Origin of the sequence: Sporichthya polymorpha DSM 43042, from assembly GCF_000384115.1 — a bacterium.
GTDB classification, from domain to species: Bacteria; Actinomycetota; Actinomycetes; order Sporichthyales; family Sporichthyaceae; genus Sporichthya; species Sporichthya polymorpha.
In genome coordinates this window covers 4440999-4497782 of sequence record NZ_KB913029.1, presented here as the reverse complement: position 1 = coordinate 4497782, position 56784 = coordinate 4440999, and the positions used below count along the sequence as shown (strand labels likewise).

The following is a 56784-nucleotide window of genomic DNA, read 5'->3' as shown; positions in this document are numbered from 1 at the left end:
CTGCGGGAGGAGACCGGGCTCGCCGGCACGCGCGGCGGCGTGGCCGCGGTCTTTTCTCACGTCTTCGAGCGGACGTCTGAGCGGCCTTGGCCGCCGGTGCATTTCGTCGGACTCGTCTACGACGTCACGGCCGAGCCCGGTGACCTGGTCCACGAGGTCGACAACACCACGGACTGCTGTGCCTGGGCGCCGCTGAGCGAGGTGCGCACTTGGCCGCTCGTCGCCCTCGCCGAGTTCGCTGTCGAGCTGCTGCCAGATTCACATCGTCCGGGGAATGGCGCGTCATAGCGCGCGATTCCCCGGACGATATGGAGTTCAGCGGTGGAGCGGGTCGACCCAGGGGACGGTCTCCGGGACCTCGACGCCGTCGATGTCGAGGTTGACGACGATCGCCTCCTGGCCGGAGCGGGCGAGGATGCAGTGGAGCTCGGCGTCGGGGGAGGCGTTGATCTCCTGGTGGGGGACGAACGGGGGGACCCAAATGAAGTCACCGGGGCCGGCCTCGGCGGTGAACTCCAGGCGCTCGCCCCAGCGCATCCGGGCCAGGCCGGACACGACGTAGATGACGCTCTCCAGCTCGCCGTGATGATGAGCGCCGGTCTGCGCGCCCGGGAAGATCCGCACGGTGCCGGCCCAGAGGCCCTGGGCACCGACCCGGGCGCCGTTCACCGCGGCCGCGCGGTGCATCCCCGGGGTCTGGGGCGTGTTCGAGTCGAGCGAGTCCGCCGGGATCACCGCGACGCCGTCGGTCCGCCAGCGCTGGTCCATTCGGGGCTCCTTCGTTCTACCTCGTTCGCAGCAACACCGGGACAGCGGGCCGACCCGAACACCAAAGTTGGCAAAAGACGCCGAAACGGCGCAATCCATGCGCTGCACTGATCAGCAACTCGTCCCGAGAACACCCTCTCCGAACCTCCCACCTGCCGATTCGAGGAGACACCCCATGAACGGCAAGACCCTGGTCATCTCCGGCGTGCTCACCCTCGGCCTGCTGGCCCCGGTCGCCCCGGCGGTGGCCGCGCCCACCGACAACGGGCCCGGCATCGGGGGCCTGCTCGGCAACCTCTTCGACCGCGACGACCGCGACGACCGCAAGAAGAACAAGAAGGACCGGAAGAAGAGCGACCGCCACAACGTCAGCTACTTCCGCATCGACGGCGAGATCCGCTCGATCGACCGGGCCGACCGCAAGATCGTCGTCGACCTCGGCAAGCGGAACCGCGCGGTCCACGTCGCCAAGGACGCGAAGATCTGGCGCGACGGCGACCGGGTGAACCTCCGCGACCTGCGCCGGGACGACGACGTCCGCATCACCGGCGAGAAGCGGAACGGCCGCTACGTCGCCAAGCGCATCGTCGCCGACTGACCTACCGGCCTCGCGGCGCGACTGCCAGAGGCTGCACAGACACCGCGGGTTTGCGGGCGCCGCGAGGCGGACAGGTTTTCCGAGAACCTCTCCGCACTCGCCGGCAGGAGCTGAGAACGACGGCTGCCCGCACACCCGCACGCCGCCCGCGCCCGCCGCGGGCGGCGTCGGTGGCGGTGGGAGTGGTTCTCGCCGGGTTGCTGGCCCTCACCGGCTGCGGTGAGGGCCTGAACGCGGTCGACAAGGGTCCGACGCCGTTCGTCGCGGCGATCAGCGGCGAGCCGGACCAGCTCGACCCGCACAAGACCACGGCGTACGCCAGCTTCCAGGTGCTGGAGAACGTCTACGACACCCTGGTCGTCCCGAAGCCGGACGGGACCGGCTACGAGCCGCAGCTCGCCGAGTCCTGGACCACGGCCGAGGACGGCCGCTCCTGGATCTTTCAGCTGCGCCGCGGCGTGAAGTTCGCGAGCGGGGACGACTTCGACGCCGGCGACGTCGTCTACTCGCTCAAGCGGATCATCGACGAGAAGCTCTCCAACGCGTTCCGTCTGGAGCCGATCACCGACGTCGTCGCCGTCGACTCCCACACCGTCCGTGTCGACCTCTCGCAGCCCACGCCGTACCTGCTCGCCGAGCTCGGCGGCTTCAAGGGCACCGCGATTCTCCCCGAGGGCGCGGCCGACCGGCTCAACCTCGCCCGCGAGACCGACGGCACCGGGCCGTTCCGCGTCGCCCGCGACACCGCCGCCGGCATCACCCTGCTGCCGAACGAGAACTACTGGGGCGACGGTCCGCACGTCTCGTCGCTGGAGTTCCGATTCGTCAGCGAACCGACCACGGCCTTGGTCGCCCTGCAGACCGGCGAGATCGACTGGACCGACAACCTTCCACCGTCCCAGCTCAAGAAGCTCGCGGACGACGAGCACGTGACGCTCGGTCAGGTGCCGAGTGTCGACTACTGGTACCTGGCCACGAACTTCGAACGGAAGCCGTTCGACGACGAGCGCGTCCGTGAGGCGATCAACCACGGCCTGGACCGGGAGGCGATCGCCGAGGCGGCGCAGCCGAACGCGGCGAAGCCGATCCAGACCGCGATCCCCGAGGGCCTGTACGGCCACACCGACTACGCCCCGATCAACCGGGACGTCGCCAAGGCCCGGACGCTGCTCGCCGACGCCGGGCACCCGCGGTTGGAGCTCAAGCTGATGGTCACCAGCGAGTATCCCGAGACCGTGCAGGTCGCGCAGGTGATCGCGTCGAACCTGCACGAGGTCGGCATCGACGTCCGGGTCGAGGTCGAGGAGTTCGCGACCTGGCTCGACCGGCAGTCCAAGGGCGACTTCGACAGCTTCCTGCTCGGCTGGATCGGCAACGCCGACCCGTTCGACTTCTACCAGTCGCAGCACTCGTGCGACGGCTCGAACAACTACCAGAAGTACTGCGACCCCGAGACCGACGACCTCCTCAAGCGCGCCGCCACCGAGCCCGACCCCGCGGCGCGTGAGGACCTGTACGAGCAGGTCGCGCGGCGCATCGTCGACGCCGAGAGCTACCTCTACCTCTACAACCCGCAGGTCGTGCAGGGCTGGTCGCCGGACGTGACGGGGTATGAGATCCGCCCCGACCGCGCGGTGAACTTCGAGAACGTGAGGTTCGAATGAACTACCTCACGCGCCGTCTCCTGGCCACCGTGGGCGTCCTGTGGGGCGTCAGCATCGCGGTGTTCGCGCTGATCCACCTCGTCCCCGGCGACCCCGTCCGCCTCGCCCTCGGCACCCGCTTCGACCAGGGCACCTACGACGCGCTGCGCGCGGAGTCCGGCCTCGACCGGCCGCTGGTGTCGCAGTACTTCCACTGGCTCGGCAACGCGCTGACGGGCGACCTCGGGGTCAGCTTCCGCAGCGAGGACCCGGTCGCCGAGGTCATCGCCGAACGGCTGCCCGCAACGGTGTCGCTCGCCGTCGCCGCGATCGTCGTCGCCCTGCTGATCTCGGTTCCGCTCGGGCTCGCCTCCGCCCTGCGGCCGCGCTCGGTACTCGACCGGGCCGCGACGCTGATCAGCCAGTTCGGCATCTCGGTGCCGGACTTCTGGCTGGGCATCCTCGCGATCCTGATCCTCGCCGGGTCGCTCGGCTGGTTCCCGGCCGGCGGGTACGTCCCGCTGACGGAGGACCCGGTGCGGTGGCTGCGGCACCTCGTCCTGCCCGCCCTGACGGTCGGGGTGGTCTCCGGCGCGGTGCTGACCCGCTTCGTCCGCGCCGCCGCGCTCGAGGTGCTCAGCGAGGACCACGTCCGGACCGCCCGCGCGAAGGGATTGTCCGAGGGCGTCGTGATCCGCCGTCACGTCCTGCGCAACACGGCGGTACCGGTCCTGACCGTCATCGGCATCCAGCTCGCGTATCTGCTCTCCGGCGTGGTCGTCGTCGAGATCGTCTTCTCCTGGAACGGTCTCGGCCAGCTCGCGCTGCAGTCGGTGCAGGCGCGGGACTATCCGGTCCTGCAGGGCGCGGTGCTCCTGTTCGCGGCGGTCTTCCTGTTCGTCAACCTCGTCGTGGACCTGCTCTACGCGTGGCTCGACCCGAGGATCAGCCTCACATGACGCGCGGCATGCTGCGGGCCGTCGTGGGGAACCCCCTCGGCGCGTTCGGCGCGCTCGTCCTGCTGGCGTTCGTGGTCGTCGGGGTGTTCGGCGACGCCCTCGCGCCCTACGGCGCCAACGACGTCGACGTCGTGGAGGGCCGCCTCGCCGCCCCGGACGGGGACCACGTCTTCGGCACCGACCAGCTCGGGCGGGACATCCTCTCCCGCGTGCTCGTCGGGGCCTCGGCGTCGCTGAAGGTGGCGCTGCTCGCCGTGACCATCGCCGCCGTCGCCGGCGTACTGATCGGCCTGCTCGCGGGCTATTACCGCGGTTGGCTCGACGCGCTGCTCATGCGCTCGATGGACGTCCTGTTCGCGTTCCCCGCGATTCTGCTCGCGATCGCGATCCTCGCGGTCCGCGGTCCGGGCCCGACGAACGCGACGATCGCCATCGGCATCGTCTACATCCCGATCTTCGCCCGTATCGCGCGGGCGGGGACGCTCTCGGTCCGCGAGACCGTCTACGTGCGCGCCGCCCGCTCGGTGGGCGCCTCCGACGCCCGGATCCTGACCCGCCACGTCCTGCCGAACATCTCGGGCCCCGTCATCGTGCAGGTCTCGATCAGCCTTGCGTTCGCCCTGCTCGCCGAGGCGGCGCTGTCCTTCATCGGCCTCGGGACGCAGCCGCCCGACCCGTCCTGGGGCGGCATGCTCGCCGAGGGCCGGGACTACATGGAGGACTCCTGGTGGGTCGCGGCCTTCCCGGGCCTGGCGATCTTTCTCGTCGTGCTCGCCTGCAATCTCGTCGGCGACGCGCTGCGCGACGCCCTCGACCCACGTGAGCGCGGCGCCATGGAGGCGGCGAGCCGGGGAGGTGCCGAGTGACGGTCCCGCCCGTCCTGGCCGTGTCGGACCTCGCGGTCACGTTCGACACCGCCCGGGGCCCCGCGCGCGCCGTCGACGGCGTCAGCTTCGACGTCCGGCCGGGGGAGACCCTCGCGATCGTGGGGGAGTCCGGCTCCGGCAAGAGCGTCACCTCGCTCGCGGTGCTCGGCCTGCTCCCGGAGCGGGGGACGACGGTCACCGGCGCCGTCCGCTTCGGCGACACCGATCTCCTGACGGCCTCTCAGAAGCAGCTGCGCGCGGTTCGCGGCCGCGGCGTCGCGATGGTCTTCCAGGACCCGATGACCTCGCTCAATCCGATGCTCACCGTCGGCCGGCAGCTCACCGAGGGCATGGAGGTCCACCTGAACCTCACCGGCCGCGCGGCCGAGGACCGCGCCGTCGAACTGCTCGAAGCAGTCGGCATCCCCGACGCCCGCAGTCGGCTCCGGTCCCACCCGCACGAACTCTCCGGCGGCCTGCGTCAGCGGGTGATGATCGCGATTGCGCTCGCCTGTGACCCGTCCGTCCTCATCGCGGACGAGGCGACGACCGCGCTCGACGTCACCGTCCAGGCACAGATTCTGGATCTGGTGGCGCGGCTCCAGGAACGCCTCGGCACCGCGGTGATCTGGATCAGCCACGACCTCGGCGTCGTCGCCGGCATCGCCGACCGGGTCGCGGTCATGTACGCCGGGCGCGTGGTCGAGGAGGCGAGCATCGACGACCTCTTCTCCGACCCCCGTCATCCGTACACCCGGGCCCTGCTCGCCGCCCGGCCGATCCTCGGTCAGCCCCGGGACCGGCTGACCGCCATCCCGGGCCGCCCGCCCGACCCGGTCAACCGGCCGCCGGGGTGCGCGTTCCGCCCGCGCTGCCCGGTCGCCGCCGACCCGCGGTGCGACACCGAGGCTCCGCCGCTGCGCGAGGTCGCGCCGAACCACCGCGCCGCGGTGTTCTACGACCTGACGGACCTGCCGAGGGAGGGTGTGCCGCATGCCTGAGCCCGCCCTCCTCGAGGTCGAGGACCTCGCGGTCCACTTCACGATCCGCGGCCGCCGCGGCGAGGTCCGCAAGGCGGTCGACGGCGTCAGCCTGCGCGTCGAGCGCGGGACGACGCTGGGGCTGGTGGGGGAGTCCGGCTCCGGGAAGTCGACGCTGGCGATGGCCGCGCTGCGCCTGATCGAGCCCACGAGCGGACGGGTGCGCTTCGACGGCACCGACGTCACCGACGCGTCCCGCCGTGACCTGCGGGCCCTGCGCCGCCGGACGGCGGTCGTGTTCCAGGACCCGTACGCCTCCCTCGACCCGCGGTTCACGATCGGGGCGAGCATCGCCGAGCCCCTCGCCGTCCACGGCCTGCGGAAGGGGAAGGAACGCACCGAGCGCGTCGCCGCACTCCTCGACCGCGTCGGCCTCGACCCGAACGGGGCGAACCGGCGCCCCTACGAGCTCTCCGGCGGGCAGCGTCAGCGCGTCGGCATCGCCCGGGCCCTGGCCGCCGAGCCGGACCTGGTCGTGTTCGACGAGCCGGTCGCCGCCCTCGACGTCTCCGTCCAGGCGCAGGTGCTCAACCTGCTCACCGACCTCACCACCGACCTCGGCCTGACGAGCCTGTTCATCTCCCACGACCTCGCGGTCGTCGAGCACGTCAGCGACCGGATCGCGGTGATGTCCGCAGGAAAGCTCGTCGAGGAGGGGACCGCCGCGGAGATCACGGCGAACCCCCGGCACCACTACACCCGGACGCTGCTCGACGCCGTCCCGCCCGCCACCCCGGCCGCGGCGCGGGCGCGACGGTCGTCGCCTCCGGCCGGCTGAAGATGGCATCGGGGAGGGTTCAGTAGCGTTCGCGGCCCCGCTGTTGAGCGAGTGCATCGCTGAGGCGCGGCCCGGGTCCCGGCGCGCCAAGCTCGGTCAGTGCACGGTGTGCGGGACGGAGCCGTCCCTCGGCCGACAGCTCCCCAAGTCGGGAGGCACCGATGGCGATCAATCGTGCAACGGGGCGGCCGCGAAGGCGCCGCTTCAAATCGCGCCTGATGCGTGCCGTGGTTGACGGAAGCGGACGGTCAACGGACGATTCCGGAATGCGCCCTTTTGCCCGCCTGGCGGCCGGTCTGACTCTGTCCGTCTCGCTGTGCGGGGCGGCGGTCGGGTCGCTGGGACCCGCGGGCACCGCGAGCGCGGCGCAGACGGCCCCCGAGGCCGGGCGCGACTTCTCGGTCCTCGGCGTCGCCGGGGCCCCGCTCGACGCCATCGTCGCGGCGGTCGAGGCCGCCGGTGGCACGGTGAAGAACTCCAACGCGGTGGTCGGCCTGGTGACCGCGGTCGCGGGCTCCGACGGGTTCACCGACCGCCTCGCGCGCGCGGCCGTCATCCAGCTCGTGACGCCGGTGCGTGTCATCGGCCGCGTGCCTGAGCTGCTGCCGGCGCTCCCGCAGATCAACCCCCAGGCGCTGCATCCGGGGGCGGTGGCCCGTCCGGATCAGGTCCGGGCGCGGCCGTCGGGTCCGACCGGGAGCGACCCCCTCGACACCCACCTCTGGGGGTTGACGGCGATCAACGCCGCTGAGGCGCACCAGACCGAGCGCGGCGACCGCCGTGTTCTCGTCGGCATCCTCGACACCGGGGTCGACGGCACCCACCCCGACATCGCGCCGAACTTCGACCGGAAGCTCTCACGCAACTTCGCCACCGACATCCCGAAGGACGCGCGCGGCGTCGAGGTCGACGGCCCGTGCGAGGTGCCGAGCTGCCAGGACCCGGTGGACGCCGACGACAACGGCCACGGGACCCACGTCGCCGGTTCGATCGCCGCTGCCCTCGACGGCTTCGGCCTCTCGGGCGTCGCGCCGAACGTGACGATCGTGAACGTCCGCGGGGCGCAGGACTCGGGCTACTTCTTCCTGCAGGAGGTCGTCAACGCGATCACCTACTCCGCCGACATCGGCATCGACGTGCTCAACATGTCCTTCTACACGGACCCGTGGGCCGCTCTGTGCGCCGGCAACCTCGCGGACACCCCGGCCCAGCAGCGCGAGCAGCAGTTGATCCTCGAGGGCATGGCGCGCGCGATGGCGTACGCCGACGGCAAGGGCGTGACGCAGGTCGTCGCGCTCGGCAATGCGAACCAGGACCCGACCGCACCACGGATCGACGCGTCCAGCCCGAACTTCCCCGAGGGCAACGCGCACCCGCGGCTGGTCGACGGCACCTGCCGCTCGATGCCGGCCGGGGACGAGCACGCGATCCGCGTCGGCGCCTACGGGCCGTCGGGCAACAAGTCCGGCTTCTCGAACTTCGGGCCGTCGCTGTCGGTCGTCGCCCCGGGCGGGTGGTTCGACGACTACGCCGGCACCGCGCAGGGGAGCCAGGAGGAGAACGGCATCCTCTCCGCGCTGCCGCGCTCCCTCGCGGTCAAGCTCGGCATCGTCGACTCGACCGGTCGCCTGACCGCCCAGGGCGAGGAGACCGGCATTCACGAGGCCTGCAAGCGCAGCCGGGGCAAGGACGTCTGCGGGTTCTACCACTACCTGCAGGGCACCTCGATGGCCGCGCCGCACGCCAGCGGCGTCGCCGCGCTGATCGTGAGCGCCTACGGCCGCGGCTCCGGCGCCAACTTCGGACTCGCGCCCGCCGCGGTCCGCGCCGTTCTCGAGGGAACCGCGAAGGGCAAGGCGTGCCCCGACCCGCTCGTCGCCTTCGCGACCTATCAGGCCGCCTGCGCCGGGGACGCCTCGTTCAACACGTTCTACGGCCACGGCTCGGTCGACGCCCACGCCGCCGTCACCGCCGGGGCCCCGCTGATCGCGGAGTACATCACCGGGCGCGACCGGGCGCACTGACGCTCCGTCAGCGCACCCGGCGCACCGGGATCAGTGCGTCGCGATCGCCTTGAGGATGTCGAGCTTCGCGGCGCGCCGGGCCGGCCAGACCGCGGCGAGGACGCCGACCAGGCCGGCGACGACCAGGAACACGATCAGCTGGACGCCCGGGACCCGTAGCTCGCTGATCCCCTCGTCCGCGAGGGTCTGCTGCAGCGAGATGCCGAAGCCGATTCCGACGATCAGGCCGAGGATGGCGCCGAAGATCGCCATCACCACCGACTCGAGTCGGATCATCCGCCGCAGCTGACGCCGGCTCATGCCGATGGCCCGCAGCAGGCCGATCTCCCGCGTCCGTTCGGTGACCGACAGCGCGAGCGTGTTGATGATGCCGAGCACCGCGATGATGACCGCCAGCGCGAGCATGCCGTAGATCAGCCCGAGCAGCTGGTTCACCTGGGCGCGGACGGAGTCGGTGTACTCCTCCTGGTCCTTGAGCTCGACCGCCGGGTTGTTTCCCAGACCCTCGTCGAGGCGTTCCCGGACCGCCTGGAGATCGGCGCCGTCGTCGGTGTTGATGAACGCGAAGAAGTCGACCGGGCGCGTTCCGCCCTCGGCGGCGGTGTCGAGCGACACCAGGTACCCGCCGAGCATGTCGTTGCGCTCGTAGATCCCGCCGACGCGCAGGTCCATCTGCGTGCCGTTGAGCCACGTGACACCGATGGTGTCGCCGACCTTCCAGCCGTTGTCCTCGGCCACGTTGTCGTCGATCAGGACGCCACGGTCGGCCAGGCCGCCCGTGTCCCCGTCGGAGAAGTCGAGGGCGAAGGCGTCGCCGATCGAGTCGGCGTTGATCGCGGCGATGCTCTTCGTCTTGTCCTGAATCTCCACCGCCGTCATGCGCATCTGCGTCACCGACTTCACGCCGTCGGTCTCGCGGGCGCGCTCGGCGATCTGCGGGCTGAACGGCGTGTAGCTCTCGTCGAGCAGGATGAACTGCGCGCGGAGGCTCTGGTCGACGACCTTGCCGACCGAGGCGTTGATCGAGGCCGCCATGACACCGAAGGTGCCGATCAGGGCGAGGCCGATCATCAGCGCGGACGCGGTGGCCGCGGTGCGGCGCGGGTTGCGGAGCGCGTTCGCGACCGACATCCGGCCGATCGTGCCCCACAGGCGCGGGTACGGAGCGCCGAGCGCCCGCACGAACGGCATCGACAGGATCGGGCTGATCACCGTGACGCCGACGAGGACGCCAAACGCACCGACGCCGACGAGCGCGGCCGGCTGGTCGCCGACGCCGGCAAGGCCGAGACCCAGGACCAGGACGCCGATTGAGAACAGGATCACGCCGATCAGCGCGCGCACCCGCAGCGAGCGCTCGGGCATCGCGACGTGGTCGCTCATCGCTGCCACCGGCGGGACCTTCGCCGCGCGCCGGGCGGGGAAGTACGCGGCAATCATCGTCACCGCGATGCCGACGACGTAGGCGGTCAGGACCGTCGAGGCCTGAATGACCAGGCCCTGGCTGCCGAGCTCGATGCCGATCTTCTCGAACAGCCAGCGCAGCAGGCTCGCGATGCCGAGGCCGGAGAGCAGCCCGAGCGTCGAGCCGACGACGCCGACGACCGCGGCCTCCGTCATCACCGACTGCGTGACCTGCCGTCGGCTCGCGCCGAGCGCCCGCAGCAGCGCGAGTTCCCGCGTTCGTTGCGCGACGAGCATCGTGAACGTGTTGAGGATGATGAACGAGCCGACGAACACCGCGATGAACGCGAAGATCAGCAGGAAGATGTTGAGGAAGCTCAGGGCCTCCTTCACGTCGGACGCGTTCTCGTCCGCCTGCTCCGACTTCGTCCGCGCGATGTACTCGCTCGGGATCACCTTCTGGATCTCGTCGCGCAGGGCGTCGAGGTTCTGGCCCGACGCCGCGTCGACGGCGATCTCGGTGTAGTCGTCCGAGCCGAGGATCTCGTGCGCGCGTTGCTCGGTGAAGCCGGTGAGCGTGGCGCCGCCGAGGTTGCCGGTGTCACCGAACTTGAAGATGCCGACGATCGTCGCCTCGATCTCCGGACCCGGCGTCAGCAGCCGGACCCGGTCGTCGATCTCGAGGCCGCCCTTGTCGGCGGAGACCGAGTCGAGGACCACCTCGTCGCCGTTGCTCGGCACCCGACCGCGCAGCAGCGTGACGGTCTCGTCGGAGCCTTCCTCCGGGTAGTTGATCGCGAGCCCGGGCGCACCGCCGACGCCGACGAGCTTGCCGTCGGACCCGACGACCCGCACCCCCTCGACGGTGATCTCGCCCTCGGCCTTCTCCACGCCGGGGACGGCGGCGATCGTGTCGACCAGGTTCCGCGGGACGGTCGTCGCGCCGTTCTGCTGGCCGGGGACGTTCGAGTCGAACGCGGTCGCGCGGCTGACGGTGACGTCCGCCGAGATCTCGTCGAAGAGCTTGTCGAACGCCGCCGAGATCGTGCTGGTGAAGATCAGCGACCCGGCGACGAACGCGACGCCGAGCACGACCGCGAGGCCGGACAGCAGCAACCGCAGTCGGTGCGCAAGGACGTTGCGCAGCGAGGCCTTCCACATGGGTCAGGCCCCGCCGGCTTCGGCCTGCTTGCGAGCGAGCCAAGTGTCCCAGTCCGCGTCGGTCCAGTTCGCCATGTCGATCGGGTCGGGCGTGCCGTCGGCCGTCCGGGCCGCCGGGCTCGCGGCCCCGACCGGACCGTTCGAGGACGCGGGAGCCGGGGGCGGCGGCACCGGGGCCGGCGGGTTCATCGGACCGGCCGCAGGGGCGATCGGGGTTCCGGGCGGCGCCACCGGGGGCGGCGGGAGAACCGGAGCCGTCGCCGGGGGCGGCGGGGGTGCGACGGTCGGGTCGACGCCGATCGGGACGGGCTCGGGCATCGGGGGCGGGTCGGCCCAGACGACCTCGGGGTGGGGGATGTCGGCCTCGAAGGCCTTCATCCGCTCCAGGACCGCCTCGGCGTTCGGGTCGAGCATCTCGTCGACGATGCGGCCGTCGGCGAGGAACAGGACCCGGTCGGCGTAGGCGGCGGCGCTGGGGTCGTGGGTGACCATCGCGATGGTCTGGCCCGTCCGGCGGACCGACTCGCGCAGGAACGAGAGGACCTCGGCGCCGGTCCGGGAGTCCAGGTTGCCGGTGGGCTCGTCGGCGAAGATGATCGCCGGCCGGCCGGCGAGGGCCCGGGCGCAGGCGACGCGCTGCTGCTGACCGCCGGAGAGCTCGGTCGGGCGGTGCTTGAGCCGGTCGCGCAGGCCGAGGGTGTCGACGACCGCCGAGAGCCACTGCTGGTCGATCGGGTGCCCGGCGATGTCCGACGGCAGAGTGATGTTCTCCAGGGCCGTCAGCGTCGGCACCAGGTTGTAGGCCTGGAAGATGAAGCCGATCCGGTCGCGGCGCAGGCGGGTCAGGCGCCGGTCGTCGAGGGCGTTGAGCTGGATGTCGCCGATGAACACCGCGCCGGAGGTGGCCGCGTCGAGCCCGGCCATGCAGTGCATCAGCGTCGACTTGCCCGAGCCCGAGGGGCCCATGATCGCCGTGAACTGGCCCGAGGCGAACTGCACGTCGACGTTGTCCAGGGCCGTGACGGCGGTGTCGCCGGTTCCGTACCTCTTGGTCAGGCCGACACAGTAGGCGGCCACGCCGGGCGGCGCCGGGGGCACCACAGGCGGACCGGGAGGCTGGTCAGGCGTCGGGAAGCTGGCGGGCCCCGCGGTCATGAATCTGTCCGTCCCCTGGTCGAAGTCTTGATCCACTTCACCTTAGGCAACTCAAGTAACACTCCGCATAACATCGGGTCAGGAGGTCGTTCGGGTACGGCGATCCGCAACACACCGACGATCCGTGAGACGACCGGGAGGCCCGTGACCGAGCAGGTGCCGGAACGCCCGTCCGGCTGGCTGGTCGGCCGCATCCGCGGGGTGCCGGTCTACGTGGCGCCGTCCTGGGTGATCATCGCGCTCCTGATCACGCTGATGTTCGCCCCGACGGTGGGCTACCACATCCCCGAGATCGAGGGCGGCAAGTACGGAGTCTCCTTCACCTACGCGGTGCTGCTCTACGTCTCGGTCCTGATCCACGAGCTCGGGCACGCATTCACCGCGATGCGGTTCGGGATCCCGGTCACCCGGATCACCCTTCAGCTCCTCGGCGGGGTGACCGAGATGAGCCGGGAGTCGAACTCTCCGAAGCGGGAGTTCGCCATCGCCGGGGCCGGTCCGGCGCTCTCGCTCGTCCTCGGCGTCGCGGCGTGGGGCGCGATTCAGCTGCTCGGCGGCGACCCGGGCGGGCTCGACGGGGCCACCGCGGCCGGCAACCCCGACGACTCGGTCCGGATGCGGATCGTCCTCGAACTGCTCGACGCGCTGATGTACGCCAACATCGCCGTCGGCCTGTTCAACCTGCTCCCGGGGCTCCCGCTCGACGGCGGGATCATGCTCCGCTCGGCGCTGTGGGGAGCCTCCGGACACGCGAACCGGGCCACGATCTCGGCCGGGCACATCGGCCGCGTCCTGGCCGTCGTCGTCTTCTTCATCCCGATCGGCCTCGACGTCGCCGCCGGCCGCGACCCCGACGTCATCTCCGTGGTCTGGGGCGGTCTGCTCGGCGGGTTCATCTGGTTCGGGGCCACGGCGTCGCTGCGCAGCGCCCAGATCCGGGAGAAGCTGCCCAGCCTCGGCGCCCGCACCATGGCGCGCCGGGCCCTTCCGGTCGAGACGGGCCTGCCGCTGGCCGAGGCCCTGCGCCGGGCCGGCGCGTTCGGCGCGACCGGGCTGGTCGTCGTGGACGCGACGGGGGAACCGGTCGGCCTGGTGAACGAGGCGGCGGTCGTCGCGACCCCCGAGCAGCGTCGGCCCTGGGTGGCCGTCGAGACTCTGGCCCGGCGCCTGGAGCCCGGGCTGCGGGTGTCGGCCGACCTCACCGGGGAAGCCCTGATCCGCTATCTCGACGCGACCCCGGCGACCGAGTACCTGGTCGTCGAGGCGGACGGATCGGTCGTCGGCGTCCTCGCCACCGCCGACGTCCGCCGCGCGGTCGAGGCGTGAACCGGCCAGGCGACCAGGAGGTAAAGATTCCCGGTTCCGGAACCGATCGTTCGGGTGTGCCGAGGGTGCTGCTCGTCGACGACAACGCACTCGTCCGTCGGCTGCTGCGCGAGCAGCTGCACGCGCGGGGCGCGCTGTCCGTCGTCGGGGAGGCCGGCGACGCGGAGTCCGCGGTGAAGCTCGCGGCCGAGCTCACCCCCGACCTCGTCGTGCTCGACCTCTCGATGCCCGGCTCGGACGGGTTCACCACGATCAGCGAGGTCCGCGCCGCCGCGCCGGGCGCCAAGGTGGTCGTGATCTCAGGCTTCGCGGCGCACGAGGTGGAGGAGCGCGTCCTCGCCGCCGGCGCGGCCGCCTACGTGGAGAAGGGGCTGCGGACCGACTTCTCCCAGGCCCTGCTCTCGGTGCTGCCGGGCTGACCCCTAGGGTTCCGCCCAATGAACGCGCACCGGGGGCCCTTCGAGGAGGGTGACCTCGTCCAGCTGACCGACCCGAAGGGCCGGCACAGCACCTTCACCCTCCAGGCGGGGAAGACCTACCACTCGCACAAGGGGAACTTCGCCCACGACGAGCTGATCGGCGCGCCCGAGGGCACCGTGGTGCGGACGAACGGCGGGCAGGACTACCTGGCCCTGCGCCCCCTGCTCAGCGACTTCGTGCTCTCCATGCCCCGGGGCGCGACCGTCGTGTACCCGAAGGACGCCGCCCAGATCGTGGGGATGGCCGACATCTTCCCGGGCGCCCGGGTGCTCGAGGCGGGCGCCGGCTCCGGGGCCCTGAGCTGCTCGCTGCTGCGCGCGGTCGGCACCGAGGGGCGGGTCTCGTCCTACGAGCGCCGCGAGGACTTCGCGAAGATCGCCCGCAAGAACGTCGAGCGGTTCTTCGGCGGCCCGCACCCGGCCTGGGAGCTCACGGTGGGGGACCTGGTCCAGGCCGTGCCGGAGAACCCGGCCGACGCCGAGGTCGACCGCGTCGTGCTCGACATGCTCGCCCCCTGGGAGTGCATCGACGTCGTCGCGGAGCGGCTCGTCCCCGGCGGGGTGTTCTGCTGCTACGTCGCGACGACGACGCAGCTGTCGCGTCTGGTCGAGGACCTGCGCGCGACGAAGGCCTTCACCGAACCGGCCGCCTGGGAGACGCTCGTGCGCACCTGGCACGTGGAGGGCCTGGCCGTCCGGCCCGACCACCGGATGATCGGCCACACCGGTTTCCTCGTCACGACACGCCGGATGGCACCCGGAGTGCCGGCTCCGACACGCCGTCGGCGCCCGGCAAAGGGTGCATATGGGGACGAGGGAGAGGTATCAGTGGAGCGCGAAGGGCCCTTCCGACCTCCACTTCCGTGACCGCCTGCCGATAGGCCGAACGGGGGAGCCGTGGCTGGACGTTTGGTCAGTGACGGCGCTTCGTCGCACCCGGCGCAACTACGGGTTGTAATGTCAACTTCCAGCCACCTCGGGAGGTGAGGATCGTGACCGAATCGGACGATCGCAGCGCGCGCGGTGACGCCGACCTGCTCAGCCAGGTTGCATTCCTGGAACAGGAGGTGGCGGTGCTCCGCCGGCGCCTGACCGAGGCGCCGCGGCACTCCCGCCAGCTCGAGGACCGGATCGTCGAGCTCCAGACCCAGCTCTCCGGGACCAGTGCGCAGAACGAGCGCCTGGTCGCGACCCTCCGCGAGGCGCGCGAGCAGATCGTCGCGCTGAAGGAGGAGGTCGACCGGCTCGCCCAACCGCCGTCCGGTTACGGCGTCTACCTGGGTGCCGGCGAGGACGGGACCGTGGACGTCTTCACCGGCGGTCGCAAGCTCCGCGTGGCGATCAGCCCGGAGATCGACGTCGACAGCCTGCAGCCGGGCCGCGAGGTCATGCTCAACGAGGCGCTGAACGTCGTGCGCGTCATGGAGTGGGAGCGCACCGGCGACGTCGTGATGCTCAAGGAGATCATGGAGGACGGCGAGCGCGCCCTCGTGATCGGGCACACCGACGAGGAGCGCGTGGTCTTCCTCGCCGACTCGCTCAAGGGCGAGCCGATCCGTGTCGGCGACTCGCTGCTGCTCGAGTCGCGCTCCGGGTTCGTCTACGAGCGGGTTCCGAAGGCCGAGGTCGAGGAGCTCGTCCTCGAAGAGGTGCCGGACATCGACTACACCTCGATCGGTGGCCTCGCCGGCCAGATCGAGCAGATCCGTGACGCGGTCGAGCTGCCGTACCTGCACCGCGACCTGTTCATCGAGCACAAGCTCCGGCCGCCGAAGGGTGTGCTGCTCTACGGCCCGCCCGGATGCGGCAAGACGCTGATCGCCAAGGCGGTCGCGAACAGCCTCGCCAAGAAGGTCGCCGAGCACACCGGCCGCCCGGAGGGGAAGTCCTTCTTCCTCAACATCAAGGGCCCGGAGCTGCTCAACAAGTACGTCGGTGAGACCGAGCGCCACATCCGCCTCGTGTTCCAGCGGGCGCGGGAGAAGGCGTCCGAGGGCACGCCGGTCATCGTGTTCTTCGACGAGATGGACTCGCTGTTCCGCACCCGTGGCTCCGGCGTCTCCTCGGACGTCGAGAACACGATCGTGCCGCAGCTGCTCTCGGAGATCGACGGTGTCGAGGGCCTGGAGAACGTGGTCGTCATCGGTGCCTCGAACCGTGAGGACATGATCGACCCCGCGATCCTGCGCCCGGGCCGGCTCGACGTGAAGATCAAGATCGAGCGCCCTGACGCCGAGGCCGCCAAGGACATCTTCGGCAAGTACATCGTCGAGGAACTGCCGCTGCACGAGGAGGACCTCGCCGAGCACGGTGGCAACCGCGCGGCGACCGTCACCTCGATGATCCAGCGGACCGTCGAGCGCATGTACGCCGACAACGAGGAGAACCGCTTCCTCGAGGTCACGTACGCCAACGGTGACAAGGAAGTCCTGTACTTCAAGGACTTCAACTCCGGCGCCATGATCGAGAACATCGTCAACCGCGCGAAGAAGATGGCCATCAAGGACTGGCTGGACCACGGCCAGCGGGGCATCCGCATCAGCCACCTGATGGCCGCGTGCGTCGACGAGTTCAAGGAGAACGAGGACCTGCCCAACACCACGAACCCGGACGACTGGGCTCGTATCTCGGGCAAGAAGGGCGAGCGGATCGTCTACATCCGTACGCTCATCTCGGGCAAGCAGGGTGCCGAGGCCGGCCGCGCGATCGACACCGTCGCGAACACCGGGCAGTACCTCTAGAGCCCCAGCCGCACGTCCGCAGCGCCCCCGTCCCGAGTGGACGGGGGCGCTTCGCTTTGGTTGGCTCACCCCATGCTGACCAGCGGGTTCGACCACGTCGCGGTGCTGACCGCGGACACGGACGCGTTCGTGGAGTTCTTCGAGGACGTCTTCGAGGCCCGGGTGCTGGGCCGCCCCGAGATGCCCCCGGGCATGCGCCTGACGCTGCTGAAGGTCGGGCCCGACGCGGAGTTCAACGTGTTCCAGATCGACGGCAACGACGAGGCCGCGCGGCAGACGCCGATGGGCGGCCGGGGCCGGCTCGACCACTTCGGGCTGCGGGCGCCGTCGCTGGAGAACTTCACGACGGTCCGCGAGCGCCTGATCGCCCGGGGCGCGACCGACGGGTTCGTCACCGACTTCGGGCCCGTGCTGTCCTGCTTCTTCATCGGGCCGGACGGCCTGGAGTGCGAGGTGTGCGTCGAGAACCCGGACTGGGACTCGGCCGGCTTCCACCCGCCCGGCACCCCGGCCCGGCGCTTCCACCCCGAGGCGGCATGACCACCACCCGCGTCACCCGGTTCGTCGCCGCCCCGCCGGCGGCGGTCTACGCCGCGATCCTCGACCCCGAGGCCGTCCAGCACTGGATGGTCCCGGACGGCATGACCAGCGAGGTCCACCGCTTCGACGCCCGCGAGGGCGGGGAGTTCGAGATCTCGCTGACCCACGACAACCCCGCGATCCTCGGCAAGACGGCGGGCGCCACCGACTCCTTCGCCGGCCACTTCGCCGAGCTGGTCCCGGGCCAGGCGGTCGTGCAGGTCGTCGAGTTCGAGACCGAGGACCCGGCGATGGCCGGCCCGATGACGATCCGCTACCTCCTCCACGAGCGGGACGGCGGCACCGAGGTCGAAGGCGTCCACGAGAACCTCCCGCCCGGCGTCGCCCCCGCCGAGAACGAACTCGGCTGGCGGATCTCCCTGGGCAAGCTCGCGGCGCTCCTCGAAGGGTGAACCCCGGATCGACACTCAGGCTGCACTTCGTTACGGCAGAGGCGTTCGAGGCGCCCCATTCGCCTCCGGCGTAACGAAGTGCAGCTTCAGTGTCGAGGGGGCCCCATCTCGACGACCCGCGCGATCTGGCGGAGGCTGGCCGCCCGGTGGAAGGTCAGGTCCTCGTAGGTGAAGCGGAGCTGCACGAAGCGGCACACCGCCAGGGTGTTCCCGCGGCGGCGGTCGCGGCGGTAGTGCTCGCGATTGGAGTGGAAGGCGAAGCCGTCGGGCTCCAGCACCAGCCATCCGTTGACGAGGAAGTCCACCGGACCGACGCCCTCGATCCAGACCTGGGTCTCGTAGCTGACGGAGAGCAGCTCGAGCATCAGGCGCATCGTCGTCTCCAGCCGTGAGCCGGACAGTGCGTCGACGTAGCCCACCGCGCGGCGGAGGGCGGTGCTACCGGGGCCGGTGGCGCTGTCCGCCATCGCCTGGAGGTCCGGCATGCCGAGCAGCTCGGCCCGGATCACTTCGTCGAGCAGGACCACGCCGTGCAGGACCGGGAACGTCCGGGCGCAGTCGCGCACCGTCCGGCGCACGGTCGTCGTACGGCGACAGCACCTGCCCCTGCTCCACCGCGATCCGCAGGGCGTGGCGGGTCACGCCCAGTGCCCGCAACTGCGACCACCGGGCGGCGAGACCGCACCGGCGCAACGCGTCCTCCACCTGCACGGCGGCAGGCTCGTCGATTCCGCGGCGGCCCGCTTCCGGCGAGCGGATTCCGGTGGACAACCGGAGCTGTGGAGAACTCGATCGCGTGCCTCCGCGCCCACCGAACGTTCGCGGCATCTACGCTGGCGCCATGAGCGTGTGGCGGGTCATGGGCCTGGAGACCGAGTACGGGGTCTCGGTGCCTGGGCACCCGACCGCGAACGCGATGCTCACCTCGTCGCAGGTGGTGAACGCCTACGCCGCGGTGACCTCCCGGGCCCGCCGGGCGCGGTGGGACTTCGAGGAGGAGAACCCGCTGCGGGACGCCCGGGGCTTCGACCTCGCGCGCGACCTCGCGGACGCCTCCCAGCTCACCGACGAGGACGTCGGCCTCGCCAACGTCATCCTGACCAACGGCGCCCGGCTCTACGTCGACCACGCGCACCCGGAGTACTCCAGCCCGGAGTGCACGAACCCGCGTGACCTGGTGGCCTGGGACAAGGCCGGCGAGCTCATCATGGCCGCCGCGGGGGAGCAGGCCGGCCGGACGCCGGGAACGCCGCCGATCAACCTGTACAAGAACAACACCGACAACAAGGGCGCGTCCTACGGCACGCACGAGAACTACCTGATGCAGCGGGCGACGCCGTTCGCGGACATCGTCCGGCACCTGACGCCGTTCTTCGTGTCCCGCCAGGTCGTCGCCGGCTCCGGTCGCGTCGGCATCGGGCAGGACGGCCGTGGCCAGGGCTTCCAGATCTCCCAGCGCGCCGACTTCTTCGAGGTCGAGGTCGGGCTGGAGACCACGCTCAAGCGCCCGATCATCAACACCCGCGACGAGCCGCACGCCGACGCCGAGAAGTACCGGCGGCTGCACGTGATCATCGGCGACGCGAACCTCTCCGAGGTCTCGACCTACCTCAAGCTCGGCACCACCGCGCTCGTGCTGTCGATGATCGAGGACTCCTTCCTCACCGGTGACCTCGCCGTCGACGGCCCGGTGCAGGCGCTGCACCAGGTCTCGCACGACCCGACGCTCACCCACCTGATCACCCTGCAGAACGGCCGCAAGCTCACCGCCGTCCAGCTGCAGATGGAGTACTGCGAGCAGGCCCGCAAGTACGTCGAGGACCGCTACGGCGCCGACGCCGACGACGTGACCGTCGACGTCCTCAACCGCTGGGAGTCCGTCCTCACCCGGCTCACGACCGACCGGAACAGCCTCGCGCGCGAACTGGACTGGGTCGCCAAGCTCGAGCTGTTCGACGGCTACCGCGAGCGCGACGGTCTCGACTGGAGCGCCCCGCGCCTGCACCTGGTCGACCTGCAGTACTCCGACGTCCGCCCGGACAAGGGCCTGTACAACAAGCTCGCCTCGAAGGGTCGCTTCGAGCGGATCGTCTCCGACGCGAAGGTCTCCTGGGCGATGACCAACCCGCCCGAGGACACCCGGGCCTACTTCCGCGGCCGCTGCCTCGACCAGTACGCGGACTCCATCGCCGCGGCGTCCTGGGACTCGGTCATCTTCGACCTGCCCGGCCGCGACTCCCTCCAGCGCGTCCCGACCCTGGAGCCGCTGCGGGGCACCAAGGCCCACGTCGGCGCCCTGCTCGACCGTTGCCCCACGGCCGAGGATCTGGTTCGGACCCTCGCCGGCGGCTGACCCGGCAACGCTCTGACCTGCAGCAATTCGGAGACTCGGCGGGTTTGACCGCTGTGTCGGCCCGTGCTCGCGTATCGTCGGAACCACCGGCCCCGAGCCGGAATGTGAGCAAGGGAGAGCGCCATGGCGACCAAGGACACCGGCGGCGGGCAGGCGCAGGCCCGCAAGTCCGAGCAGACCGAAGAGGTCACCGAGACCACCGAGACCTCGGACCTGCAGGAGCGCCACGAGAAGCTCACCGACGACGTGGAGTCGATGCTCGACGAGATCGACGAGGTCCTCGAGGAGAACGCCGAGGAATTCGTTCGGTCCTTCGTGCAAAAGGGCGGCCAGTAGGACCCATCGGACTCCGTCCGACGTATTCCGACGCACCGTTCGCTCGACGCGGACGGTGCGTCGCCGTTTAAGCGCGCACCGCTGGATAGGTTTGGGGACGTGACTTCGATCCCGAACGGCAACAGCCCCCTGCCCGCCGCGTTCCGCGCCGTCGGCAGCTCCTCGTTCACCGACTTCCTCGCCGGGTACGCGCCGGACCTGCTCCCGCACCGCCGGGCGATCCCGGCCGGTGCCACGGTCGACGCCCCGCACGGCACGACGATCGTCGCGGCGACGTTCCCCGGCGGCGTCGTCATGGCCGGTGACCGGCGCGCGACGATGGGCAACATCATCGCCCAGCGCGACATCGAGAAGGTCTTCCCGGCCGACGAGTACAGCTGCGTGAGCATCGCCGGCACCGCCGGCATCGGGCTCGAGATGACGCGGCTGTTCCAGGTCGAGCTCGAGCACTACGAGAAGATCGAGGGCACGACCCTCAGCCTCGACGGCAAGGCGAACCGGCTCTCGCAGATGATCCGGCAGAACCTGGGTCTGGCGATGCAGGGCCTCGCGGTCGTCCCGATGTTCTGCGGCTACGACCACGAGGTCGGCGAGGGTCGGATCTTCAGCTACGACGTCACCGGCGGCCGGTACGAGGAGACCAACTACCACTCGGTCGGCTCGGGGTCGTTGTTCGCCCGCGGTGCGTTGAAGAAGCTGCACCGTGCGGGCATGACCCCCGACCAGGTCGTCACCGTCCTCGTGCAGGCCCTCTACGACGCCGCCGACGACGACTCGGCGACCGGCGGCCCCGACCTGACCCGGTCGATCTGGCCGGTCGTGTACGTGATCACCGAGGACGGCGCCCGGCGCCTGCCCGACGACGAGATGGGCCCGATCGTCCGGGCCGTGGTCGAGGGGCGGCTGATCGACCCGGACGGGCCGAACGCCAGCCCGCCCACCGGCCCGTAGTTCCGCGCGCTCGCCAGTCCGGAGCTTGCCTGTCCGGCCTTCCCCCGCACGACTTCGAGAGGACCTGCCGCGGTGACCACGCCGTTCTACATCTCGCCCGAACAGATCATGAAGGACAAGGCGGACTATGCCCGCAAGGGCATCGCCCGCGGGCGGTCCGCCGTGGTCCTGCAGTACGACGCCGGCATCCTGCTCGTCGCCGAGAACTGGTCGCCGGCGCTGCACAAGATCAGCGAGATCTACGACCAGATCGCGTTCGCCGCGGTCGGCCGGTACAACGAGTTCGAGAACCTGCGGATCATGGGTGTCCGCATCGCGGACCTGCGCGGGTACTCCTACGACCGCCGCGACGTGACCGCCCGCGGCCTGGCGAACGCCTACGCGCAGACGCTCGGCACGATCTTCTCCTCGGCCGGCGAGAAGCCGTTCGAGGTCGAACTCGTGGTGGCCGAGGTCGGCGACAGCGCCGCGGACGACCAGATCTACCGGCTGACCTACGACGGCTCCGTCGCCGACGAGCACGGCTGGATGGTCATGGGTGGGCAGACCGAGCCGATCGCGGCCTACCTGGAGCAGAACTACGCCGAGGGGCTGGGCGTCGACGACGCCATTGCGCTCGCGGTCCGCGCCCTGGGCGAGGGCAACCCCGGCTCCGACGGCCCGCGCCGGATCGAGGCGAACCAGCTCGAGGTCGCCGTGCTCGACCGCGGCCGTCCGACGCGCAAGTTCAAGCGCCTGACCCGCGCGCGCCTGGAGTCGGTCCTCGGGACCGACGCCGCGGCGGCGGCTCCGGCGGCTGCTCCGGCGGCTGCTCCGACGGGTCCGGCCGGGGGCGGGGCTCCGGCGGCGGGCGACGGCGGCGAGCGGCCCGCGACCGGGCCGCAACCGCCCAAGCCGGGCGAAACGTCCACCGGGGACGGCGACGGCGGTCCGGCGCTCTGACGGACGTTTCCGACGCCTGAGTGAGTCTGCCCGGTCAAAGATCGCGCGGCCCCGTACTCTCAGGTCATGGATCGGCGCATCTTCGGTCTCGAGAACGAGTACGGCGTCACGTGCACCTTCCGGGGGCAGCGACGTCTCTCCCCGGACGAGGTCGCGCGGTACCTCTTCCGCCGGGTCGTCTCGTGGGGCCGCAGCTCGAACGTGTTCCTCCGCAACGGGGCCCGGCTGTACCTGGACGTCGGGAGCCACCCGGAGTACGCGACCCCGGAGTGCGACTCGGTCGTCGACCTGGTCACGCACGACAAGGCGGGGGAGCGAATCCTCGAAGGCCTGCTCGTCGACGCCGAGCGGCGTCTGCGCGAGGAGGGGATCGCGGGCGACGTCTACCTGTTCAAGAACAACACCGACTCCGCCGGGAACTCCTACGGCTGCCACGAGAACTACCTCGTCGCGCGCCACGGGGAGTTCTCCCGGCTCGCGGACGTCCTGATCCCGTTCCTCGTGAGCCGGCAGCTGATCTGCGGCGCGGGCAAGGTCCTCCAGACCCCGCGCGGCGCCGTGTACTGCGTCAGCCAGCGGGCCGAGCACATCTGGGAGGGCGTCAGCAGCGCCACCACGCGCTCACGCCCGATCATCAACACCCGCGACGAGCCGCACGCGGACGCCGAGCGGTACCGCCGCCTGCATGTCATCGTCGGCGACTCGAACATGAGCGAGACGACGACGCTGCTCAAGGTCGGCTCCACCGACCTGGTGCTGCGGATGATCGAGGCCGGCGTCGTCATGCGGGACCTGACGCTGGAAAACCCGATCCGGGCGATCCGCGAGATCAGCCACGACATGACGGGCCGCCGCAAGGTGCGCCTGGCCAACGGCCGCGAGGCCTCCGCCCTGGAGATCCAGGAGGAGTACCTGTCGAAGGCGCGGGACTTCGCCGCCCGCCGCGCCCTGGACGACGGCGTCGTGAAGCGCGTTCTCGACCTGTGGGAGCGGACGCTGTCCGCCGTCGGCTCCGGTGACCTGTCGGCCGTCGAGCGCGAGATCGACTGGGTGACCAAGTACAAGCTGATCGAGGCCTACCGGAACAAGAACAACCTGCCGCTGTCCGCGCCTCGCGTGGCCCAGCTGGACCTGGCGTACCACGACATCAACCGGCACCGCGGTCTGTACTACCTGCTGGAGAAGAAGGGCAGCGTCGAGCGCGTCGCGCGCGACCTGGCGATCTTCGAGGCGAAGTCGGTCCCGCCGCAGACCACCCGGGCGCGGCTGCGTGGCGAGTTCATCCGCAAGGCGCAGGAACGCCGGCGCGACTTCACCGTCGACTGGGTGCACCTGAAGCTGAACGACCAGGCGCAGCGCACCGTGCTGTGCAAGGACCCGTTCCGCCACACCGACGAGCGGGTGGAAAAGCTCATCGCCTCGATGTGACTCCCAGTACGAACCGCCCGTCAGCCGGGGAATCTCCCAGCCTCGATCACTAGGCTGCGGGCGTGCGCCGAGCTCCCACCCTGCTGCTCGCCGCTGTTCTGCTGCTCCCCGCCGCCTGCGGCGGCGGGGACGACGACGGCGGCGACCCGAACGCCTCCCGATCGGTGGCGCCGTTCGCGTTCCCGACGGTGTCCGAGACCAAGCCGGGGGCGGAGCCGAAGATCGTCTCCAGCACGGCGCCGCCGGACACGACGCAGAGCAAGGTCCTGTTCGAGGGCAAGGGCCGCGCGGTCGGCGCGGACGACGTCGTCGTCGTCCGGGTCAAGGGCCAGGTCTGGGACCCCGACGGCGTGGACCTGCCGGCGTTCGTGAACTCGTTCAGCACCGGCCAGGCCCTGATCCGCCCGGTGGACAGCGTCGTCCCGGCCTGGGAGAAGGTGCTGCCCGGGGTCAGGATCGGCTCGCGCGTCCTGATCGTCGCCCCGCCCGCGGACGGCTTCGGCGAGCAGGGCAACTCCGGGGTCGGGATCTTCCCCGACGACACCCTGATGTTCGTGCTCGACGTGCTCGACTCGGTCGCCCCGGGGACGATGGCCGCCGGCAAGCCGGTTCCGCTCGCCCCCGACCCCGCGCTGCCCACCGTGACGGGCGACAAGAACCCGAAGATCACCGTGCCGCCGCGCGCGGCCCCGACCGACCTGGTCGAACGGCTCCTGCGGCAGGGCTCCGGCGCGAGGATCGAGGAGGGCGAGTCGGTCCTCGCCCAGTACGTCGGCGTCCTCTGGCGCGACGGGAAGGTCTTCGACTCGTCCTGGGACAAGGGGCGGCACCCGTTCGCGGCGCGGATCGCGAAGTCCGACCCGCAGACCGGGGAGTCCGGCGTGATCGAGGGCTGGGTCAAGTCCCTCGTGGGGGAGCGGGTCGGCTCCCGGATCCTGCTCGTCGTCCCGCCGAAGTTCGGCTACGGCAAGGCCGGCAACCCGGAGGGCGGGATTCAGGGAACGGACACGCTCGTGTTCGTCATCGACATCCTCGGCGCCTACGGCAAGGCGACCACCTGACCGGACGCCAAGGTCGCGCACCTAGGCTGCGCGGGTGCGCCGACTTCTGATGCTGCTCCCGCTCCTGACCGCCCTGATCCTGCCCGCCGCGTGTGGCGGGGACGACGACAAGACGTTCGCGTTCCCGACGGTCTCCAGCGCGGAGGTCGGCGTCGTTCCCGAGATCACCTCGAACTCGGCACCGCCGAAGGAGTCCGAGCTCCAGGTGCTCACCGAGGGCAAGGGCCGTGCGCTCGCCGCCGGCGACATGCTGGTCGCGGACCTCAAGAGCCAGGTCTGGAGCACCGACGGCAAGGAGATCCCGCCGTACGTCGACACGTTCTCGGCCAAGCGGGTCCTGATCGCGTCGATCGACGAGATCGTCCCCGGCGTCGCGAAGAAGCTGCCGGGCGTCAAGGTCGGGTCCCGGGTCGTTCTCGTGACCCCGCCGGCCGACGGGTTCGGCGAGCAGGGCAATCCGCAGATCGGCGTCCAGCCCGAGGACAGTTTGGTCTTCGTCTTCGACATCCTCGACGCGTTCGGCAAGGACGCCCTGATCGACGGCACCGCGCCGAAGACCGCGCCGGGCGCGAACCTGCCCAAGGTCACCGCGGGCAAGAACCCGAAGATCACGATCCCGAAGAACGACCCGCCCTCCGGCCTGGTCGCGGAGCCGCTGCTCGTCGGCAAGGGTCCGAAGGTCGAGAAGGGCCAGGAGATCGTCGCGCAGTACACCGGTGTCATCTGGCGCAACGGCGTCGTCTTCGACAGCTCCTGGAAGCCCGACCGCGGGCCGTTCGCGGCCCGCGTCGCCGGCACCGACCCGCAGACCGGGGAACCCGGCGTCATCGAGGGCTGGGTCCAGGGCCTGGCCGGCCAACGGGTCGGCAGCCGCGTGCTGCTCGTGATCCCGCCGAAGCTCGGCTACGGCAAGGAGGGCAACCCCGGCGCCGACATTCAGGGCACCGACACCCTCGTCTTCGTCGTCGACATCCTCGGCGCCTACAACACCCCGGCCAAGGCCTGACTGCTCAGTCCGCCGCTGGGTCCAGGAGCCCGGCCGCCCAGCGGCCGGCGGCGGCCGCGGCGAGGAAGCACGGCGGGTCGTCGTCGAGTCCGCGGCCCATGCTCGACAGGATCACCGGGCTCGCGGCGAGCGCCTCCGGCAGGCCGGTGAGGTCGACCGGCACCAGGCGGTGCCGCTCGGCCAGGGACGCGCACTGCGTGCGGACTCGTTCACCGAACTCGCCGGGCAGGTCCGGCACGGGGACGTCCGCGGGGGCGAGCGCGACCCGGCCGTAGGCGGTCAGGCTGTGGTGCGAGACGCCGCGGTGGCGCTCGCGGGGGTCGGCGGCGGAGACGCGCAGCGACGCGACCGGGCGGCCGCCGAGGACGGCGGCGGCGTTCACCGCGTCGCCGGCGGCGACGCCGGAGAACCCCCAGCGGGTGCCGGTGCCCAGGTTCCCCGGCCCCGGGGCGACGACCGCGATGTGCGCGTCGAGGACGAGTCGCGCCGCGAGCAGCCCCGAGTGCAGCGAGACGCACTCCAGGTCCCCGCCGAACGCCTGGCCGGTGGTGACGGTCCCGACCAGCAGGCCCATCCGGCGCAGGCCGTCGACGGTGCGGGAGAACCAGGCCGGCAGGGCCCCGCCGTCGGTCATGACGAAGGCGATCCGCACTCCGGGCCGGTCCGCGGTCGCCGCGACGCAGATGGCCGGCAGCGCGGAGTGCAGGTCGGCGGTGACGACCGGCATCCCGCCGACGGAGTCCGCGTCGCGCAGAACCCCGTGGTGCGCCGAGCCCTGCTCGTCGGCGCCGTCGACGAGCGCCTGCAGCGGGGTGTAGCGCGCCTTGACGAGGTGCCCGTCCGCACCGGGGTCCGCCGGGAGGCGGTCCGGCACCGCGACGACCGGCGCGTACCCGCCGGTGCCGAGGTTCCGTATCAGCGCGCCGGCGTTGAGCAGCACCTCGTCGCCGGGTTCGGGACGGCCGACCAGGGCCGGATAGGCCAGCGCGCGCACCGTTCCCGCGTCCGGCCCGTCGCCACCGGTTCGAGGGTCGGACGGGACGAGAGCGACCTCGAGTTCGACCGCGCCCTGCCACTCCCGGATCACCCGTTGCACACGGGCCCGCCGCCAGTGGATCACGCCCGAGACGGTACAGGCGTGGGTCCGCCGAGCCGCTCGCGCCGCCGGGTACCGTTCAGCGATCCGGGACGGTCCGGGAGCGATCCGGGAGGAGGACGCGACGATGTCGGCGAAGCGCACCGAGCGCCTGCTCAACCTCACCATCTGCCTGCTGGCGGCGCGTCGGTTCCTCACCAAGGAGCAGATCCGCGCCGCGGTGACCGCCTACGCGGAGTGCCCCACCGACGAGGCCTTTGAGCGCATGTTCGAGCGGGACAAGGACGAGCTGCGCGAGCTCGGGATCCCGCTGGAGACCGGCACCCACGAGGCGCTGTTCGGCGACGAGATCGGCTACCGGATCGACCGCGGCGCCTACGCGCTGCCCGAGGTGACGTTCACTCCCGAGGAACTCGCGGTCCTCGGTCTCGCGGCCCGGGCCTGGCGGCAGGCGTCGCTCTCGCACGCGGCCGGGACGGCGTTGCTGAAGCTGCGCGCTGCCGGCGTCGACCCGGACGAGACCGCGATGGCCGGCCTCGAACCCCGCGTCGGCGACGACCCCGCCCTGCAGCCCCTGTGGTCGGCCTCCTTCGAGGGCCGGTCGGTCAGCTTCGACTACCGGACCCCGCCCGCGGACACCCCGGCCCGGCGCCGGGTCGAGCCCTGGGGTCTCGGCGTGCGGAACGGCAGGTGGTACCTGGTCGGCTTCGACGTCGACCGGCAGGCGTCCCGGGTGTTCCGCCTGTCGCGGATCTCCGGTCCGATCAAGGTCACCGGCGCGCCCGGGTCGGTCGTCAAGCCACCCGAGGTCGACATCCGCGAGGAGCTGCGCCGGATGATGCCCGCCGCCCCGCGGGAGACCGCGGTCGTCCGGGCCCGGCCCGGGTCGGCGTACGGCCTGCGCTCGCGGGCGGCCTCGATCTCCCTCGCGGAGGAGACCGGCTCGGAGTGGGACACCCTGCACGTCGAGTTCACCGGCGCCGACATCCTGGCCGAGGAACTCGTGTCCTACGGAGCCGCGGTCGTCGTGGACGGGCCCGACGAGGTGCGCGACGCCGTCGTGGCCCGGCTGCGCGCGCTGGCAGGTGTCGCGTGAGCCAGGGAGCGTCCGAGCGGTTGTCGCGCCTGCTCGCCCTCGTCCCGTACCTGCTGAACCGGCAGGGCATCCCGATGGAACAGGCCGCGCGGGACGCCGGGATCACCGTCGACCAGCTCGAGAAGGATCTGCTGCTGCTCTTCGTGTGCGGCCTGCCCGGGCACCTGCCCGACGACCTCATCGAGGCCGACTGGGAGGACGGGCTGGTCTACCTCGGCAACGCCGACACCATCGCCCGGCCGCTGCGGCTCGGCCCCGAGGAGGTCGCCACGCTGCTGGTCGGCCTGCGCCTGCTCGCGGCGCTGCCCGGCACCCACGACCGCGTCGCGCTCGACAAGGCCATGGCGAAGCTGCAGGAGGTCGCCGGGGCGGCCGCCGGCAAGGCCGACGAGAAGGTGGGCGTCGACGTCGGGCCGCAGCCGGACGAGCGCGTGCTCGCCGACGCGCGGCGCGCGCTCGCCGAGAAGCGGCGCCTGCACCTGCGCTACTACGTTCCCGGCCGCGACGAGACCACCGAGCGCGACGTGGACCCGATGCGCCTCGCGCTCGTCGACGGGCGGACCTACCTGGAGGGCTGGTGCCACCGGGCCGAGGACGTCCGGCTGTTCCGGCTGGACCGCGTCGTCGCGCTGGAGGTCCTGGACGTCCCCGCCGAGGTCCCGGCCGGTGCCGTCGCCCACGACCTCGACTCCGGCCTGTTCTCGCCCTCGCCGAACGACACGATCGCCGGCCTGGAGCTGGAGCGCGAGGCGCTCTGGGTGACCGAGTACTACCCCTGCGACGAGGTCACCGAGCTCGAGGACGGGCGCCGCTACGTGCGCCTGCGCAGCGGTGACCCGGAGTGGATGGTCCGCCTCGCCATGCGCCTCGGCCCGTCCGCGACGCTGGTGGACCCGCCGGAGCTGGCCGAACGCGTGCGCGCCACCGCGGCCGCGGCGCTCGAGCACTACGCGGCGGGTGGAGGTGCGGTGTGATCGAGCCGGAGAAGCCGGCACCCCCGGCCCCGCTCAAGGTCACCTGCCCGGACTGCGGCCACGTCCGGGTGCCGCCGCGGGAGGTGCGGCTGGTGGTCGTGAACGCCCCGGGCGCCTCGTACTACACGTTCACCTGCCCGGACTGCGGGCAACGCGTGCGCCGCGAGGCGACCAAGGACGTCGCCGGCGCGTTGCTCGCCCGCCGCGTGCCCGCGGTGCGGACGGTGGGCCGGTAGTGGGCTAGCCTGCCCGGATGCTGGTCGCTGTCTGGGTCGTCTGCGGCGTCCTGGGTCTGTTGGTGCTCGTCGTGCCCACCCTGCGCCTGTGGCGTCTGGTGAAGGAGCTCGGCCGTGAGGTCGGGCGGGTCGCCGACGAGCTCGCCGACGCGAGCACCCGGTTGGACGTGGCAGCGCAACATCTGCCCGCTCGGCGCGATTAGCATCTGCGTCCTGCGAGGTCCCGCTCGTCGTGGCTGATTGGCCGGTCGGCTAAAGATCCGACCGTTCGGTGGGAAGACATTTCGGACTTTCCACCGGCCCGGCGTCTGAGGAGTACTCTCAGGTACAGGTACGCGTCCCCGAACTTGGAGAGCCGACACATGGGCAACCTTGGCCCGCTGGAACTGACGTTGATCCTCGTGATCGTCGTCCTGCTGTTCGGTGCGAAGCGCCTTCCCGAGACGGCGAAGTCGGTCGGTCAGTCCCTGAAGATCTTCAAGAAGACGATCAGCGAGGACGACGAGAAGAAGGACGCGCCCCGCGAGGTCACCTCCAACGACGACGTGGCGCCGCCGCCGTCGACGCGGTCGGACGAGCCGAACCGCACCGAGCTCTGAGTAGCTCGGCACCCCGGCACCCCCCACAGCGGTGACCTCCACCACCGGCCCGAGGCACCGCGGACGCCCGGACAACCCAGAAGGGCGCATGCCCCTTCTGGATCATCTCCGTGAACTACGGACCCGGCTGATCCGCGCTGTCATCGCGATTGCCGTCGGCAGCATCGTCGGGTTCATCTTCTACGAGGAAATCATTGATTTCCTGATCGAGCCGGTCTGTGAAGCCGGCGTCGAGGGCGTCAGCGACAAGCAGTGCGGCGCGCTCGTCGTCACCGGCGTCATCGGGCCCCTCGCCCTGCAGCTCAAGGTTGCGCTCTACGTCGGCCTGGTGATCTCGCTGCCCCTCTGGTTGTGGCAGCTGTGGGCGTTCCTCGCCCCCGGCCTGCACCGCCGGGAGAAGCGGTGGGCCTACCTGTTCGTGTTCATCGGCGGGCCGTTGTTCTGCGCCGGGGGCGCGCTGGCCTACATCATCCTGCCGACGGCCGTCCGGATCCTGCTGGGCTTCAACCCGGGCAACGTCAGCAACCTCGTCTCGCTCGACGAGTACCTCGACTTCGTGCTCCGCATGCTGTTCGTGTTCGGGTTGTCGTTCGAGCTGCCGCTGATCCTGATCACGCTGAACCTGGCCGGCGTCATCTCGGCGGCGCAGATCCGCAGCTGGTGGCGGCAGATGGTGTTCGGCATCGCCGTCTTCGCCGCGATCGCCACCCCGACGCCCGACCCGTACTCGATGATCGCGCTGATGACCCCGATGACCGTCCTGTACGGCGTCGCGATCATCGTGACGACCTTGATGGATCGGAAGGCGCGCAAGCGGGCAGTGCTGACGGGTGAGCACGAGGACCTGCCCTGATCGCACGCGACCGGTGACCGGCGGCATGACCGAACTCTCCGCCTTCGCGGCGGGCTTCCCGTTCCCGTTCGACCCCTTCCAGCGCGAGGCCTGTGCGGCGCTGGAAGGCGGTGCGGGCGTGCTCGTGGCGGCCCCGACCGGGGCCGGCAAGACCCTCGTCGGGGAGTTCGCGGTCCACCTCGCGCTCGCCCGCGGGAACAAGTGCTTCTACACGACGCCGATCAAGGCGCTGTCGAACCAGAAGTACTCGGACCTGGTGCGCCGGCACGGCCCGGAGAACGTCGGCCTGCTGACCGGCGACAACTCGATCAACTCCGAGGCGCCGGTGGTCGTCATGACCACCGAGGTGCTGCGCAACATGCTCTACGCCGGGTCCTCGACCCTGCGCGGGCTCGAGTTCGTGGTGATGGACGAGGTGCACTACCTCGCCGACCCGTTCCGCGGCGCGGCGTGGGAGGAGGTGATCATCCACCTCCCGGAGTCGGTCACGCTGGTCTCGCTGTCGGCGACCGTGTCCAACGCCGAGGAGTTCGGCGAGTGGCTGCAGACCGTTCGCGGCCACACCGAGGTGATCGTCTCCGAGCACCGGCCGGTGCCGCTGTGGCAGCACATCATGGTCGGCGACTCGATCTCCGACCTGTTCGTCGACGACGACCACCAGAAGGTCAACCCCGAGCTGCTCCGCATCGTGCGCAGCGGCGGACGGCCGGGGGACCGGCGACGCGGGGGTGGGCGGGGTGGCCCGCGTGGCGGGCAGCGCCAGCGCTCGGGCGTCTACACGCCGAGCCGCGCCGAGGTGATCGTCCGGCTCGACCGCGAGGCGCTGCTGCCCGCCATCACGTTCATCTTCAGCCGGGCCGGCTGCGACGCCGCGGTGGAGCAGTGCCTGCGCGCCGGCCTGCGGCTGAACAACACCGAGGAGCGGCGGCAGGTCCGCGCGATCGTCGACGCCGCGACGTCCTCGATCCCGGAGGCGGACCTCGTCGTCCTCGGCTACGAAGGCTGGCGCGACGGCCTCGAGCGCGGCATCGCCGCCCACCACGCCGGAATGCTGCCCGCGTTCCGCGAGGTCGTCGAGACGTTGTTCGTGAAGGGGCTCGTGAAGGCCGTCTTCGCCACCGAGACCCTCGCGCTCGGCATCAACATGCCGGCGCGGTCGGTCGTGCTGGAGAAGCTGGTCAAGTGGAACGGCGAGACCCACGCCGACGTGACGCCGGGGGAGTACACCCAGTTGACCGGCCGGGCCGGCCGGCGGGGCATCGACGTCGAGGGCCACGCCGTCGTGCTGTGGAACCCGCACCTGGACCCGATCGTGGTCGCCGGCCTCGCCTCGACCCGCACGTACCCGCTGCGGTCGAGCTTCCGCCCGAGCTACAACATGGCGATCAACCTCGTCGGGCAGATGGGCCGCGAGCGTGCCCGTGCCCTGCTCGAGACCTCGTTCGCGCAGTTCCAGGCGGACCGGTCGGTGGTCAGCCTCGCCGCGCAGGTCCGCAAGCAGGACGAGGGCCTGGCCGGCTACACCGAGGCGATGACCTGCCACCTCGGCGACTTCGCCGAGTACCACGGCCTGCGTGAGGCTCTCACCGCGCGCGAGAAGGAGATGTCCCGGCAGCGGTCCGGTGACCGTCGCGCCGAGGCGGCCGCCTCGCTGGAGAAGCTCAAGCGGGGCGACGTCATCGTCGTCCCGCGGGGCCGCTTCGCCGGTGTCGCCGTCGTCATCGACCCGGGGGTGGCGCCGAACGAGGAGGACCCGCGTCCTGCCGTGGTGACTGCCGACCGGCAGTACCGGCGGCTCGCGCTCGCGGACTTCCCGGTGCCGGTCGAGCCGCTGGACCGCGTCAAGGTCCCGAAGTCGTTCAACCCGCGCTCGCCGCAGTCCCGGCGCGACCTCGCGTCCACGCTGCGGCCGTACGCGGACGGCCCCACGTACCGGTCGTACGCCCGCCGCAGCCGCGGGCCGTCCGCCGCGAACGAGGACAGCGAGATCGCGCGCCTGCGCGCGGCCATCCGTGCCCACCCGTGCCACGCGTGCCCCGACCGGGAGGACCACGCCCGCTGGGCCGCGCGGCACAAGCGGCTCGCGGCCGACACCGACAAGCTGCGGGCCCGCGTCGCCGGCCGCACCGCGACCGTGGCCCGCACGTTCGACCGGGTGTGCGGGGTGCTCACCGACCTGGACTACCTCGCCGACGACCGCGTGACCCCGGCCGGCGAGCGGCTCAAGCGGCTCTACACCGAGCTCGACCTGCTGGCGGCCGAGTGCCTTCGGCAGGGTCTGTGGAACGGCCTCAACCATGCCGAGCTCGCGGCCGTCGTCTCCGCGCTCGCCTACGAGTCACGCAGCTCCGAGGACGCCGGCCCGCCTCGGCTGCCCGACGGGCCGGTCCGCGAGACCCTCGCGGAGATGGTCCGGCTCTGGGGTGACCTGGAGCAGGTCGAGCGCCGGCACCGCCTCGACTTCCTCCGCGAGCCCGACCTCGGTTTCGTCTGGGCGACCTACCGCTGGGCGAACGGCCGCGGGCTCGAGTCCGTCCTCCGCGACGCCGACCTGACCGCGGGCGACTTCGTCCGCTGGTGCAAGCAGCTCATCGACCTCCTCGGCCAGATCGCGAAGGCCGCCGACCCGGAGCTCCGCGCCACCGCCGACGCCGCCATCGACTCCGTCCGCCGCGGCGTCGTCGCCTACTCCTCCGTCACCTGAGCAGGCTCAGCGTCTCGAGGTCGAGGGCGGCCTGGGCGTAGCGGTCGGCCAGGGGCGCGCGGACGGTCGCGGGCTGCATCTCCTCGGGGGTGAGGCAGTAGACCGCGCCGTAGACGGCGTTGGTCCGGTACGCGGTCCAGGCGTCGTCGAAGCTCTCGGCGCCCTCGCCCCGGGCGGCGAGGTACTCGCGCAGCAGAGCCTGCTCGTTCGCGCGGCGGTCCTCGGTGCTCAGCGAGCCGACGAGGAAGCACGCGACGTCTTGGTAGGCGTCGGTCCGGCAGGCGAACTGCCAGTCAAGGAAGCGCGTCGAGCCGTCGGCGCCGAAGTACACGTTGGTCGGGTTCGCGTCGCCGTGGACGAACGTGGCCGGCCGCGCGTCCTGGGCGGCCCACAGCCGCTTATAGGCGGCGCCGATCTGCTCGCGCTCGGCGAAGACCTCGAGGACCGGGCCCGCGGTGGTCTGCCCGATGTAGGCGTCCCAGTGCTCGGGGGCGAAGAGGCTGTCGACGATCGGACGGTAGTACGGGAACGGCGGCATCCAGTCGAGCTGCAGGTCCCCGCGCCGGTGCCAGGCCGCCATCGACACGAGGCCGTCGGAAACCTGGTCCACCGTCATGGGCACGCGCGGGTCGTTGACGCGCGCGCCGGCGGCGATCACGTCGTCGAGGATGACGATGCCCTGCCGGCCCTCGACCGCGGCGTGGTGGCAGCGCGGGATGCCCGCCTCAAGCTGCGGGGCGACGTCCCGGTAGAACAGCGCCTCCGCCTGGTACCCGGCGGACATGATCGCGAGCAGCTCGGGCCGGAACCCGCCTTTCACACAGAGACGCGCGGTGCTGCCGTCCGGGTGGGCGACCTCGACGAGGACCTTGGTCGCGGTGCCCCAGACGATTCCGGTCTGCTCGACCTTCTCGACGCCCAGCACCTCCTGCAGCCAGGAATCGACCTCGTCGACGCTCATCGGCAGGGGCATGTCTCTCCTCGTCGCGTTGTTCGGAACCCGCGGAAAAAGGTCAAGTCGTAAACAATCTAGGCGACCGACCCGGAGAACAACAGGCCTCAGCGGAAGACGCTGACCTCACGCAGCTTCGTGAAGAACCCGCCGGTGGCGGTGCGGACGTGGACCACCTTCACCGCGGCGCCGGAGAGTTTCTGCACGTAGAACCCGTCGGTGCCCGCGCCCGCCGGGGCGGGCAGCTCGCGCCAGGTGCGGCCGTCGGCCGACACCTCGACGGTGCAGGTGAAGCCGCACCCGCGGACGACGAGCAGCGTCGCCGGGATCGGGCGGTCCAGGGTGACGTAGATGTCCCGATGGTCGTTCTGCGCCGTCCCCGGGCACGGACCGTCGGCGCAGCGCGGGTCGTCGACCGGGTCCCACGGGCTGCCGAGCCGGCCGTCGGTGAGCCCACAGGTCTCCTGGGCCAGCGGCTTGCCGCGGCTGTCGGTGACGCGGCAGGACGCGCCCCGGGACGCGGGCACCTCGGTGCCCGCCAGCACACTGGTGGCCGAGAGCGTGACCGGGCGGTTGCCGAGCTTTCCCTCCCGGTGGGCCGCGACGAGCAGGCGACTGTCCTCGGCGACGCGCAAATCGAAGGGGAGCGAGACCGGAGTCTCGGTGAAGTCGGCCGTCGCGGCGGAGACGTCGCCCTCCGCGGGCAACTGAGTGACCGTCACGGAAACTGGGCCGCTCGCCTTCGCCTTGCTCGTCGCCGGCATCTGCACGCGCAGCTCGGGGCCGGGCCGGGTGCCCTGGCGGTTGCGGGTCAGTTTCAGCGGTTCCGACGCGACCGGGACGTCGAACGTGCCGCCCTCGGCCATGCGGGCGGGCAGCGTGACGGTGGTGCCGACGCGGTTCTCGCCGGACCCGCCCACCGGCGCGACCACGGAGAGCGCGACCGCGACGGGTGCGTCGCCGTTGTTCTTCGGCATGCCCACGGCGAACGTGCCGTCGCGCGCGCTCAGGCCCTCGGCGGTCGGCGCGCGGCAGCCGCGCTTGTCGGCGAAGCAGCTCAGGCCGAGGCTGAACGCCGCCCCGATGCCGATCGAGGCGCGCTCGGACTTGCTGCGCAGCAGGGTGACGGTGACGCGGGCGCCGGACACGGCGGTGCCGCCGGTGTCCCGGACCGTGCCGCGCAGTGCCGGGCCGTCGACCGCGGCCGCGGTCGCGGGGACCGTGGCCGGGTCGACGGGGGTGCGGTCCTCGGCCCCGGGCCCGGAGTCGACGCAGCCTGCGAGCAGGCCGGCCAGGACCAGCGGGGCGAGGAACCGGCGCACCGTGTCAGTCCGGGCTGGAGCTACAGCTTGAGGTTCTGGGCGTCGCCGGCCTCGAAGTAGGTGAGGGTCGGCGGGCCGGCGAGCACCATGCCGAGGCCCTTGCCGGCCTGCTGGAAGTGCGGGCTGGCCAGGTGCGCGTCCATCGCGGCCTTGTCCGCGTACACCTCGATCATCACGAAGGTGTTGGGCTCGGAGAGGGATTCGTAGCACTGGTAGAACTGCACGCCCTCCTCCGCGTTGCTCGCCTCGACGAGCTTCGGGATGGCGTTCAGGAACGGCTCCCGCATCTCCGGCTTCACAGGCATGGTCGCGTGCATGACGATCGGCATCGAGTCGCTCCGTTGCGGTTGAGGTTGCAGGATTCTGGTGCGATCAGGTCCTCGCGATCCTATGCCGGGCGCATCAGCGTTCGGCGACCTCGGACAGCGCGCCGAGGAGTCGGTTGAGCGGGCTGTCCAGGCCCCACCGGTCGGAGAGGGCGAGCAGCGCCTCGGGATCGCGCGGGGCGGCCGGGAGCCTGGCGTCGAGGTCCGGCACCGGCAGGTCGCGGACGACCTCGACGACCTTCGGGGCGACGGCGAGGTACGCCGCCGCGTCGCGCAGCTTGCGGCGCACCGCGGGGGACATCGCCGAGTCCGGGTCCTCCGCCGCGGCCAGGATCGCCGGGACGTCCCCGTGCGCGGACACCAGCGCGGCGGCGGTCTTGTCGCCGACGCCGGGGACGCCGGGCAGCCCGTCGCTCGGGTCCCCGCGCAGGCTCGCGAAGGCGGCGTAGGAACGGCCGGGGATCCCGTACTTCCGCGTCACCGCCGCCTCGTCGACGATCTCCAGGTTGCGGATGCCCTTGGCGATGTAGAGGACGCGCACCGCCCGCTCGTCGTCGACCAGCTGGAACAGGTCGCGGTCACCGGTGACGACGTCGACCGGCCCGTCGGCGCGGGTGGCGAGGGTGCCGATCACGTCGTCGGCCTCGTGGCCCTCGACGCCGAGGTGGACGATCCCGAGCGCGTCGAGGACGTCGGTGATGATCGGGACCTGGACCTCGAGATCGTCCGGGACCTCTTCCTCGGCGGGCTTGCTGTTCGTCGCCGGCACCGCCACGCGGTGGGTCTTGTAGGTGGGGATCGCCTCGACCCGGAACGCCGGCCGCCAGTCGTAGTCCATGCAGGCGACCAGGTGGGTGGGCCGCCGGAGCTTGGTCAGGTGCGCGATGAAGTCCAGGAAGCCCCGGACGGCGTTGACCGGCGTCCCGTCCGGCGCCCGGACGGAGTCCGGGACACCGAAGAACGCCCGGAAGTACATCGACGCCGCGTCCAGCACCATCAGCTCAGCCACAGCCGTCAGCCTGCCACGAGCGGGTGCCCGGACTGGCATCGCTGGGCTCGACGCAGGAGATTCCGGTGAGAACGTGGAATTGCCGAATCGGCGGAAGGCGACAACCGATGCAGTTCGGGGAAGTCAGGATCTGCGCCATGGAGCGCTGCAGTGAGCTCGCCGACCGATGGCAGCTCTCGCACCCGGAACAAGGCGGTCGACGAGCTCGCCGCCCGCATCAGCGTCGAGATCCTCGGCTAGGCGTGCCGTTACGTCCGACGATGTGGCTGCAATAACGACCACTTCTTCGGACACAACGCCGGCAGGGCGGGGCTACTCGCGGCAGGGCGATTCGGGTGCTGGTGGATCCGGTTCCTCGGGTGGAACCTTGAGGCCGTCGCGGACGAGCTGCCAGTGGGCGTTGCGTCTTGGCTTCTGTTCGGAATCAACCCACTTCGGGGGGATCATCTCCGGGTGGCCATCGGCGGCCATCCGCACTCCCCAGCCCTTCCCTTGCAACGCGGTCAGTGGTTGCGGTGGGTCTCTGCGCGGTGATGATCGGATCAGATAGTGTTCGTGGGAGCAGACCAGGGCCATCTTGTCCACGTCGGTCGGTCCGTCGTCGCGGTCCCACCACTCGATATGGTGCGCTTCGCACCACGCGGCGGGACGGGTACAGCCCTCGCCGATGCAGCCGATGTCGCGGGCGACGAGTGCGGCCCACTGGGCGGGGGTGGCGGTGCGGACCTCGCGGCCCATCGCCAGCGGCACCCCGAGGGTGTTCGCCACGATCGGGGTGATCCCGGCATCGCAGGCGATCCGCTGCACGGTCGCGATGTCCAGGTCCTCACCGGTCGCGGTGCGGGCGAACGGGTGCCCGGTGTCCCCGGCCATCGTCTCCACCGACGCGGTCACATGCAGGTGCGGACGCACCCCGTGGGACGGGGGGAGATCACCGAAGCGCAGGAACTGGCGGAACACGTCCCCGAGCGCGTCGTGGCGACGCTGCGGCGCACTGCGTTCATCCCGGACGCCGTTCACCGCGGGCCGGGGCGCGGCCAGGGGGTCGAGCGCGGCCTTCACGAGGGCGGCGACCTCGTCGGTCAACTCCCCGCGGACGCGGTGCAGCCCGTTGCCCAGATCCGTGATCGTCAGCGACCGCTTCCGCTGCGCGCGGGCCGCCCGCTTGGACTCCGCCGGGGCGTCACCGGTGGGGTCGTCCGGGTCCGGTGCCGGGGGTTTGCCGTCCTCGTCGATGACCTCTTCGATGTGCCGGCCCAGCCGCAGGATCGCCCCGGGGCCCGCGCCGTGGGACTTGGCCAGCAGGAACGTCTCCGCTTTCGCGAGTTCCGATGCGGAGCCGACCGGTTCGATCTTGCGCAGACTCCGCGCCACCGCACGCGCCTGGTCCCGGTTCAGCTTCCCCGAAGCCAACGCCTCGACGGTGGCGGTGCCCTTGCGGGACAGGATGTCGGCGTCCTTGACCCGCGCCCGCGCTTCGGCCGGGTGCAGGTTCAGCTTCTGTCCCAGCCAGACCGCGGTCGAGATCTTCCCGTCGGCCAGAGAAAGCCCGCGGAGTCGAGCTCGGACTGCGCCCGCACCATCAGTTCGAGATCAGCGTCGGTGAAGGTCCAGACCTCGTCCGCGGTGAGCATCGCCGCGACCTTGCGGACGTCCTCAACCGCACTGGCGATCGTCGACAGTGCCGGATGCATCCCCACCCCTGCGGACATGCCACGATTCTACCCGTGTTCGAACGTATGTTCTAGTGCTGTCAAGACCTCATTAGTCCCTACTGTCACTACTTTCTGACGCTCAGTCAGTCAAACGTGGCTGCCAAGCCGCTGGGGCGTATGTCCCAACTGATCTGGGGCATCGGTGCAGCGTCGAGCCATGACGCGGACTGCGGTGTTCACCGATGCAGTGGGCTCGGATCGAGCCTTCTACGGGTACCGCGGATCGGGCGCGGTCGTCCCTGCACCCGCCCGCAGCGTCTGCGCGCGGACAAGGCGTACTCCTCCCGTGCGAACGCCGGTGGGCGTCCGCCGCGTTGGCCGCCTCGTTTTCTGTCGCCGGTCTGATCCTTGGGCTCGGCGATGACCGCGGGTTCAACATCTTCAAGCAATGGCGCGGATTGGCCATCCGCTACGACAAGCTCGCCCTGACCTACCGCGCGGCGCCGTCCTGCGGGCGATCGTCATCTGGGCCACCGGGTTAGGAGGTGCCCTGGACGCGAGACAGCAGACGCGAGACGCGGGTGAGGGCGCTTCCCGGCAAGTGGAGGGGTTGAGCGGGTGACGGTGACAGGATGGGCGCATGGGAAGCGACCTCTTCACAGCCCGGCTCAAGCGGGCGCAGGCGGCGACGGCCGAGGCCGGGCTCGACGCGCTGCTGATTACCCCCGGGCCGGACCTGCGGTACCTCACCGGCTACGTGGCGAAGCCGCTGGAGCGGCTGACCTGCCTGGTCCTGCCGGCCGACGCCGACCCCGTCCTGATCGTCCCGTTCCTGGAGCGGGCGGCGGCCGAGGCGGCCGGCGTGGGGGAGCTCGGGCTGGAGATCGCGGACTGGCAGGAGACCGACGACCCGATCGCGCTGGTGCGGCAGCTGCTGCCGGCCTCGGCGAAGGTCTATGGCCTCGACGACCACATGTGGGCGGAGAAGGTGCTCCGGCTGCGCGCCGGGATCCCCGGCGTCGAGCAGGCGCTGGCCGGCGGTGTGCTGCGCGAGCTGCGCATCCGCAAGACGCCCGAGGAGGTCCAGGCGCTGCGTGAGGCCGGGGCCGCGATCGACCGCGTCCATGCCCGCATCGCCGAGTGGCTGCGGCCCGGGCGGACCGAGGCCGAGGTCGGGCGGGACATCGGCGACGCGATCGTCGCCGAGGGCCACGTCCGCGCGGACTTCATCATCGTCGGGTCCGGCCCGAACGGCGCGAGCCCGCACCACGACGTCTCCGACCGCGTCATCGCGCCGGGCGACCCCGTCGTCGTCGACATCGGCGGCACCACCGAGGCCGGCTACTGCTCGGACGAGACCCGTACCTACGCGGTGGGGGAGCCGGACGCGGAGTTCCGGCGCTACTACGAGATCCTCCTCGAAGCGCAGATGGCCGCGTGCGACGCGGTGCGGCCGGGCGTCGAGTGCCAGGAGATCGACCGCGTCGCCCGCCGGGTCATCACCGACGCCGGCTACGGCGAGTACTTCATCCACCGCACGGGCCACGGCATCGGCATGGAGGGTCACGAACACCCCTACATCGTCGAGGGGAACACCGAGGTCCTCGAGCCGGGCATGGCGTTCTCGATCGAGCCGGGGATCTACCTCCCCGGCCGTCACGGCGCGCGCATCGAGGACATCGTGGTGTGCACCGACTCCGGCGGCGAACGGGTGAATCTGACGCCCCGTGAGCTCATCGTCCTCCCGGACTGAGCGATGGAGGCACTGGATCGTCAGCTGATCGACCTGCTGTGCGCCGACGGTCGGATGAGCTACACCGACCTCGGCAAGCACACCGGGTTGTCGACCTCGGCGGTGCACCAGCGGGTGCGCCGACTCGAGCAGCGCGGCATTCTCCGCGGCTACACCGCGGTCGTCGACCACGAGGCGCTCGGACTGCCGCTGACCGCGTTCATCTCGATCAAGCCGATCGACCCGAGCCGCCCCGACGACTCGCCCGAGGCACTGGCCGACATCCGGGAGATCGAGGCCTGCCACAGCGTCGCCGGCGACGAGAACTACATCCTCAAGGTCCGGGTGGGGAAGCCTTCCGACCTGGAAGCGCTGCTCGCCGAGATCCGTAGCAAGGCGAACGTCGCGACCCGCACCACGATCGTGCTCTCGACCCCGTACGAGGGCCGGCCGCCGAGCACGGGCGCACCCTCGGGGTCGACTGCGTGATCGACCCGCTCGACGGCGACTGGGACCCGACGGCGTACTGGTCGACCTCCAACGTCGGGGAGGCCGTGCCCGGGGTACTCACACCGTTGAACTGGTCGTTGTGGAAGCGTGGCGGCGAGGCCGGGCTCCGGGCCGCGCTGGTCGCGGTCGGGGCCCTGGAGCGCCGCCACGGCCGCGTCCCGCTCCGGGACCGCAACCGCGTCATGGGGTTGTTCCACGGGCGACTCGCGGCCAACGTCGACTTCATGGGTCGGATGGGGGACCGGCTGCCCGCCACGAGCGGTGCCGCGATCGCCGAGCAACTGCTCGGCCGCCTGCCCGAGGACTTCGTCTCCCGTCCGACGTCACGTCGGCTGCCGGCCATCGCGGCCGCGTACCCACGAGCCGCCGCGGCGGCTCCGAAGGAGGTGCGGCGCGTCCACGACGCCACCGGGCCCTGGTGGAGTTCGCACATCGCCCGCGCCCCGCGGCTGAACCGCGACGAGGCCCGCGCCCTGTGGCGGCTGGCCGCCGATCGCTTCGTCGTCGCGATGTCGACGCACATCACGTGCGTGTTCGCGACGGTGCAGCCGGCCCACGACGGCATCGTCCGGTTGTGCGCCGCCGCCGGGCGTCCCGACCTGGTCGGGCGGCTCACCGCCGGGCTCGGCAATCACGCGGAGGTGGACGTGGTCGCCGATCTGTGGGCGGTGTCCCGCGACCGGATCAGCCTCGACGAGTTCCTCGCCCGGCACGGGTACCACGGCCACGACGAGGGCGAGATCGCCAGCCGGGTCTGGCGGGAGAACCCGCACCCGGTCGAGCAGCTCCTCGATCAGTACCGGGACCGCGACGAGAGCCCGGCGCAGGTGGTGCGCACCCGGGCGGTCGAGCGCAGCGCGGCCGAGGCCGAACTGATGGCGGCGCTGCCGCGCTGGCAGCACGGGCCGGCGCAGGGGCTCCTGCACGTCGCCGCACGCGTCATCCCGCTGCGCGGGGTAGGCAAGGTCTCGTTCCTGCGGGTGCTCGACGTGGCCCGGGCGGCGGCGCGGCGCAACGGCGAACTGCTCGCCGCGGCCGGGCACCTCGACGACCCGGACGACGTCTTCCTGCTGACCGCCGAGGAGATGTTCGTCGACCGGCCACGCCAGGACCTCGTCGCGGAACGCCGCCGCCAACGGGCGGAGCATCTCGCCGTCACGTTGCCGACGGGTTGGCGAGGTCGTCCGACGCCGATCCCGGTGGCCGATCTGATGGTCGCGACGGGGACGATGCTGGAGGGCATCGGGGTGAGTCCGGGGGTCGTGGAGGCGCGGGCCCGCGTGGTCCTCGACGCCGCCGACCTGGACTTCGAGCCCGGCGAGATCCTCGTCGCGCCCTACACCGATCCCAGCTGGGGTCCGTTGATGTTCACCGCGGCCGCGCTCGTGGTCGACATCGGCGGCGAGCTGAGCCACGCCGCCGTGGTCGCCCGCGAGCTCGGGGTCCCGTGCGTCATGGGCACCGGCAGCGGAACCCGCCGGCTGCGCACGGGCGACCTGCTCCGGGTCGACGGTGGGGCGGGCACCGTCGAGGTGGTCGGGGTGGCCCCGTGAATCTGATGGATCGTCATGTCTTGATCACCGGCGCGAGCCGCGGCATCGGTTACGCGCTGGCCCGGGAATGCCGCTCCCGGGGAGCGCGGGTCACCATGCTCGCGGCGAACCCGGACCGGATCGCGAAGGCCGCGGCGGAGGTGGGCGGAACTCCACTGGCCATCGACCTGTCGGACCTCGACCGGGTCGCCGCGGTCCTGCCCGAGGCGGAGGCCGCCAACGGCCCGGTCGACGTGCTGGTCAACAACGCCGCGCGGATGGGGATGGGACCGCTGGCGCGCCTCGACGCGCAGACGCTGCGGGACGTCCTGACGACGAACCTGCTCGCGCCGGCGGAGCTCTCACGGGCCGCCGCGGCCGCGATGGTTCCCCGCCGCCGCGGGGCGATCGTCGCGGTCTCGTCGCTCGCGGGGGAGATGGCGCTGCGCAACATCCCGGCCTACGGGTCGAGCAAGGCGGGCCTGAGTTACCTGACGCGCGCCCTGCAGCGCGAACTCGCCGGCACGGGCGTCTGCGCGCAACTGGTGCTGCTCGGCGGCGTCGACACCGACCTGCTCCGGGAGAACCAGGCCGACCCCGTGGCCGGTCCGGCCTCCGTGCGACTGGCCAAGGTCGTCCCCACGCCGAGCGCGGACGTGGTGGGGCGGCGCATCGCCGATCACATCGTCTCCGGCCGCCGCCGGACGCTGGTGCTGCCGGCCGCCGCGACCGGCGCGGTGGCGCTGCGGCACTCGCTCACGGCCCTGTCGGACCTGCTCCTGAAGGGACTCCCGCGTTCACTATGACCACCGCCGTCTCGAAGATCCCGCCCGGGCTCAGTGCCGTCGACGAGGGACTCCACGCGCCTCCACCGGAGGCTGCGGACCGGTTGTTCGCGGACACGGTCTGGCTGAGCGCGATCGACCCGTCCGCGGGCATCTGGGGCATCAGCCAGATGCACGTCGCCACCAACCGGGGGTACGGCCGGTTCCAGTCGCTGTTCTGGATCGACGGCGTCGGCCAGATGTACACCGGCAAGCAGGTCGGCGGCCTGTCCTACGGCCAGACCGCGTGGTCGGACGGCGCGATGACCTACGAGGTGCTCGAACCCTTCGAGGCGGTGCGCCTCACCCTCGATCACCCGCGGTTCGCCTTCGACCTCACCTACACCGCCCGGCACGTCGCCTTCGACTACGACGACTGTGTGGGCGGCAGTCCGCTGGAGGGCCTTCGGCCGGCGGCCGGGGTGCACGGCGGACACTACGAGCAGGCGATGCGGGCGGTCGGCACGTTCGAGATCCGGGGTGGTCCGTGCGCCGGTGAGACGCGCCGGATCGACACGCTCGCCCACCGCGACCACACCTGGTCCGACCGGTTCTCCGGCCCGGCCCCCTGGGAGTACCCCGCGGGCAAGGTCGGGGCGCTGCACTACTGGCTGGTGCTGCAGTTTCCGAGCCGGAACATCAACGTGACCGGTTTCTACGACCTGTCGGCCCTGGGGATCCACCGGCCGGTCGACCGGGTCGGCGGGTTCGAGAGCACGGCCGACGGGACGCGCCCGGTCGTCGGCTGCGTCGCCGACCCCGGCGGCCCGCCGCCGCTCGGTCCGGAGGGGTTCGAGCGATTCCGGATCACCTTCGCCGACGGCGAGGTTCGACACGTCCGGGCGACGCACACCGAGGCGATCGCGAAGTTGCGCATGCTCGGCGAGGATGACACCGAGAGCCGCCTCAACGACTACGAGCGCCTGTGCCGGCTCGTGATCGAGGAGACGGGCGAAAAGGGACACGGCGTGCTGGAGCACTCGACGTTGCCACCGGAGCCCCGATGGCTGGTGTGAAGAAGGGCCGCTGGGGGCGGTTCACCACCGCGATGCCGACCCCGCGGCCGGACGGACCGCTCTTCGTCCTGACGAAGATCGCGACGAAGATCCACGTGGCGATCTTCCGGCGGACCAAGGGCCGGGTCATGGGCAACTTCGACGGAGCGCCGCTGCTCGTCCTCCACCACCGCGGGGCGAAGACGGGCCGGCCGCGGGCGACGCCGGTGATCTACCTGGAGGACGGGAAGGACCTCGTCGTCGTCGCGTCGATGGGTGGGCAGGACGTGAACCCGGCCTGGTACCACAACCTGCGTGCGCACCCGGAGATCGAGGTGGACATCCGGGGTCGGCGCCGTGCGGTCCGGGCCCGGCCGGCGACCGCGGAGGAGATGACGGCCCTGTGGCCGCGCCTCTCGCGGATGTGGCCGGCCTTCGAGGACTACAAGAAGCGGACCGACCGGGAGTTCCCGGTCTTCCTGCTCGAACCCCGCTGACGTCTGCAAATGGTCAAATGGGGACAGACGCCGCGGAATTGACCCAGCCGCGGGTGACAGTGATGGTTGCGCCAGGGAGGGACACATGCGGGGACTGCGAGCGGCCGCCGGTGCGGTCGGGCTGGCCCTGCTGATCGGCGCCGCGGGGACGACCGCCCCCGGGACGGCGCTGGCCGAGGAGCCCGCGCTCCCGGTGCTCGCCGATCTCGTGCCCGACGTGGTGCCCGAGGAGCTCCCCGACGTCACCCGCTACCCGCTCGCCGCGGACGTGGCCGACACCGTCGCGGCCTGGGGGCGGACCGCCGCCGGCGCGGCGCAGCTGCGGACGTCCGCGACCGCCGCCGGGGCGCCGCCGGTCGGGACCAAGCGGCTGTGGCCCTCACTCGACCAGGTGAAGCAGACCGTGTACGTGAAGGAGTACACGCTGCGCGGGGCCGGGAAGAACATCGAGGTCTGGGTGGCGAGCGGCGTCGGACCCGACAACGTCGCCGGCACGGACTTCCCGCCGGGAGACTGCCGGGCCGCGGTCCCGAACAGCACGCAGGTGACCGACGCGCAGGTGAAGAGCCTGATCCGCGAGTACGAGGACGTGATGCTCCCGCGGGAGTCCAAGGCGTTCAGCGTCGCGCCCCGGCGCAATGGTGCCGCGGCGTCGCAGGTCGGCCCGACGGCGGGGCTCGACTTCTCCGGCGACGGGAACAAGGTCGTCACCCTCGTCGACAACGTGCGCGACCCGAACTTCTACGACTTCCCCACGAACCAGACCTATGTCGCGGGCTTCTTCTCCCGTCAGTTCAACGAACTGACGGACCGCAACATCATGACGATCGACGCCTACGACTGGGCGCACCGGACGGGCCGCAACCCGAAGCACGAGCCGGCCGACGACGTCTGTGTCAGCCGTCCGTCGCGGCCGCTGCTGTACGAGGGGATCTTCGCTCACGAGTACCAGCACCTGCTGCAGTACTACGTCGACCCGGCCGAGGTGAACTTCATCAACGAGGGCCTCTCCGACTACGCCCTCACGGTCACGGGGTACGGGCAGCCGCACCGGTCGGTGTTCCAGCACAAGTACGAGAGCCACATCATCTGCTACCAGGGCTTCGGCACCGTCACGACGAAGTACCAGCCGAACGCCCGGCCGTGCGGCGGCCCGCAGAACTCGCTGACGATCTGGGGTGACGAGGGCACCGGCGCGGAGATCCTCGCCGACTACGGGATCGCCTGGTCGTTCCTGCTGTTCCTGCGTGACCGCTACGGCGCGAAGATCCTCGAGGAGATCCACCGCGACGGGCAGCGCCAGGGCCTCGACAGCGTCGCCCATGCGCTGACGAAGTACGCCAAGGGCGCGAAGCTCGCCGACGTCCTGCACGACTTCCAGGTGATGACGCTCGTCGACCGCGCCGTCGGCGGCCGGAACGGCCGGGTCGAGGGGATCGCGAAGAGCCGCGTCACGACGTCGAGCCTGCAGTCCTACATCAACCTGCTGAACCCGGCGGGCTACGCAGCGCCGGGCGTCGCACCCAACGGCGCCGACTTCGTTCCGCTGCGGGGGACCGGTGCCGGTCTGCTCAGCGGCGCCGACCTGACCTCATTCGCGTTCACCGGACGCAAGGTGCTCGACCCGGATCCGATGCGGTGGTCGGTCGTGCCCCGGGTCCCGCTGCTGCCGACGATCTCGTTCCCGCAGCAGCCGGGCCTGCCCGCGCTGCCGGACATCGCGCCGCCGGAGCTCCCGCCGAGCGACCTGGACAACCCGGCGCTGTTCTCCGGCAACACGGGCCGCACCGACGGCACCGCCGTGTTCCGCGCCAAGGTGCCCACCGACGCCCCGACGCTGAGCTACCTCACCAGCTACAACCTGGAGAACGGCTTCGACTACGGCTACACCGTCATCTCCACCGACGGCGGTGCCACCTACCGCTCGCTCTCGAACTCCGCCACGGTGCAGACCGCCGCTCCCGCACCGCCCGGCAACGCGCTCACCGGGGCCTCGGGTGTGCCGCAGACCCTGACCTTCGACCTCTCCGAGTACGCGGGCCAGGAGGTCATCCTCGGCTTCCGCTACCTCTCGGACCCGCTGGTGAACTCGGGCGGCTGGTACATCGACGACGTTCGGGTCGGTAACACGCTGATCAGCGACGGCACGTCGACGTCCCCGTTCCGGTCCTTCACCCAGATCCGGCCGCGCCCGGTGAACCCGTTCACGGTCACCCTCGTCGGGCTGGACGAGGCCGGCCACCGCGCCCGCGTCCTCCGGTTGGACCCGACCTACCGGGCTGAGCTGACCCGCCGTCAGCTCCGGGGGTTCCGCAGCTACCCCGTCCTCGTCGCGATCATCAGCTGCGACGACTTCACCGAGACCCAGACCGTGTACGCCCCGTACGACCTCAAGGCGAACGGGATCACCCAACTCGGCGGCCGCTGAGCTCGCGGGTCAGGAGGCGGCGCGGGAGCCCTGCTGCCGCCACCAGGCCTGGCCGGCGGCGGGGAGCGAGTGGATCGGGTCGTAGTACGGGTAGACGCGCGAGATCGCGGCGGTGTCGTCGGACTCGATCGAGGTCCGGTAGTTCTTCGTCCAGTGCGAGATGCCGCGGACCTGGTCGTACGACTCGACCTGGTGGACCCAGCGCTTCCCGACGTAGGGGACGTCGGCGACGATGCGCGGGGTCGCGAAGCCGGGGAGGTAGCCCATGATCCCGTGCTGGAGCGTCTGGGCCTGGGCGAGCGAGAGCCGCCAGTGCTCGGAGTTCGGGATCATGTCGCACTGGTAGAAGTAGTACGGCGTGATCGCGGCACCGTCGAGCAGCGCGAAGCACAGGTCGAGCAGCGCCGGCACCGAGTCGTTGACGCCGCGCAGCAGTACACCCTGGTTCCGGACGTCCCGGACGCCCGCGTCGAGCATCTTCCCGGCGGCGCGCGCCACCATCGGGGTCACCGAGGCGGCACTGTTCGCGTGCGTGTGGATCGCGAGGCCGACGCCGCGCCGGCGCGCGACCGTCGCGAGCCGCTCCATCCCGGCCCGGACGTCGTCGGCGAGCCAGTGCTGGGGGAGACCGACCAGGCCCTTGGACGCCAGTCGGATGTCGCGGACGTTCTCGATCTCCAGCAGCGCTCCGACGAACGACTCGACCCGCGGCCACGGCACGTTCGCCACGTCGCCGCCGGAGACGACGACGTCACGGACGCCCGGAGTGGCGCGTAGGTAGTCCAGCATCCGGTCGTGCCGGTCGGCCGGCTTGAGCTCGAAGCGGTGCTTGTCGACGGTCGGCGTGGAGTTGCCGACGAGGTCCATGCGCGTGCAGTGGCCGCAGTACTGCGGGCAGGTGTTGGTGAGCTCGGCCAGGACCTTCGTCGGGTAACGGTGCGTCAGGCCCTCGACCGCCCACATCTCCGCCTCGTGCAGGGAGTCGCGGGTCGAGTAGGGGTGGCTGGGCCACTCCGGGTCGCGGTCGGACGCCACGGGCAGCATGTAGCGCCGCACCGGGTCCGCGTAGAACGCGTCGGTCAGCGAGCCGGGGCCGCCCGGGGCGTGCGTCGCGGCCATCGTGTTCAGCATCTGCGGGGGGATCAGCATCGACATCGTCGCGTGCCGCTCCTGGTCGGCGACGAGGTCGGCGTAGAAAGCCTCGTCGAGCAGGTCGCCGAGGACGGCCCGCAGCTGCGCGACGTTCTTCACGCAGTGCGCGCGCTGCCACTGGGCGGACTCCCACTCGGCGGCGGTCACGTCGCGCCAGCCCGGGAACCGGGTCCAGTCGGGTTCGACGAGGGCGGCCCGCTGGTACAGGTACGGCTGGACCATTTCTGCCCTCCACACGACCGGAAACGGGCGAATCTGCTGCCCGAAGGACGTTCGACAGGAGAAACTATAGGTCAGAGAGCGATTTGAGACAGGAATTCCTGCGGTCTGGCTATGCTGGGACCGAAATCTTCCCGTCGATCCGATCGGAGCGGCCGTGCGTGGGACCGGGCATCCGCTGGGGCTGCACCGGGTCGTCGAACCCGTGGGCGCGCTCCCGCAGGCCGCCGAGCGCCTCGACGCCGGCGCCGAGCTGTACTCCGACGAGGTCCGGATCGAGGTCGAGCGGCTCAACCTCGACGCGGCGTCCTTCCGGCAGCTCTCCGAGGCGCACGGCGGCGTCGGGGCGGCCGTCCGCGCGGAGGTGCTCGCGATCGTCGAGCGCCGGGGCAAGATGCACAACCCGGTCACCGGCTCCGGCGGCATGCTTCTCGGCCGGGTCGCCGAGGTCGGCCCCGACAGCCCCCTCGGACTGAACGTGGGCGACCGCGTCGCCACCCTCGTCTCCCTCACGCTGACTCCGCTCACCCTCACCGACGGCCTGACCCGCTGGGACGGCCGCAGCGAGCAGGTGCCGGCCGCCGGGCACGCGATCCTGTTCGGCCGCTCGATCGCCGCCGTCCTCCCCACCGACCTGCCGCCCGGGACCGCCCTCGCCGTCCTCGACGTCTGCGGCGCCCCCGCCCTGACGGCCCGCGTCGTCCGGGACCGCGGGGCGCACGCCGTCGCCGTCCTCGGTGCGGCCGGCAAGAGCGGCTGCCTCGCTCTCGCCGCGGCCAGGACGGCCGGGGCCGGGCGGCGCATCGGTCTGGTCCGGGACGACGACGAGGCCGCGGCGCTGCGGGCCACCGACCTCGCCACCGACGTCGCCGTCGTCGACGCGCGGAACCCGGTCGCGGTCCTCGACGCCGTGCACTCCCGCGGTGGACCGGTCGACGTCACCGTCGTCTGCGTCGACATCCCCGGCGCCGAGGGCGGCGCCGTCCTCGCAACCCGTGACCGCGGCACCGTCGTCTTCTTCTCGATGGCGACGTCGTTCTCCGCCGCGGCCCTCGGCGCGGAGGGCCTCGCCGCCGACGTCGAGATGCTCGTCGGCACCGGCTACACGCCCGGCCACGCCGAGCTCGCCCTCGACCTGTTCCGCACCGAGCCGGGCGTGCGTGCGCTGTTCGCCCGGCGTCTCGAGACCACTGACAGCATTGAGGAGGCCGTCGCGTGAAGCTCGACCTCGACCCCGACCTCGCCGCGCGGGCCCGGAGTCTCGCCCGGGCCGCGGGGGAGCCGATCGTCGACCTCGCCCGCGCCCACACGACGACCTCGGTCGAACGTGCGGTGCTCCGGCTCGCCGGCCTCAACGGCGCCGACCCGGACGGCCGGCCGTGGGCCAACCACGTCGTCGACGCGGTCCGCGACCAGATCGGCCTGGAGCACGGCGTCGCGCTGCCGGTGTGGGACGCGGTGCGCGAGCACGGCGACCTGCACGCCCTGGCCGCGGGCGTCCTCCGGGGCGAGGTCCGGTTCCGGATCCCGACCGGCAGTGCCGCCCGCGAGGCCCGCAGCGCCGCGCGCGTCGCGGCGGCCGGCGGCGTCGCCCGGATCGACGCCCGGCGCCGCGAGCGCGAGCGGCTGGTCGGCGAGATCGGCGACGCCCCGCGCCGGCCCTGGATCTACCTGATCGTCGCGACCGGCGACATCTACGAGGACATCCCGCAGGCTCAGGCGGCCGCGCGCGAGGGCGCCGACGTCGTCGCGGTGATCCGCTCGACGGGTCAGTCGTTGCTCGACCACGTCCCCGAGGGTGCGACGCGCGAGGGCTACGCCGGCACCTACGCCACCCAGGAGAACTTCCGCCTGATGCGCGCGGCGCTCGACGACGTCTCGCGTGAACTCGGACGTTACGTCCGCCTGACGAACTACGCCTCCGGCCTGTGCATGCCGGAGATCGCGGCGCTCGCCGGTCTCGAGCGGCTCGACATGATGCTCAACGACTCGATGTACGGGATTCTCTTCCGCGACATCAACCCGATCCGCACCTTCACCGACCAGCGGTTCGCGCGCCAGATCCACGCGCGCGCCGGGATCATTATCAACACCGGCGAGGACAACTACCTGACGACGGCGGACGCCGTCGAGGCCGCGCACACCGTGACGGTCAGTCAGTTGCTCAACGAGTACTTCGCCAAGGAGGCCGGGCTCGAGGACTGGCAGCTCGGTCTCGGGCACGCCTTCGAGATCAACCCCGCGCTGCCGGACTCGTTCCGCCTCGAGCTCGCCCACGCGATGCTCGCGCGCGCCCTGTTCCCGGACGCGCCCCTGAAGTGGATGCCGCCGACCAAGCACATGACCGGCGACATCTTCGCGGGCTACCTCCTCGACGGGTTCTTCAACCTCGCCGGGGCGCTCACCGGCCAGGGCATCCTGCTGATCGGCATGATGACCGAGGCCGTCGTCACGCCGTTCCTCTCCGACCGGGACCTCGCGCTCCGCAACGCGCGGTACGTCCTCGACGCCGCGGGCCGCCTCCACGAGGACCTGCAGCTCGCGCCGGACTCGTTCGTCGCACAGCGGGCCCACACCGTGCTCGGCGAGGCGGTGGACCTGCTCGAGCGCATCGGCGCCGAGGGGCTGCTGGCGGCGATCGGCGACGGCACCTTCGGGCTGATGCGCCGCCCGGCCGACCGTGGCAAGGGCCTCGACGGCGTCGCGGAGAAGGCCGAGGGCTACTGCAACCCGGTCGCCGAACTGCTGGAGCCGGACGTTCGGGAACGTGCGGCATGACGGAGGGTCAGATGCAGGATCAGCGCCTCGTCCGGCCCTACGGGGACACCACCGACGACGGGATGATCCAGGTCTCGTTCACCCTGCCGGTCCCGCACGACGCGCGGGCCGAGGCGGCTGCGCTGCAGCTCGCCGCGAAGATGGGCCTCGACCCGGCGATGGTCGTCCACGCCCGGGGCATGGGCCCGGACTTCACGTTCTTCGTCGTCTACGGCCGCTGCCGGCACGCCGTCGACCTGGCGGAGATCACCGTGACCGAGCGCGAGTACCCGCTGCTCACCCCGGCCGAGGTCAACGCCGCGATCCGGACGACCCTGCGCCGCAAGCTCGTCGTCGTGGGCGCCTGCATCGGCACCGACGCGCACACCGTCGGCATCGACGCGATCCTCAACATCAAGGGCTTCGCGGGGGAGAAGGGGCTGGAGTACTACCGGGAGATCAAGGTCGTGAACCTCGGCGCGCAGGTCGAGATCGACGCCCTCGTCGAGGCCGCACGGGACTCCGCCGCCGACGCCGTCCTGGTCTCCCAGGTCGTGACCCAGAAGGACGCCCACCTGGCCAACACGCGGGCGCTGGTGGGCCGGATGAGTGAAGTCTTCGGACCGGGCCGGCGCCCCCTGCTCGTCGTCGGTGGCCCGCGCTTCGACCCGGCCGCGGCGGCGGACCTCGGCGTCGACCGCATCTTCACGCGCGGCACGACCCCGCGTGAGGTCGCCGGCTACCTCGTCCACGCCCTCGCCTCAGCCAGGATCGCGGCATGAGTGAGCCCCGTACCGCCAGCACCGGCCGCGCCGCCGTCGGGACCACCGTCACCCACCGCCGGTACGTCTCCCACGCCGAGGCGCACTACGGCGGTGCCCTGCTCGACGGCGCCTACGTCCTCGGCCTGTTCGGCGACGTCGCGACGGAGATGTGCCTGCGTACCGACGGTGACGAGGGTCTCCTGGCCGGGTACTCGAGCATCGCGTTCCGGGCCCCGGTGAAGGCGGGCGACGTCGTCGAGGTCACCGCCACGATCACCCGCGTCGGCACCCGGAGCCGCACGCTCGACCTGCGCGCGTACGTGTGCTGCCGCGCCACGCCCGAGGTCTCGGAATCGGCCGGCTGCGTGCTCGACCCGCCGCTGCTCGTGGTCGAGGCGGTCGCCGACGTGGTGGTGCCCCCGACCGCGTGACCGTTCGGCGCATTCCGCGAAATTTCTCTTCCGTTCGCCGGTACGACTGACCTGCGACGTTGCGCAACGTCGCAGGTCATCGCCGGGTTGAGAAGGGGCGATTCGCCCTAGTACGTTTCCGCACGTCCAACGCAGGACGACCAGTGAGGATCGCCGCCGGAACGACGACTCCATGCGCGGGCCGAAAAGGTGGTTGCACCGCCACCGGCGCCAGGTACGCCAGGGTGTTCGGAGTTGTCGCGAAGGTGAAACGACCGGCACGGGGTTGGGCCCGAGAGGAGTCTGGAGACCAGTAGACAACGGAGTGCGGGTTCGCAGCCATCGATCACGCGCCCGGTCCGAAGGCTCTCCAGGCACCAATCGCGAACGTTCCTGAACCCGACAGTGCGGGGCCGGACCTATCGTCCGGCCCCGCCGCTGTCTTCATGGCGCGCTCCGCTCCGAGCGGCGGCTTCGCTCGCAGGTGACGCACTGTCAGATTGTGGAGCCTTGGGCTGGCCGCGGCCGGTGAGGGCGGCGAGCCACTCCCGGAGCGCGGCGGCGGGGGTCAGCGGCTCGGGGCGGCGGGTCAGGCCCTGGGTGTGCCGGACCAGGGCCCAGAGCAGCGTCCCGAGGACGAGGGCGGCGGCGAGCCAACCCAGCAGGGCGCCGTTCCCGACGCCGAGCAGCTTGAGCGCCGACGCGGTGAGCACGATGACCAGCGCCCGCCGGATCACCGCCTGGGACGCGTGGGACGAGACGCGGGCGCCGACGTAGACGCCGGGGATCGCGCCGATCAGCACGGAGGAGGCGACCTCGAACTCGAAGTCGCCGAACAGCAGGTGCCCGACGGCGGCCGCACCGACGAGGGGGACCGCCTGGACCAGGTCCGTGCCGACGATCTCGGCCGCCTTGAGGCCCGGGTACAGGAACAGCAGCGCGACGATGATCAGCGAGCCGGAGCCGACCGAGGTCATGCCGACGACGACCCCGCCGACCACGCCGATCAGCAGCGTCGGGATCGGGCGGATCACGACCGCCGGCGGGGTGTGGTCCGCGGAACGGGCCTTGGTCCGGATCGTCTGCAGGGACTTGAGCACGATCCCCGCCGCCGCGAGGAGCAGCGCCCAGCCCAGGGCGTGTTTGACGAACGACTGGAGTTCGGCGTCGTCACCGCCGAGGGCGCGCAGCAGCAGGACACCGCCGAACGCGGCCGGCACCGACCCGAGGGCGAGCCAGGTGACGAGGGGGACGTTCACCGTCCCGCGCCGGGCGTGGACCGCGCCGCCGATCGGCTTCATCACCAGCGAGACGACGAGGTCGCTCGACACGGCCGTCAGCGGGTTGACGTTGAAGAAGATCACCAGAACGGGCGTCATCAGCGCGCCGCCGCCCATGCCGGTCAGACCGACGATGAAGCCGACGAACAGGCCGGCGAGGGCCATCATCGGGTCGAGGTCCACGACAGGCCCCCTCCCCGAATTCAACCGCGCGACAACACCCGAAAGCCCTGATTGTCACTGAGGTTAGTTCACAACAGGGCGCCGGGGTGCGCGAACCGCGAGTCAGGCGTGGGGGAGTCCGGCCGCCTTCCAGGCGGAGAACCCGCCGATCACGTCGGTGGCCCGCAGGCCGAGATCCTGCAGGCTCGCGGCGGCCAGGCTGGAGGTGTAGCCCTCGGAACAGATCACGACCACGGACAGGTCGTACGAGGCGATCGGCAGCCGGGCGTCGCTGCGCGGGTCGAAGCGCCACTCGAGCACGTTGCGCTCGATGATCAGCGCGCCGGGCACGGAGCCCTCCGCCGCGCGCTGCGCCGCCGGCCCCGCGCTCAGGATGCTGACCGCGCTCACCAGTCGGTCCCGGCGCGCTCGGTCGCCACGGGGACGAGGTGTCCCTCGACGAGCGCGTACCGGGTCATCGACTCCAGGCGCAGTGCGTACACGTGCAGGCTGACCGCCGGTTCCGCGGCGTCGTTGCGGACGCGGTGGACGTGGTCGGCCCCCGCCGAGCCGCCGTGGTCGTGAATGTCGGTGCCCTGGCCCGGTAACCAGGTGAGCAGCCAGGCCGGTGCCAGCGGACGGGGTCGAAAGCAAGTAACTCAACCTAATAACTGTGGTATCCCGCATCACGTCGCGGCGGAGGAAGACGCTGCGTTGTACCGTGCAATCCGGTTCCGCGCGGCGCTTGGAGGAGGTCCGGTGCGACCTCGTCTGTCCCTGGCGATCCTCGCCGGGATCGCGCTCGCGCTCGCGTTCCCGCCCTACGACCTGTGGCCGCTGGCGTTCCCGGCCGTCGCCGCGCTCAGCCTGCTCGTCCGGGACCTCACGCCGAAACGGGCCGCCGCCGTCGGCTACGTCTACGCCCTCGCGTTCTTCCTCACGCTGATCCGCTGGCTGCACGTCATCGGCTGGGACGCGATGATCGTGCTCTCGCTGCTTGAGTCGGCGTTCTACGCCCCGGCCGCGGTCGCGATGGCCTGGAGCTACCGGTACCGCGCGTGGCCGCTGGTCCACGCCGGGCTGTGGGTGCTCGTCGAGGCGCTGCGCTCGCGCCAACCGCTCGGGGGCTTTCCCTGGGGCAAGCTCGCGTTCGGGGTCGTCGACTCCCCGCTGGCGGCGCTCGCGTCGATCGGCGGCAGCCCGCTCGTGAGCGCCGGCGTCGCGGCCGTCGGGACCGCGCTCGCCGCCGGATTCCTCGCCGTCCGCGCCGGCCGGGTCCGGCCCGCGGGCGTGCTGGCGGGCGGGACGCTCGCCGGCGTCCTGGCCTGTCTCGCCGTCCCGCTGCCGACCTCGGGCGGGTCGAGCGCCACCGTCGCTCTCGTCCAGGGCAACGTGCCGCGCGCGGGCCTCTCGCTGGCGGCGCAGCGCGACGCGGTGCTCGGGAACCACCTCGCGGCCACGCACCAGCTCGCCGCCGACGTCCGCGCCGGCAAGGTGCCCGCGCCGCAGATGGTGATCTGGCCGGAGAACGCCTCCGACGAGGACCCGTTCCGCGACCCGGACGTCTTCACGCGCATGAACGACGCCGTCCGGGACGTCGGCGCCGACACCCTGATCGGCACCGTGCTCGACGCCCCGCCGGACCACGTCACCAACACTGCGATCGTCTGGTCGCCGACGTCCGGCCCGGGCCAGCAGTACACGAAGCGCAAGCTGGTGCCGTTCGGCGAGTACATCCCGCTGCGGGACCTGATGACGAAGTTCATCGGCCGCCTCGCCTTGATCCCGCGCGACTTCCGGCCCGGGACGGAGTCCGGCGTCCTCGACCTCGGGGGCACGCGGGTCGGGGACGTGATCTGCTTCGAGGTCGCGTTCGACGGCCTCGTCCGGGAGACGGTGCGCGACGGCGGGAAGCTGCTCGTCGTCCAGACCAACAACGCCACCTACGGGCGCACCGGCCAGCCCGAGCAGCAGCTGGCGATCTCGAGGCTCCGCTCGATCGAGCACGGCCGCGCGATGGTGATCGCCGCCACCAGCGGGATCAGCGGCGTCATCCGGGCGGACGGGAGCGTGCAGCACCGCACCGAGGAGTTCACCCAGCGTGTGATCGTCGCCGAGGTGCCGCTCCGCGGCGCGCAGACCCTCGCGACGCGGCTGGGGGCCTGGGCCGAGCTCGCGCTGTGCCTGCCCGTCGGTGTACTGCTCGTCACCGCGTGGCTGCGCCGGTTCCGCGCCCGACGTGCGACTGACCCGGTTACGGTGGCTTCACCATGAGTGAGCCCGTCCAGCCGTCGGTGCTGGTCATCGTCCCGACCTACAACGAGGCGCCCAACATCCTCGCGGTGACCGCGCGGCTGCGGGAGGCCGTCCCGTACGCGGACGTCCTGATCGCCGACGACAACAGCCCGGACGGCACCGGCGACCTCGCCGACTCGCTCGCCGCCGCCGACGACCGCGTGCACGTTCTGCACCGCGCCGGCAAGGCCGGTCTCGGGGCCGCGTACCTCGCCGGCTTCGCCTGGGGTCTGGACCGCGGCTACGACGTCCTCGTCGAGATGGACGCCGACGGCTCACACCGGCCTGAGGACCTGCCCCGCCTGCTCGCGGCGCTCAAGGACAACGGCGGCACGGCCGACCTCGTCCTCGGCTCCCGCTGGGTGCCCGGCGGGGCCGTCGTCAACTGGCCCGC

52 protein-coding genes and 2 pseudogenes (2 of these 54 running past the window's edge) are annotated in these 56784 nt (G+C 71.5%); 41 read left to right on the top strand and 13 right to left on the bottom strand.

The genetic code is table 11. The features are described 5' to 3' along the window. A protein-coding gene (locus tag SPOPO_RS33145; protein WP_051098419.1) for an NUDIX hydrolase crosses the window boundary here: on the top strand, positions 1 to 288 show its 3' portion. Its footprint begins 171 nt before the window's first position; 288 of the gene's 459 nt are visible here — the last part of the coding sequence; its start codon lies beyond the left edge, outside the window; its stop codon occupies positions 286 to 288. Between the two features lie 27 nt (positions 289 to 315). Here SPOPO_RS33145 and SPOPO_RS0121905 read toward each other — a convergent pair whose 3' ends face one another. Further along, complete coding sequence (locus tag SPOPO_RS0121905) at positions 316 to 768, bottom strand: cupin domain-containing protein (RefSeq protein ID WP_019877244.1); 453 nt, start codon at positions 766 to 768, stop codon at positions 316 to 318. A gap of 175 nt (positions 769 to 943) precedes the next feature. Between SPOPO_RS0121905 and SPOPO_RS0121900 the strand changes: the two genes are divergently transcribed. The 7 genes and pseudogenes from SPOPO_RS0121900 (at position 944) to SPOPO_RS0121870 (ending at position 8676) form a co-directional block, all read left to right on the top strand. After that, positions 944 to 1366: a hypothetical protein gene (locus tag SPOPO_RS0121900; protein WP_019877243.1), complete on the top strand. Its 423-nt coding sequence runs from the start codon at positions 944 to 946 to the stop codon at positions 1364 to 1366. Positions 1367 to 1536: 170 nt separating this feature from the next. Continuing rightward, positions 1537 to 3030, top strand: coding sequence for an ABC transporter substrate-binding protein (locus SPOPO_RS0121895; RefSeq protein ID WP_028985014.1), 1494 nt, complete (start codon positions 1537 to 1539; stop codon positions 3028 to 3030). After that, a complete protein-coding gene (locus tag SPOPO_RS0121890) occupies positions 3027 to 3968 on the top strand; it encodes an ABC transporter permease (protein WP_019877241.1) in 942 nt (313 codons plus the stop codon). Before SPOPO_RS0121895 ends, SPOPO_RS0121890 begins: the two co-directional genes overlap by 4 nt. Further along, complete coding sequence (locus SPOPO_RS0121885) at positions 3965 to 4834, top strand: ABC transporter permease (RefSeq protein WP_019877240.1); 870 nt, start codon at positions 3965 to 3967, stop codon at positions 4832 to 4834. Before SPOPO_RS0121890 ends, SPOPO_RS0121885 begins: the two co-directional genes overlap by 4 nt. Next, positions 4831 to 5835: an ABC transporter ATP-binding protein gene (locus SPOPO_RS0121880; protein ID WP_019877239.1), complete on the top strand. Its 1005-nt coding sequence runs from the start codon at positions 4831 to 4833 to the stop codon at positions 5833 to 5835. Before SPOPO_RS0121885 ends, SPOPO_RS0121880 begins: the two co-directional genes overlap by 4 nt. Continuing rightward, a pseudogene (locus SPOPO_RS0121875) lies at positions 5828 to 6649 on the top strand (ATP-binding cassette domain-containing protein); the annotation flags it as partial. The gene SPOPO_RS0121880 and the pseudogene SPOPO_RS0121875, both read left to right, overlap by 8 nt. Before the next feature lie 269 nt (positions 6650 to 6918). After that, positions 6919 to 8676, top strand: coding sequence for a S8 family serine peptidase (locus tag SPOPO_RS0121870; protein WP_019877237.1), 1758 nt, complete (start codon positions 6919 to 6921; stop codon positions 8674 to 8676). A 30-nt stretch (positions 8677 to 8706) separates the two neighbouring features. Here the strand turns inward: SPOPO_RS0121870 and SPOPO_RS0121865 are convergent, their stop codons facing one another. After that, on the bottom strand, positions 8707 to 11241 hold the full coding sequence (locus SPOPO_RS0121865) for an ABC transporter permease (RefSeq protein WP_019877236.1): 2535 nt from the start codon (positions 11239 to 11241) through the stop codon (positions 8707 to 8709). 3 nt (positions 11242 to 11244) lie between these two features. Further along, complete coding sequence (locus SPOPO_RS0121860) at positions 11245 to 12318, bottom strand: ABC transporter ATP-binding protein (protein WP_245541737.1); 1074 nt, start codon at positions 12316 to 12318, stop codon at positions 11245 to 11247. A gap of 222 nt (positions 12319 to 12540) precedes the next feature. Here SPOPO_RS0121860 and SPOPO_RS0121855 point away from each other — a divergent pair, with 222 nt between their 5' ends. From SPOPO_RS0121855 to SPOPO_RS0121830, 6 genes are all read left to right on the top strand, one after another. Further along, on the top strand, positions 12541 to 13722 hold the full coding sequence (locus SPOPO_RS0121855; RefSeq protein ID WP_019877234.1) for a site-2 protease family protein: 1182 nt from the start codon (positions 12541 to 12543) through the stop codon (positions 13720 to 13722). Between the two features lie 56 nt (positions 13723 to 13778). Continuing rightward, complete coding sequence (locus tag SPOPO_RS31040; protein WP_169577222.1) at positions 13779 to 14141, top strand: response regulator transcription factor; 363 nt, start codon at positions 13779 to 13781, stop codon at positions 14139 to 14141. A gap of 18 nt (positions 14142 to 14159) precedes the next feature. Beyond that, entirely contained in the window at positions 14160 to 15068 is a 909-nt protein-coding gene (locus SPOPO_RS0121845; protein ID WP_019877230.1) for a tRNA (adenine-N1)-methyltransferase, read from the top strand. Positions 15069 to 15184: 116 nt separating this feature from the next. Continuing rightward, complete coding sequence (arc, locus tag SPOPO_RS0121840) at positions 15185 to 16942, top strand: proteasome ATPase (RefSeq protein ID WP_051098417.1); 1758 nt, start codon at positions 15185 to 15187, stop codon at positions 16940 to 16942. A gap of 72 nt (positions 16943 to 17014) precedes the next feature. Then, entirely contained in the window at positions 17015 to 17482 is a 468-nt protein-coding gene (locus SPOPO_RS0121835; protein WP_019877228.1) for a VOC family protein, read from the top strand. After that, positions 17479 to 17934 (top strand): SRPBCC domain-containing protein, encoded by a 456-nt coding sequence (locus tag SPOPO_RS0121830; RefSeq protein WP_019877227.1) that lies wholly within the window; start codon positions 17479 to 17481, stop codon positions 17932 to 17934. Before SPOPO_RS0121835 ends, SPOPO_RS0121830 begins: the two co-directional genes overlap by 4 nt. 86 nt (positions 17935 to 18020) lie before the next feature. Here the strand turns inward: SPOPO_RS0121830 and SPOPO_RS0121825 are convergent, their stop codons facing one another. Next, on the bottom strand, positions 18021 to 18500 hold the full coding sequence (locus tag SPOPO_RS0121825) for a hypothetical protein (protein WP_156870119.1): 480 nt from the start codon (positions 18498 to 18500) through the stop codon (positions 18021 to 18023). Positions 18501 to 18775: 275 nt separating this feature from the next. Here SPOPO_RS0121825 and dop point away from each other — a divergent pair, with 275 nt between their 5' ends. The 7 genes from dop to SPOPO_RS31035 all read left to right on the top strand — a co-directional run bounded on the left by dop (position 18776) and on the right by SPOPO_RS31035 (position 26011). Continuing rightward, on the top strand, positions 18776 to 20287 hold the full coding sequence (gene dop, locus SPOPO_RS0121820) for a depupylase/deamidase Dop (protein WP_028985011.1): 1512 nt from the start codon (positions 18776 to 18778) through the stop codon (positions 20285 to 20287). Positions 20288 to 20410: 123 nt separating this feature from the next. Continuing rightward, a complete protein-coding gene (locus SPOPO_RS0121815; RefSeq protein WP_019877224.1) occupies positions 20411 to 20623 on the top strand; it encodes a ubiquitin-like protein Pup in 213 nt (70 codons plus the stop codon). Between the two features lie 99 nt (positions 20624 to 20722). Further along, entirely contained in the window at positions 20723 to 21574 is an 852-nt protein-coding gene (gene prcB, locus SPOPO_RS0121810; protein ID WP_019877223.1) for a proteasome subunit beta, read from the top strand. A 72-nt stretch (positions 21575 to 21646) separates the two neighbouring features. Continuing rightward, on the top strand, positions 21647 to 22516 hold the full coding sequence (prcA, locus tag SPOPO_RS0121805) for a proteasome subunit alpha (protein WP_019877222.1): 870 nt from the start codon (positions 21647 to 21649) through the stop codon (positions 22514 to 22516). Between the two features lie 66 nt (positions 22517 to 22582). After that, positions 22583 to 23944: a Pup--protein ligase gene (pafA, locus tag SPOPO_RS0121800; protein ID WP_019877221.1), complete on the top strand. Its 1362-nt coding sequence runs from the start codon at positions 22583 to 22585 to the stop codon at positions 23942 to 23944. 62 nt (positions 23945 to 24006) lie between these two features. Further along, the gene (locus tag SPOPO_RS0121795; protein ID WP_019877220.1) at positions 24007 to 25005 is read left to right on the top strand and encodes an FKBP-type peptidyl-prolyl cis-trans isomerase; all 999 of its coding nucleotides are present in this window, start codon (positions 24007 to 24009) and stop codon (positions 25003 to 25005) included. Between the two features lie 34 nt (positions 25006 to 25039). Then, the gene (locus tag SPOPO_RS31035; RefSeq protein ID WP_156870117.1) at positions 25040 to 26011 is read left to right on the top strand and encodes an FKBP-type peptidyl-prolyl cis-trans isomerase; all 972 of its coding nucleotides are present in this window, start codon (positions 25040 to 25042) and stop codon (positions 26009 to 26011) included. Between the two features lie 4 nt (positions 26012 to 26015). Here the strand turns inward: SPOPO_RS31035 and SPOPO_RS0121785 are convergent, their stop codons facing one another. Next, positions 26016 to 27131 carry a DUF3866 family protein gene (locus tag SPOPO_RS0121785; protein WP_028985010.1) on the bottom strand — a complete coding sequence of 372 codons (1116 nt, stop codon included), beginning with the start codon at positions 27129 to 27131 and terminating at the stop codon, positions 26016 to 26018. Positions 27132 to 27234: 103 nt separating this feature from the next. Between SPOPO_RS0121785 and SPOPO_RS0121780 the strand changes: the two genes are divergently transcribed. The 7 genes from SPOPO_RS0121780 (at position 27235) to SPOPO_RS0121750 (ending at position 33569) form a co-directional block, all read left to right on the top strand. Continuing rightward, positions 27235 to 28203 (top strand): helix-turn-helix transcriptional regulator, encoded by a 969-nt coding sequence (locus tag SPOPO_RS0121780; protein WP_019877217.1) that lies wholly within the window; start codon positions 27235 to 27237, stop codon positions 28201 to 28203. Next, positions 28200 to 29177, top strand: coding sequence for a helix-turn-helix transcriptional regulator (locus tag SPOPO_RS0121775; RefSeq protein WP_033385147.1), 978 nt, complete (start codon positions 28200 to 28202; stop codon positions 29175 to 29177). The genes SPOPO_RS0121780 and SPOPO_RS0121775 overlap by 4 nt, the downstream gene beginning before the upstream one ends. Beyond that, positions 29174 to 29413: a hypothetical protein gene (locus SPOPO_RS31030; RefSeq protein WP_019877214.1), complete on the top strand. Its 240-nt coding sequence runs from the start codon at positions 29174 to 29176 to the stop codon at positions 29411 to 29413. Before SPOPO_RS0121775 ends, SPOPO_RS31030 begins: the two co-directional genes overlap by 4 nt. 17 nt (positions 29414 to 29430) lie before the next feature. Then, the gene (locus SPOPO_RS0121765) at positions 29431 to 29616 is read left to right on the top strand and encodes a hypothetical protein (protein WP_019877212.1); all 186 of its coding nucleotides are present in this window, start codon (positions 29431 to 29433) and stop codon (positions 29614 to 29616) included. A gap of 159 nt (positions 29617 to 29775) precedes the next feature. Further along, the gene (locus SPOPO_RS35955; protein WP_019877211.1) at positions 29776 to 30012 is read left to right on the top strand and encodes a Sec-independent protein translocase subunit TatA; all 237 of its coding nucleotides are present in this window, start codon (positions 29776 to 29778) and stop codon (positions 30010 to 30012) included. 88 nt (positions 30013 to 30100) lie between these two features. Beyond that, complete coding sequence (tatC, locus tag SPOPO_RS0121755; RefSeq protein ID WP_019877210.1) at positions 30101 to 30865, top strand: twin-arginine translocase subunit TatC; 765 nt, start codon at positions 30101 to 30103, stop codon at positions 30863 to 30865. Between the two features lie 25 nt (positions 30866 to 30890). Beyond that, positions 30891 to 33569, top strand: coding sequence for a DEAD/DEAH box helicase (locus tag SPOPO_RS0121750; RefSeq protein WP_051098681.1), 2679 nt, complete (start codon positions 30891 to 30893; stop codon positions 33567 to 33569). Here the strand turns inward: SPOPO_RS0121750 and SPOPO_RS0121745 are convergent. The 5 genes and pseudogenes from SPOPO_RS0121745 to SPOPO_RS31025 form a co-directional block, all read right to left on the bottom strand. Further along, on the bottom strand, positions 33562 to 34542 hold the full coding sequence (locus SPOPO_RS0121745; RefSeq protein WP_019877208.1) for a phosphotransferase: 981 nt from the start codon (positions 34540 to 34542) through the stop codon (positions 33562 to 33564). The genes SPOPO_RS0121750 and SPOPO_RS0121745 overlap by 8 nt on opposite strands. 86 nt (positions 34543 to 34628) lie before the next feature. Beyond that, a complete protein-coding gene (locus tag SPOPO_RS0121740) occupies positions 34629 to 35843 on the bottom strand; it encodes a hypothetical protein (protein WP_019877207.1) in 1215 nt (404 codons plus the stop codon). 20 nt (positions 35844 to 35863) lie between these two features. Then, positions 35864 to 36172: a putative quinol monooxygenase gene (locus SPOPO_RS0121735; RefSeq protein ID WP_019877206.1), complete on the bottom strand. Its 309-nt coding sequence runs from the start codon at positions 36170 to 36172 to the stop codon at positions 35864 to 35866. A gap of 73 nt (positions 36173 to 36245) precedes the next feature. Then, positions 36246 to 37166, bottom strand: coding sequence for a 5'-3' exonuclease H3TH domain-containing protein (locus SPOPO_RS0121730; protein WP_028985009.1), 921 nt, complete (start codon positions 37164 to 37166; stop codon positions 36246 to 36248). Between the two features lie 324 nt (positions 37167 to 37490). Further along, positions 37491 to 38872 (bottom strand): annotated as a pseudogene (locus tag SPOPO_RS31025) (HNH endonuclease signature motif containing protein). Positions 38873 to 39473: 601 nt separating this feature from the next. Between SPOPO_RS31025 and SPOPO_RS0121710 the strand changes: the two are divergent. The 7 genes from SPOPO_RS0121710 to SPOPO_RS31015 all read left to right on the top strand — a co-directional run bounded on the left by SPOPO_RS0121710 (position 39474) and on the right by SPOPO_RS31015 (position 47351). Next, positions 39474 to 40586 (top strand): M24 family metallopeptidase, encoded by a 1113-nt coding sequence (locus tag SPOPO_RS0121710; RefSeq protein ID WP_019877201.1) that lies wholly within the window; start codon positions 39474 to 39476, stop codon positions 40584 to 40586. 3 nt (positions 40587 to 40589) lie between these two features. After that, positions 40590 to 41054: an Lrp/AsnC family transcriptional regulator gene (locus SPOPO_RS0121705; RefSeq protein ID WP_019877200.1), complete on the top strand. Its 465-nt coding sequence runs from the start codon at positions 40590 to 40592 to the stop codon at positions 41052 to 41054. Further along, positions 41051 to 42628, top strand: coding sequence for a PEP-utilizing enzyme (locus SPOPO_RS0121700; protein WP_019877199.1), 1578 nt, complete (start codon positions 41051 to 41053; stop codon positions 42626 to 42628). Before SPOPO_RS0121705 ends, SPOPO_RS0121700 begins: the two co-directional genes overlap by 4 nt. A gap of 5 nt (positions 42629 to 42633) precedes the next feature. Next, positions 42634 to 43413: an SDR family NAD(P)-dependent oxidoreductase gene (locus SPOPO_RS31020; protein ID WP_245541797.1), complete on the top strand. Its 780-nt coding sequence runs from the start codon at positions 42634 to 42636 to the stop codon at positions 43411 to 43413. Then, a complete protein-coding gene (locus tag SPOPO_RS0121690; RefSeq protein WP_019877197.1) occupies positions 43410 to 44447 on the top strand; it encodes a hypothetical protein in 1038 nt (345 codons plus the stop codon). Before SPOPO_RS31020 ends, SPOPO_RS0121690 begins: the two co-directional genes overlap by 4 nt. Beyond that, positions 44435 to 44923, top strand: a complete 489-nt coding sequence (locus SPOPO_RS0121685) for a nitroreductase family deazaflavin-dependent oxidoreductase (RefSeq protein ID WP_211210942.1) — start codon at positions 44435 to 44437, stop codon at positions 44921 to 44923. The genes SPOPO_RS0121690 and SPOPO_RS0121685 overlap by 13 nt, the downstream gene beginning before the upstream one ends. Positions 44924 to 45008: 85 nt before the next feature. Further along, positions 45009 to 47351: a M6 family metallopeptidase gene (locus SPOPO_RS31015; protein WP_019877194.1), complete on the top strand. Its 2343-nt coding sequence runs from the start codon at positions 45009 to 45011 to the stop codon at positions 47349 to 47351. Between the two features lie 9 nt (positions 47352 to 47360). Here SPOPO_RS31015 and SPOPO_RS0121675 read toward each other — a convergent pair whose 3' ends face one another. Then, positions 47361 to 48725, bottom strand: coding sequence for a KamA family radical SAM protein (locus SPOPO_RS0121675; RefSeq protein ID WP_019877193.1), 1365 nt, complete (start codon positions 48723 to 48725; stop codon positions 47361 to 47363). 154 nt (positions 48726 to 48879) lie between these two features. Here SPOPO_RS0121675 and kdd point away from each other — a divergent pair, with 154 nt between their 5' ends. The 4 genes from kdd to kal are packed head-to-tail and all read left to right on the top strand — an operon-like array spanning position 48880 to position 52674. Beyond that, positions 48880 to 49941, top strand: coding sequence for an L-erythro-3,5-diaminohexanoate dehydrogenase (kdd, locus tag SPOPO_RS0121670; RefSeq protein ID WP_019877192.1), 1062 nt, complete (start codon positions 48880 to 48882; stop codon positions 49939 to 49941). Then, a complete protein-coding gene (gene kamD / locus SPOPO_RS0121665) occupies positions 49938 to 51500 on the top strand; it encodes a lysine 5,6-aminomutase subunit alpha (protein ID WP_019877191.1) in 1563 nt (520 codons plus the stop codon). Before kdd ends, kamD begins: the two co-directional genes overlap by 4 nt. A gap of 11 nt (positions 51501 to 51511) precedes the next feature. After that, a complete protein-coding gene (gene kamE / locus SPOPO_RS0121660) occupies positions 51512 to 52261 on the top strand; it encodes a lysine 5,6-aminomutase subunit beta (RefSeq protein WP_156870113.1) in 750 nt (249 codons plus the stop codon). After that, on the top strand, positions 52258 to 52674 hold the full coding sequence (gene kal / locus SPOPO_RS0121655; RefSeq protein ID WP_019877189.1) for a 3-aminobutyryl-CoA ammonia lyase: 417 nt from the start codon (positions 52258 to 52260) through the stop codon (positions 52672 to 52674). The genes kamE and kal overlap by 4 nt, the downstream gene beginning before the upstream one ends. 398 nt (positions 52675 to 53072) lie before the next feature. Here kal and SPOPO_RS0121650 read toward each other — a convergent pair whose 3' ends face one another. Both SPOPO_RS0121650 and SPOPO_RS36180 read right to left on the bottom strand, forming a co-directional pair. Further along, positions 53073 to 54116 carry a sulfite exporter TauE/SafE family protein gene (locus SPOPO_RS0121650; protein WP_019877188.1) on the bottom strand — a complete coding sequence of 348 codons (1044 nt, stop codon included), beginning with the start codon at positions 54114 to 54116 and terminating at the stop codon, positions 53073 to 53075. A gap of 102 nt (positions 54117 to 54218) precedes the next feature. Beyond that, positions 54219 to 54707, bottom strand: a complete 489-nt coding sequence (locus tag SPOPO_RS36180) for a rhodanese-like domain-containing protein (protein ID WP_425424161.1) — start codon at positions 54705 to 54707, stop codon at positions 54219 to 54221. A 147-nt stretch (positions 54708 to 54854) separates the two neighbouring features. On the opposite strand from SPOPO_RS36180, the gene lnt reads away from it, so the two are divergent. After that, complete coding sequence (gene lnt, locus SPOPO_RS0121640) at positions 54855 to 56369, top strand: apolipoprotein N-acyltransferase (RefSeq protein WP_019877184.1); 1515 nt, start codon at positions 54855 to 54857, stop codon at positions 56367 to 56369. Further along, positions 56366 to 56784, top strand: the 5' portion of a protein-coding gene (locus tag SPOPO_RS0121635) for a polyprenol monophosphomannose synthase (protein WP_019877182.1). It continues 367 nt past the right edge of the window; the window shows 419 of its 786 coding nt (coding positions 1–419); it begins with the start codon at positions 56366 to 56368; its stop codon lies beyond the right edge, outside the window. The genes lnt and SPOPO_RS0121635 overlap by 4 nt, the downstream gene beginning before the upstream one ends.

Bases quoted from the DNA above. Each gene is read 5' to 3' on its own strand.
- SPOPO_RS0121815 (WP_019877224.1), top strand. From the start codon at position 20,411: ATGGCGACCAAGGACACCGGCGGCGGGCAGGCGCAGGCCCGCAAGTCC.
- SPOPO_RS0121870 (WP_019877237.1), top strand. From the start codon at position 6,919: ATGCGCCCTTTTGCCCGCCTGGCGGCCGGTCTGACTCTGTCCGTCTCG.
- SPOPO_RS0121730 (WP_028985009.1), bottom strand. From the start codon at position 37,166: ATGGTGCTGGACGCGGCGTCGATGTACTTCCGGGCGTTCTTCGGTGTC.
- SPOPO_RS0121750 (WP_051098681.1), top strand. From the start codon at position 30,891: ATGACCGAACTCTCCGCCTTCGCGGCGGGCTTCCCGTTCCCGTTCGAC.
- SPOPO_RS0121905 (WP_019877244.1), bottom strand. From the start codon at position 768: ATGGACCAGCGCTGGCGGACCGACGGCGTCGCGGTGATCCCGGCGGAC.
- SPOPO_RS0121745 (WP_019877208.1), bottom strand. From the start codon at position 34,542: ATGCCCCTGCCGATGAGCGTCGACGAGGTCGATTCCTGGCTGCAGGAG.
- SPOPO_RS0121780 (WP_019877217.1), top strand. From the start codon at position 27,235: ATGTCGGCGAAGCGCACCGAGCGCCTGCTCAACCTCACCATCTGCCTG.
- SPOPO_RS0121765 (WP_019877212.1), top strand. From the start codon at position 29,431: ATGCTGGTCGCTGTCTGGGTCGTCTGCGGCGTCCTGGGTCTGTTGGTG.
- SPOPO_RS0121845 (WP_019877230.1), top strand. From the start codon at position 14,160: ATGAACGCGCACCGGGGGCCCTTCGAGGAGGGTGACCTCGTCCAGCTG.
- SPOPO_RS0121710 (WP_019877201.1), top strand. From the start codon at position 39,474: ATGGGAAGCGACCTCTTCACAGCCCGGCTCAAGCGGGCGCAGGCGGCG.
- tatC (WP_019877210.1), top strand. From the start codon at position 30,101: ATGCCCCTTCTGGATCATCTCCGTGAACTACGGACCCGGCTGATCCGC.
- SPOPO_RS31015 (WP_019877194.1), top strand. From the start codon at position 45,009: ATGCGGGGACTGCGAGCGGCCGCCGGTGCGGTCGGGCTGGCCCTGCTG.
- SPOPO_RS0121705 (WP_019877200.1), top strand. From the start codon at position 40,590: ATGGAGGCACTGGATCGTCAGCTGATCGACCTGCTGTGCGCCGACGGT.
- dop (WP_028985011.1), top strand. From the start codon at position 18,776: ATGAGCGTGTGGCGGGTCATGGGCCTGGAGACCGAGTACGGGGTCTCG.
- SPOPO_RS0121690 (WP_019877197.1), top strand. From the start codon at position 43,410: ATGACCACCGCCGTCTCGAAGATCCCGCCCGGGCTCAGTGCCGTCGAC.
- SPOPO_RS0121685 (WP_211210942.1), top strand. From the start codon at position 44,435: ATGGCTGGTGTGAAGAAGGGCCGCTGGGGGCGGTTCACCACCGCGATG.
- SPOPO_RS0121830 (WP_019877227.1), top strand. From the start codon at position 17,479: ATGACCACCACCCGCGTCACCCGGTTCGTCGCCGCCCCGCCGGCGGCG.
- SPOPO_RS31020 (WP_245541797.1), top strand. From the start codon at position 42,634: ATGGATCGTCATGTCTTGATCACCGGCGCGAGCCGCGGCATCGGTTAC.
- kamE (WP_156870113.1), top strand. From the start codon at position 51,512: ATGCAGGATCAGCGCCTCGTCCGGCCCTACGGGGACACCACCGACGAC.
- SPOPO_RS35955 (WP_019877211.1), top strand. From the start codon at position 29,776: ATGGGCAACCTTGGCCCGCTGGAACTGACGTTGATCCTCGTGATCGTC.
- pafA (WP_019877221.1), top strand. From the start codon at position 22,583: ATGGATCGGCGCATCTTCGGTCTCGAGAACGAGTACGGCGTCACGTGC.
- kal (WP_019877189.1), top strand. From the start codon at position 52,258: ATGAGTGAGCCCCGTACCGCCAGCACCGGCCGCGCCGCCGTCGGGACC.
- SPOPO_RS0121735 (WP_019877206.1), bottom strand. From the start codon at position 36,172: ATGCCGATCGTCATGCACGCGACCATGCCTGTGAAGCCGGAGATGCGG.
- SPOPO_RS0121900 (WP_019877243.1), top strand. From the start codon at position 944: ATGAACGGCAAGACCCTGGTCATCTCCGGCGTGCTCACCCTCGGCCTG.
- SPOPO_RS0121890 (WP_019877241.1), top strand. From the start codon at position 3,027: ATGAACTACCTCACGCGCCGTCTCCTGGCCACCGTGGGCGTCCTGTGG.
- SPOPO_RS0121885 (WP_019877240.1), top strand. From the start codon at position 3,965: ATGACGCGCGGCATGCTGCGGGCCGTCGTGGGGAACCCCCTCGGCGCG.
- SPOPO_RS0121865 (WP_019877236.1), bottom strand. From the start codon at position 11,241: ATGTGGAAGGCCTCGCTGCGCAACGTCCTTGCGCACCGACTGCGGTTG.
- SPOPO_RS0121835 (WP_019877228.1), top strand. From the start codon at position 17,015: ATGCTGACCAGCGGGTTCGACCACGTCGCGGTGCTGACCGCGGACACG.
- SPOPO_RS0121675 (WP_019877193.1), bottom strand. From the start codon at position 48,725: ATGGTCCAGCCGTACCTGTACCAGCGGGCCGCCCTCGTCGAACCCGAC.